The following is a 55340-nucleotide window of genomic DNA, read 5'->3' as shown; positions in this document are numbered from 1 at the left end:
GGACTGCAGGCCTCGGGAGCGCAGCCGAAGTAACTCGTCTCTTCAGAAAGACGCTCATGAAGACACCGCGGACCTTGCCCCAGCAAGGCCGCAGGACAATCGATCCCCCTGCGCACGTGCCGTCTCGGCCACCTGATGGCAGGTCCATTCCAGCAAAGGCGCACCCCGCTCCGAGGACTCTCTGTCCAGATTCCGCAGGCAGCAGGAGTGCGCGGAGCACGACCGGAGCGTGTGCCACCGACTCGCGCCCCCGGCACGCCAGGCCGCACGCCCCGTAACACCAGGACGCTCGGAGAGGCCCGACACTCCAAGCCTGCCGTATGCACCAGGACCAGACCACGCGCTCCCACCACCAGCAGGGCGACCTGGCCGGGTACTCCCGTACTCGGCGACGTACGCCACCTCCGGTGCCGCAACCCAGGCACGCCGGTGCGGCCGTCCGGCAGATGCAGGAGCTTGGCGTAGCGGGCGGTGCCGTCGACCAGGGTGCCGACGGCCGAGAAGTCGCCTGGCCGAGAGGTCACCTTCCCAGTACCGGCCACCTGGCGGTCGGCGACCTCGGCCGACCACCGGCTGATCAGCAGCCCCAGGTCAATGAAGCAGGCGGCACGCCGATCCACGCGCGCCGACGGCGCCGGGCGCGGCGACCCGTCCTCAGCACACCCGCCTTACGGGCCAGGCCGAGATGCGGCAGGTAGAACCCGCTGCCGAGCCGCGAGACCTGTCCACGTCTCCGGCACCGACCTTGACGACCGGGAGCCGCCGATCGAGGCGGACCTGAGCGCGCCGGTGCTGTAGCTGAACCCGGAGGCGGAGATGCCGGCCGGCACGACGATAGCCCAGGCCGGTCATGGAAGGCCCCGCCCATCTGCCAGGGGGGAAGCAGACAAGCGGGACTGTATAGGGAGCGCCCGAAGCCCCGGTTCAGAGCGTGCGGATTGTGGACCCGGCCTCACGGCACGCTGCCCAGTCTCGGGCCGCAGCAGTGAGCGCAGCACGGTGAGGCAGCGGGCGCATACGCTCCCATTCCTCCCACGCGGCGTAGACGGTGCGCGCAAAGACGGTCACGGTCGCCGGGTCAGCCGCGCGGTAGGCGGGAACTTGTCGGGCGATCGCCTCGACCTGCTCGGGGCGGGCTCGGGGCCAGAGTTCTGGGACCCGTCCCGCCGGAGTCTTGCGGTACTCCGACGGGAGGGGCGTTTCGTGGTGCGACCCTGACCCTGCGGTCGCCGTGGGCCCCTCCCCGGGGTGGGTGCCGCGTCAGTGACGGCGTGGCGCGTTCGCGCAGCGGCAGTGGATCCGGCCGGCCCGTGCCACGCCGCCGGAGGGGCTGACCTGGTCGTACGGCACCCAAGCATCACCCGCCTCGATCGGCTTGTCGCAGGCCAGGCACATCACCAGGCCGGTCAGCGCGTCGTAGTGGTCACACCGGGCCACGACGGACCGGGCCAGCCGCTTCACGCGTTCGACCTCGCCGTACAGGCCAGCGGCCCCCTCCTCCCCCAGGCGTCGGCAGGCCTCGCCGACACCGGCCAGCGCCACCCTCGCGGGAACGTCATCCGGGGGCAGAACGTCGGCGAGCTGCCCGATCCGCGGGATCAGCTGCCCCAGGTAGCCGCAGAAGTCCTGACCGAAACCCTTCACGGTCTGATGGCGCAGCAGGGTGCGCTGATCGAGGAACCAGGTTGCCTGGGCGCGCATCAGCCCGGTGGACGGCGCGGGGCTTCGATCTCGTCTCGGGTGGCGTTCACCTGACAGCACCCGCCTCGCGGTGGACCGGGCAAGCGCAGGGCCCGAGTTGGGTACTCATCAGTTCGAGGGCGGCTCGTATCCGTACGGCACGCTGACCGTGGCGCGCGGCGGGCTCACCACCACCCCGTCCCGGCTGACCGTGTACACCTCGATCGTCATCTTCGCCCCCCGTGTTCGGTCCGGGGTCGGCGCTGTAGCTTTCATGATGTCGGCGCTCCCTCGAAGCGTTGGCCACGCCCCGGGACCGTTAGCGCGGTCGCCGGGGTCTGTTCCGTCAACGAGACGACGTGAAGCGAGCTCTGGCAGAGCACGACTTCGCCGCGGCCTTCTCGCTCATCAAGAAGTGGGGCGGCCTGTCGCAGAACCGCATCGCAGCGGCCTGCCAGCTCACACCCGGCAAGGTCTCGACGATCATCAGCGGCCAGCAGCAGGTCACCAGCTTCGAGGTGATCTGCCGCATTGCCGACGGGCTGCGCATCCCCGGGCGCCTGGTCGGGCTCGCCGACCGCTCCTGGGAGAGACAGCCCGACACCCCTGACCCGCCCACCACACCGCTGGACACACGGTCATCCGATGATGCGCACTGGCGCCCCACCGCGACCGTTCAGCTGGCGACCGACATGACCAGGAGCGATTTCGTGATGGATCGCCGCGCCGCGACCCGCGCCATGGTCGGCGCTGCCATGTCCGGCGCTGCGCTGCTCGACTCACTGGAGGGCTGGCTTCAGCCTGCGCCAACCGCGGAGGCCACCCATCGGCGTGGCCGCGTCGGGCAGCGAGAGGTCAAGGAACTGGAAGCGACAGCACGAGCCTTCCGCGCCTGGGACCACCGCTTCGGCGGAGGCCTGCGCCGCAAGGCTGTCGTTGGGCAGCTCAACGAGGTTGCCGGTCACCTCGAAGATCACCAGGAACCGGCCGTCGAGCAAGGGCTGTTCAGGGTGATGGCGTTCCTCGGGGGCACGGCCGCAACGATGGCCTGGGACTCGGGCCTTCAGAAGCAGGCCCAGGCCTACTACATGCTGGCGCTGCGCGCGGCTCACGCCGGCGGCGATGCCGCATTCGGTGCCAACGTACTGGCGGGCATGGCGCGGCAGATGCTCTACCGGGACCGGCCGCAGGACGCGCTGGAACTCGTGCACCTGGCTCAAAAGGGCGCCCGCAAGGCCGCGGGGCCGCGTGTGCTCGCCATGCTCCATACCCGGGAGGCGTGGGCGTACGCCGCCATGGGCCGGGCCGCGGCATTCCGGCCACCGGCGAGGCTGCCGAGGCCCTCGCTGAGGCAGGGGCAGGCGAAGAACCATACTGGATCACATACTTCGACGAGGCAGAGCTGGCAGGCGTTACCGGCGGTCGCCTGCTGGACATGGCACGCAGCGAACCGCAGCACGCGGAGGCCGCCGAGGCGAACATCCGCAGCGCGCTCACGACCCGCGGCGCCGAAGCCGGACGCAGCCACGCCCTCGACCTGATCGGGCTGGCGGAGTGCCACTTCCTGATGGGTGACATTGCGGGTGGGGTCGAGCAGACCCACCGCGCCGTCGACGCCGCCGCCCGCACCCGGTCCGTCCGCGTCCGCGCCCAGCTGGGACAGTTGTATCCGTACACGGTGGGTCGGCCGACATCGCGTACGGTCGGCGAAGCGCGAGCACGGATCCGCGAACTGCTGTCGAGCTGAAGGAGCGACGTGACCACGATCGCCGTGACCGGCCACATGGACCTGACCGACGCCAGTGTCCCGTTGGTGCGCGAAGCCCTGCGGGAGGCACTCCGGCCGTACGCCGACGACCTGACCGGTGTCTCATGCATCGCCAAGGGATCGGACTCCCTCTTCGCCGAAGCCGTGCTTGAGCTGGGCGGGCGCCTGGTCGTGGTGATCCCCTCGAAGGACTACCGGCAGAACAAGGTCAAGCCAGACCACGCCGAGACGTTCGACCGGCTCACGCAGGCAGCCGACGAGGTGGTTGTACTCGACCACGAGACCGCGAACCGGTCGGCGTACGAAGACGCCAACAGCCACCTCCTCAAGCATGCCGACCGCCTCGTCGCCGTCTGGAACGGCCAGCCCCCCTCGGGCAAGGGCGGCGGCACCGCGGACACGGCGCTCGAAGCACACGAAGCCAGCCTTCCCGTCGACGTCGTTTGGCCGAACGGAGCCGCCCGGCGCGGCTGAGTCACCGGACGAGACCGATACCGCGGCCCCGGCCCCGCTCGCGGATGATCGCACCCCTCTCCTCGCACAGCACCAACTGGTAGTGCATGGACACGAGGCTGCGCATGCCCACCCGCAAGCCGACGTAGGCTCGGTAAAGCCATGAGACGGTCACGGCATACAATCTTGAATCAACGCCCAGCTTCTCCAGAGCAATGGCGGTCTCGGATAGCCAAGCGCATGAGGCATGATTCACGGGCACTTCGGGCTGGCGACGTCGGCGGCGTAGGCGGCCCAGTCCCCGGCTGGCGCTTGCTGCCACTGAGTGAAGGATGACGCCACTGCCGTGCCCCTGCGGCAAGACCGGTAACCGCGTGCCCTCCGCGTCCTCGCCGGGCTGTGAGACAGCACGGCAGCGCGGGAACGGGTGCGGCGGGAAACCGTCGGCCCAACTCGACGCGCCCAAGGCGCGCGCGGGCGGCCCGTGCGCTGGGGTTCGCAACCGCATGCTGCTCTCTGCGCAGGACCAGCCGCTCAACGCGGGTTCTCGCGGGCATCCGGCGTGGCATCGTGGATGCGTGATCCGGCCGCGGCGCCGGGGCGGCTCCCTGGACATCGCCCGACGGAGGTGGCATGGACAAGCTCTGGGAAGCGGCCGGCACCAAGCTCGCCGACCGCTGGGCGGCTGTGTCCGGGCCGGCCCTGGTCTTCTGGATCGGGGGGCTGCTCGCGTACGCGCACGACCGTCACGGCGTCCGTCCACTCACGGACTGGCTGGCCCGCCAGAAGTCACCCGTCCAACTATTGGCCGTTGCTCTGGCCCTGGTTGTCGTGGCGGCATCGGCTCTGGCAGTTCAGCAGTTCGTCACGCCCACGCTGCGGCTGCTGGAAGGCTACTGGCCCCGTTGGCTGGGTTTCCTGCGCAAGCGACTCATCGCCCGGCTCCACGCCAAGGACAAGGCGGACAAGGCGGAATGGCAGCAGCTGGAACCGCTCGTCACACCCCCGGGCGCCACACCCGACGCGGAGACCCTGCGCCGCTACGCCGAGATCGACAGGCGACGTCAGCTACGTCCCTTCAAATCCGCCGCGCTCATGCCCACGCGGGTCGGAAACGTGCTGCACGCCGCGGAGTCACGGCCTGGCGCCAAGTACGGGTTGGACGCGGTCACCGTCTGGCCGCGTCTGTGGCTCCTGCTGCCGGAGACGACGCGCAAGGAGCTGGAGGCTGCCCGCCGGGCACTGGACCGGGGCGTCGCCACCTCCCTGTGGGGGCTGCTCTTCCTCGTCTTCAGTCCCTGGTCTCTGTGGGCTGTGCCGATCGGCCTTGCCACCGCCGCCGGTGCCGTCCTGTTGATCACGCCGAGTCGTGCGGAGGTCTACGGGCAGCTCGTCGAAGCCGCCTTCGATGTGCACCGTACCGTGCTCTACGAGCATCTGCGCTGGCCGCTGCCCGAGCACCCCCGCGACGAGCTGGCTCAAGGGGCGAAACTGACGTCGTATCTCAGCGGCGGGTCGGACGCCGTCCATCCCCGCTTCGTGCCTCCCCCACCAGTTGAGCCGAGGTAAGCGATGGAGCGGACCCTGCAGGTCACTGCGGAATGCCCGCGTTGCCGACGTGAGATGATGCTGGAACTCCGTGTGATCCGCAACCTCGCGCGGGAACCGGAGCTGGTGTCCGAAATACGGCAGGGCACAGTGTTCACCTTCGTCTGCGGGTACTGCCATACCGAGGTCGAGGTTGCGCATGGGCTCCTCGTCTACCACCCGGCGCACCTGCCGGTCATGTTGTTCGTCCCGCCCCCGGGCGTCGACCGACACGAAGCGCAATGGCTCGCCGGGGACTTGGCGCGGGTGGTGCGGGCGGAGGAGGGACTGACCGAGCCACCGCATATCGGTTCGGGCGACCTCTCCGCCATCACGCCCGTCGTCGAGCGATGGATGTCCGACACGGCACCCGGCGTCACGGACGGGGCACTGTCGTCCGACGAGGATGCCGGGCCCGAGCCCGACCAGAGCACTCCTGGCGACGACTTCCAGGGCCTGCTCGCCGACATTCGGCGTCGGCTCGCGTCGGCGGCCGGACACACCCAGCGGATCACCGCGGCGGAGACCGCCATCGCGGAGCTGACCAGTGCGTATGGCCAGCATGACGTTGCGGCCGACCAGACCATTGAGCGTCTGCTGCCGATGCTGCAGGACATGAGAGTGCTCTATATCCTCTCCCGCATCGAAGAGTTGATCGACCCGGAGTCCGGTGTACGCCGCGAGCGGGTGCAGGAGGCGCTCATGCTCGCGACGGCGCTGGACGAGGAGGCCGAGGGCACGCATCAGGCCAAGGCACGTGTCTACCGAGCCGCGGCAGAATTCCAGCTGGGCCTGCTGTCCGGTGCCCGGGACCATACCGCTGCCATCCATCTCGCCGAGCAGGCCGTCACCGTGCTGCGCACCAGCGGCGATGACCAGTGGCTGGCCATCGGCCTGAACAGCCTCGCCCGGATCCACCACCAGCAGCACTTCAACGACGACACCGGTCGGCACGTCGAGGAGTCGGTCGTGCTTCTGAACGAGGCGCTCGAACGCGCCCCGGCCGACCGCCCGGTCCTGCGTGCGGGCATCCTGATCAATCTGGAGATGGCCTACGACGACCGCCTCGAAGGCGATCCCGCGGAGAACGACGCCCGCAGTCTCCGATGCGCCGACGCCGCCCTGACCCTGGTCGATCGCGACCACCATCCGCATCTGCGGGCACTCGTGCACAACAACCGGGGCATGCACTACCTGCGCTCCGAACACGGGGACCGTTTCGCCAACATCGAGCGGGCGAAGAAGGAATTCGAAGATGCCTCAACCATGCTGCGGGCGGACACCGCGCCGACCGAGTGGGCGACGCTCCAGAAGAACCTCGGCGTCTGCCTGCAGCAACGGGCAGCGGGCAACCGAGCCGACAACCTGGAACAGGCGCTTACCCACTTCGGCAACGCGTTGTCGGTAACAGGGCCCCAGGACGACTCACCCACGTGGATCCAGGCACAGCTCGGGTACGCGGTCTGCTTGATGGAACGGCGCGTGGAGCCCGTGGAGCAGTTCGAGAGCCAGGCCGTCGCCATGATCGACGAGTTGCTGGCGCACACCACGGAGACTGGGGACGAACGCGTCTCGGCCGAGTGCCACTACCATCTGGGCACCCTGTACGCGGGGAAGACGGACCGCGGAGCACCGGAGTACGCCGAGCGGGCGATCGAGCATCTCACCAAGGCGAGCACCCACTTCACCCGGGAACGCGACCCGTTGTTCTGGGGAGTGATCCACTCCCAGATCTCCCTGGTCCGGGCGAAAGCAGTGGTGCCCGACGTCACCGCGGCCATCGCCGACGCCGAGAGCGCGATCACCGCCATCGACAGGAACATCCACCCGTTCGAATGGGGGGTGGCGCACCTCAACCTGGCCGTCGTCCACCAGCTCAGCGGCGATCCGGACCGGGCGATCGTGCACGCGAACCTGGCGCTGGAGACACTCACCCCCGACAACGCCCCCCACTACTGCGTGCGGACGGCTGGCATCGTCGGCGAGTGCCACGCTGCCGCAGGGCGGTGGCCGCAGGCAGCCGAAGGGTACGCCACCGCTGCCGGTGCCCTGGCCGTCACCTACGACGAGGCCGTGAGCGGCTCGGGGCGGACCGCGGTCCTCGACAGGGCCAGCGCGGTGTACACGTCCTACACGTTCGCTCTCGCCCGCTGCGGCAACCTCTCCTCAGCGGTGGAGAGCGCCGAAGCCGGCCGGTCGTTCGCCCTGCGAGAAGCACTGGCGCTCGACCCCACGACGGTCGACGCCGACATCGACCGTACGACGGCGGAGTACCGCGACTACCAGGATGCCTTCGCCAAGCTGCGTGCCGCCGAGGCGGCCGTGCTAGGTCCGCGCCCCACGCACGCGCGGGTCACCGCACAGCAGGCCCGAGTCGCCGACGAGCACCGGCGTGCCGAACTCGAAGCGGCCCGGCACGAGACGGCGCGGGCCCGCGCCCTGCTGATCCGTCCCCGCCGGGCCGACTTCGACGCCATCTGCGCCTACGCGACGGGAAACGACGCTCTGTGTTATCTACTCACCTCGCCTTGGGGCACATCCCTGCTGACCGTGCTCCCCACCGAAGGCCGAGTCGAGGAGCACAGTGATCCGCTGACGCACGAGGCATTGGCGGCGCTGGTCTTCCCGACCCGCAAGGACAAGGACGGGGAACGCAGCGGGCTGCTGCTCGGCACGATGTCGGGTGGGGACACCGCGCAGCACGCCATCCGCACCTTCGCGTCCGCACCGGTCACGTCGTGGCTGCGTGACCGCCTCCGCGGTCGGCCGCGCGTCACCGTCGTCCCCATGGGTTGGTGGAGCCTGGTCCCACTGAGCATCGTCGTGCCCGACAGCACAGCCCTGACGCATGCGGCGTCCGCCGAGATCCTCCACCGCTGTCAGGTCAGAGCGAGGGCGTACGCTCAACGGGCGGCCGGTGTACTCGCGTACGCCGAGCCCAGCCTGCCGCTGGCCAGGCCGGAGGTAGAGGCCGTACTCGCGGTGTTCGACGACGGGACCGCAGTGCCGGCGCAGCCTGGCGCCAAGGACGAACTCGCCGCGCATATAGAGGGCTTCAACCACCTCCATCTCGCCACCCACGGGGTCTACCGACTACAAGAGCCCATGGAGTCGTCGATCCTCGTCGGCAGCCAGCCGCTGTTCATACGGGAATTGATTACCCATCAGGTACTTAAAGGTGTCAGGCTCGCGTTCCTGTCGGCCTGCCAGAGCGGCGTGACCGACATCCTCACCCGGCGTGACGAAGTGATCGGGCTGCCCTCGGCCTGCATCCAGAGCGGAGCGAGCGGGGTGGTGGCGACCCTGTGGCCAGTGGACGACGCCGCCACGTTCTTGTTCGTCCGCAAGTTCTACACCGCCTATGCGGCTTCTGCCGGCGATCCGGCAAAAGCCTTGGCCATCGCGCGTACCCATCTGCGCGAACTCACCGCTGGAGAGATCCTTGAAGAACTGCAGGAGCTTCCCCCGTCCCTTGGCTCCCTCCGGCTACGGCGCCGGGGATACACACCCTTCAGCGACCCCGTCTTCTGGGCACCTTTCGTCTTCTTCGGTGCCTGAGGAGTGAGTACGATGACAGACAACGAGACTGACCTCCACAAGGCCGCCCGCATCGTGCTCCCGCACCTCGAAGAACTCCTCGACGCGGCCGCAGCGCAGAAGCTGCGCGCCGCGCTGGATGCAGCCGACGACGACACAATCGTACGGCTGGCCGAGTCGGCGCCCGCCGTCGGCGACTGGCTGGCCGACTACCTCGACGCCACCGCGTCGGACCTGCGCGCGTACGACCCGCTCGCCGGCGATGCCCAGCCCGTCGCACCATCGGCCGTCTTCCGCTGCCCCCTGGGAACCCTTGTCTGGTACCGCCGCTTCGTCGGCGAGACCCCGCCGCGCTGCCCCACGCACGACGTCGATCTGGTCCGCGTCGAGGACGAGCCCCCGGCTCCGTGAGCGCAGAGGCCGGAGCCCTGTGCGCGGTTGTCGGGCCCGGACCCGGTTGTCCACTCGGCAGGGTGGTCCGACGAGGCGCATAGGGTGTCCGCGGCGAGGAACAGCGAGTGACAAGGGTGCGCGGGTGGTCGAAGCCCAGGGTGCTCTCTTGGCGGTCCAGGAGCTCTTCGAGCTTCGCGCTCGCAGTCTCGAGGTCCCGAGTTGGCGGGCGAGATCGCTCTGAGTGCGGAGAACGTTGGCCGAGTATGCGCAGGCTGCGTCCGTGGACGCGGTCCTGTCACGGAGAGGCACTGTGATCAGGGCTGGCGTTCGGCGAGGTGGCGCTGGAGGTCGGGGTGGCGGAACTGGTATACCGCCCCTACCTGCCGCAGGACGCCTTGCTGCCGGTGCGCGTCGGCGAGGAAGTCCATCAAGCGCCATGGCACCCGTCCGAGCGCCGCCAGCCCGAGCCGCACCATGGTGAACTGGCCCCATGCCGAGTCGGCGAGAGCGATATGGAGTCCGATCGGCCCCACCACCATGACCACGTATAGCGGCCCCCACCTCTTCAGCGCACGTCTCACTCGGCGATCATCCGATATCTCGCACGGCTTTACCGTGATTTGACGCTGTCGGCGGCGTCAGGCCGGTGACGGTGACCGGCGGGCTCCGGGATGGCGGCGCGAGTTGACGTGACTGCGCCCTGACGCCCTGCTGTAGTTCGAGGATCTGGACTTCCAGGTCGGCGATGCGTTTCTCAGCGAAGCGATTGTTGGAGCGGGCGCCTTCCAGCCGCTCTTGCAGTGAACGGTGTTCGCGGGCGAGCTGCTGAACACGCCGCCGCTTGAGGCTGGTGTTCTCGGTGGTGAGGACCCGGACGGCCTCGCCAGGGACCATCTGCTCACACCTTTGCAGACTCACCGTTGCTGTGGTTGCGCAGAGTGACGGGCTGAGTGAGTGAACAGTCCGCGTCGGTTGGTGGTGAGGACTGCTGTGCGCGGGCTGCGGGTGAGTGGGCTATGCGTAGAACGGACAACGGACAGAATTGAAGGCCCCTCATAACCAGGCCAAAGGGATGGACTACCTGGGCAGACGCGCCCGCGGCGCCTGACCATGCTGCGACGGCTCGGTCCTCCATAGTGGTAGTGGAGTACGCGCGGGTTCCCATCGGGCGCTCGGTGGACGTGAACCTGCATCTCAGCTGGTAGATCGCCCTATTGGCTTGTTCCACTCTTTGGCATGAGATCTCCGCAGTAACTCGCGGATTCTGCGAGTGATCGCCGTAATCTGCGGCTTGGTGTCAGATTCCGAAACCCGCGTGCTGACGCTCGTGCGCCCGGGGCCGGAGCCGGCCGTGCCGGTAGACCCTGCGTCTGCCGAAAACCTCATCCGCCCGGTTCAGGCGGCGTGTTGGTACTCGTGGAGGACGCCGCCGAGTCGTTGGCGTCGTCGTATCTCGAGGTGGGTGATCTGCTCCGGATCGGTGACCGGCATCGGCAAGGGGCGCAGCGGGCGGGCATTGGCGATGCCCTGGTGAGGCCGGTGGGAGTTGCAGAAGTCTTCGAACTCGCGTAGCACGTGGAGCAGGTGTCGTTGGTTCCAGATCAGGGTGCGGTCCAGTGGCTCGCGCCGGCAGGTCTGCACCCACCGTTCCATGATCGAGTTCATGCGCGGCATCCGTACTCCGCTGAGTACCACCTCGATCCCTGCATCGTTGAGGACGGTATCGAACAGGGCGGGAAACTTCTCGTCCCGGTCCCGGATCAGGAACCTGGCCCGGCAGCCGGCGTCTTCGAGGTCCATGACGAGGTTCTTCGCGACCTGCGGCACCCACGCGGCGGTGGGGTGCGCGGTGGCCCCGAGGATCCGGGTCCGGCGGCCGGCGTGCCCGATCACCGCGAACACATACAGGCGCGCCCCGGACAGGGTGACCGTCTCCAGGAAGTCACATGCCTGCAGGGCATCGGCCGGGGAGCGCAGGAAGTCCGCCCGCGTGCTTGCAGAGCGTTCGGGCACCGGGTCGATCCCGGCTTCCTGAAGGATCTCCCAGACGGTGGAGGCAGCCACAGTGACGCCCGGGACGAGGAGTTCGCCGTGGATGCGGCGATATCCCCCGTTGGGGTTCACGCGGGCGAGCCGCAGCACCAACAGCCGGATGGAGCGCACGGCCCGCGGTCTTCCCGGGCGCTTGGGCCGGGACCGGGCAGCGTGGCGGCGGGCGACCAGATTGCGGTGCCGGCGCAGCACCGTGTCCAAACGCACCACCAGCCGTGTCCTGCGCAGCACCTGCGAGGGCAGGCGGTGCAGCAACGCCGCCAGGAACGCGCGATCGCTCGGGGAGAACCGAACCTTCTCGCCCCCGAGTTGGCGCTCCAAGACCGTGATCTGATGGCGCAGGGCGAGGATCTCTGTGTCCTTGTCCCGGTCGCTCGTGGGCAGCAGGCGCAGCATGGCGAACGCGTTCGTCACGGCCAGGTAAGCCAGTCGCAGCAGCACGACCGGCCGTCATGCCGGGGTGATCGCCAGGCGCGCGAGAGTACCGATCCGAGCGTCCACGCTCGAGACCCTGCGCATCCCGCACACCGGCTCCCACCTGGGCGGATGAGGTTTTCGGCAAGGGCAGGGCAGGTGGGGCGGGAGCTTGCAGGGAATTAACGCACAGGAAAACGGCTCGTGATCGGCGGGCCCGCCCAGTCGGGGATCGGCCGGTTCATCCCGGGAGCAGCTCAGCGACCCGGTCGGCGACCTCGTGGTGCATGGCGTCGCGCACGGCCCGCACGGTGGCCTGGGTGACTGCTTCCCGCCGCACGGCCAGCGTGATCGGCAGCCGGATGTCGACCTCGTCGGGCAGCAGTCGGCGCAGCTGTGCCCGGCGGGCGAGGAAGGCCGGCAGTACGCCGATGCCGGCTCCTACGCGGGTGGCTTCGAGCTGGGCGAAGACGTTCGTGGAGGAGAACGCGGGGGCGACTCCCGGCAGATGGCGTTCGATGTCGAGATCGCCGACCTGGAGCATCGACTCGATGTAGAAGATCAGCGCGTGTTCCCGAAGGTCGGCGGTTGACTTGGGGGATCCGCACCGGGCGAGGTACTCGTCGCTGGCGTACAGCCCCAGCGCGTAGTCGGTGAGGTGCTCAGTCACCAGACGGCTGCCCGCAGGTCTGCCGATGGCCAGGGCGAGATCGAAGCCGGACGCGTGCAGGGTCAACTGCCGTGTCGCCGTGACGAGTTCGACGTGCAGCCCGGGATGGTGCCGCCGTACCCGGGCCAGGGCGGGTGTGGTGATGACGGTGCCGAAGCCATCGGGCGCGCTCACCCGCACGGTGCCGCGCAGTGAGGGCGTGTCCTGGCCGGACACCGCGTCGACGACACGGGCAAGAGCGTCCTCGATCGCGCGTGCGTTCTCCGAGACGGTCTTTCCGGCGTCGGTCAGGGTCCACCCTTCCGTGCCCCGCTCCATCAGCCGCAGGCCGAGGCTCTTCTCCAACGCGGCGATACGTCGGGAGACGGTGGTGTGGTCGACGCCGAGCGCGTCGGCGGCGGCCACCAGACGGCCTGTGCGGGCCACCGCGAGCAGATACCGCAGGTCGTCGGCACGGAGCCTGCGCGGGTCGACCGCGGCGGGGCCGACCGCCGGACGCGGGGCCGGGTTCTTGTCGGCCGAGCTGGAGTGCACGAGGGCAGCCTATCTGCATTTCTGCACATACGGTCTGCGTCATTGGCGATTGAACGCACACCGTCGGGAGCGCCACAGTCGAACAGTCGCGGAACATCCCACTCTCCTTCCTCCCACCGTCGAGAGGTTCTCCATGACTGCCAGCCTGTCCCTGCCACGGATCATGCGCGTCGGCCGCGGCGCCGTCGACGAGTTGGGCGATGTCATCACGGGACTGGGGCTGAGCCGCCCGCTCGTCGTGACGGACGCGTTCCTGGTCGGAACGGGCGCGGCGGACCGCTTGACGGTGACGCTGACGGACGCAGGGCTGCACCCGCGGCTGTTCTCCGACACGGTGCCCGATCCGACGACCGACTCCCTGGCCTCGGGCCTGAAGGCGTTGCGTGACCATGAGGCGGACGCGGTGGTCGGGTTCGGCGGCGGCAGTCCGATGGACACCGCCAAGGCCCTCGCGCTGCTCGGTGTGCAGGGTGGTCACATGCGCGACTACAAGGCACCACGGGTCAACCCGGGCCCCGCGCTTCCGGTGATCGCGGTGCCCACCACGGCGGGCAGTGGATCGGAAGCGACCCAGTTCACGGTCATCACCGACAGCGTCACGGACGAGAAGATGCTCTGCCTGGGCCCGGCGTTTCTGCCGCTCGCCGCCGTGGTCGACGTCGAACTGACCATGTCGATGCCGCCCCGGCTGACCGCCGACACCGGCATCGACGCCCTCACCCACGCTGTCGAGGCATACGTGAGCCGGAAGGCCAACCCCTTCTCCGACAGCCTCGCCCTCACCGCGATCACGACCATCGGCCGCAACCTCCGCCGCGCCTACGCCAACGGAGCGGACGCCGAGGCCCGCGAGGCCATGATGCTCGCCGCCACCCAGGCCGGCATCGCCTTCTCGAACTCCAGCGTGGCCCTGGTGCACGGCATGAGCCGCCCGATCGGCGCGCACTTCCATGTCGCCCACGGCCTGTCGAACGCCATGCTGTTCCCCGCGGTGACCGCCTTCTCCGTGCACGCGGCGCCCGGCCGGTACGCCGACTGCGCCCGCGCCCTGGGCGCCGCGACGGCCACGGACACCGACGCCCAGGCCGCCGACAAGCTCGTCGACGAACTGCGCACGCTGTGCCGCGACCTGGAAGTCCCCACGCCCCGCGGCTACGGCATCGACCAGGACGCATGGAACCGCCTGACGCCCCTCATGGCCGAGCAGGCCCTCGCGTCCGGCTCCCCCGCCAACAACCCCGTCGTGCCCACCACGGACGAGATCCAGACCCTCTACACCGAGATCTACGCCTGATTTCCCCACGCTGAGGAGCCGCGATGACCACGACAGCACATGCCCCTGTACACATCGACCACTACATCGACGGCCGTGTCGACGACCGCGGCGCCCGGCACCGCAGCGAGGTGTACAACCCGGCCACCGGCCAGGTGACCGGCCTTGTCGCACCGGGAACAGCCGAGGACGTGGACGCCGCGGTCCGGGCCGCCGCCGAAGCGTTCAAAACCTGGTCCGTCACCCCACCGCACGTCCGAGCCCGCATCCTGTTCCGGTTCCGGGACCTGGTGGAACGGGAGACGGACCGGCTGGCCGCCATCATCACGGCCGAGCACGGCAAGGTCCTCGACGACGCCAAGGGCGAGATCATCCGCGGACTCGAAGTCGTCGAGTTCGCCTGCGGCATCCCCCAGCAGCTCAAGGGGGAGTTCTCGGAGAACGTCGCCCGCGCCGTGGACGCGGTGTCGCTGCGCCAGCCGCTCGGTGTGGTCGCGGGCATCTCACCGTTCAACTTCCCCGCCATGGTCCCCATGTGGATGTTCCCTGTCGCGCTCGCCTGCGGGAACACCTTCGTGATGAAGCCGTCGGAGAAGGACCCCACCCTCAGCGTCGAACTCGCCAAGCTCCTCACCGAGGCCGGTCTGCCGAAGGGCGTGTTCAACGTCGTCCACGGCGACAAGACCGCCGTGGACGCCCTCCTGGCGCACGACGGCGTCGAGGCCGTCAGTTTCGTCGGCTCGACGCCCATCGCCGAGTACGTCCACCAGACGGCCACCGCCAACGGCAAGCGCGTCCAGGCGCTCGGCGGAGCCAAGAACCACATGGTCGTCATGCCCGACGCGGACCTCGACCAGGCCGTCGCCGCGCTGATGGGCGCCGCCTACGGCTCGGCGGGCGAGCGCTGCATGGCGATCTCGGTCGTCGTCCCCGTCGGCGAGGACACCGCGAACGCCCTGCGCGAGCGGCTTGTCGCGGCCCTCGCCGACCTCAAGGTCGGTCCCGGCACCGAGGCCGGGGTCGAGATGGGTCCGCTGGTCACCAAGGTCCACCGGGACAAGGTGGCCGGCTATCTCGGGGTGGGCGTCGACGAAGGCGCCGAGTTGGTCGTCGACGGCCGGCAGACTCCGTTCCCCGGACACGAGGGCGGTTTCTTCCTCGGCGGCTCGCTCTTCGGCCACGTCACCCCGGAGATGCGGATCTACCGCGAGGAGATCTTCGGCCCGGTACTGGCGATGGTGCGCGCCCAGTCGTTCGCCGAGGCGCTGAAGTTGGTCAACGACCACGAGTTCGGCAACGGTACGGCGGTCTTCACCGCCGACGGGAACACGGCCCGCACCTTCCTGGCCAAGGTCAAAGCAGGCATGGTCGGTGTCAACGTACCGATCCCGGTGCCCATGGCCTTCCACTCCTTCGGCGGCTGGAAGCGGTCCCTCTTCGGCGACCACCACATCCACGGCCCGAAGGCGTGCGCTTCTACACCCGCTACAAGACCGCCACCACCCGCTGGCCCAACGACAGCCAGGTGCGGGCCGACTTCGCCATGCCGACCCACTCCTGACGCCCCCTGCGAAAACCTCGCCTCGTCACCCGCCCGGCAGGCAGCCCGGCGCTCGGGAACGGGCGCTCAGAGCTGTATACGGGCATCGGCGCTGGGCAACCTGAGCACCTGCACGTCGAGGTGGTGCTCGGTCATCCATGCCTGGGCCGCGACCTGGACCGCGTCCCATGGGGAGCCCAGCGGCGGGGTGTAGGAGAGGTCGAGTTCGCTGAGGGCATCGACCGGCATGGCGTGGAAGAGGGCGGTGGCGTAGGTGTCGACGCGCTTGGAGACCTCCGCGCTACGCCGTCCGACGAGCTGGGCGCCGAGCAGGAGGCCGCTTTCGGTGTCGCCGGTGACGCGGATCGCGATCGGGGTGGCGCCGGGGTAGTACGCCTTGTGGTCGTCGGGGCGGCTCGCGGTGGTCGCCGGGCTCCAGCCCCGGTCGGCGGCTGCGGCTTCGTGGTCGCGCAGGCCGGTGCGGGCGGCGACGAGGTCGAAGACCTTGACCACCTGGGTGCCGAGGCTGCCGGCGAACCAGCGGTGGCCGCCGAGGGCGTTCTCGCCCGCGATGCGGCCTTGCTTGTGGGCGGTCGTGCCCAGCGGCAGCCAGGTCTTGCCGAGCAGGCGGTGGTGCGTGGCGGCGCAGTCTCCGGCCGCGTACACGTCGGGCAGGGAGGTGCGCATGTACTCGTCGACCTCGATCGCGCCCCGGACGCCGAGTCGGGCTCCAGCGGCGGCAGCGAGTGTGGTGTCGGGGCGTACACCGACGACCAGGACCAGCTCCGCGCCGCGGGTGAAGGTCTTACCGGTCGGGCCGGTGGCACGGACCCGGAGCAGTTGGCCTGAGGCGTCGCGGGTAATCGCGGTGACCTGGGTACTGGTGAGCACTTCGACGCCATGGTGGTCGAGTTCGGCGCGGACCAGTGCGCCGAGTTCCGCATCGACGGTGGGCAGGACCTCAGGCAGGGCCTCGATCTGCGTGACGGTCAGGCCGCGGGTGGTCAGGGCCTCGGCCATCTCCAGGCCGATGTAGCCCGCGCCGATCACGATGGCCGACTTGGGGTGGCGTGCGGCGAGGGTCTGCATGATCTGGAAGGTGTCGCCCATGCTGTGCAGCAGGTGCACGCCGTCGGCCGGGCCGAGGGCGTCGGGCCCGGTCAGGCCCTCGATGGGTGGGCGGACGCTGACCGCGCCGGTGCCCACGATCAGTGCGTCGTACGGCAGTTCCTGCGTGCGGCCGTCGGCGTCGCGCACGGCCAGCCGCTTGCCGGCCACGTCGATACCGGTGGCGAGGGTATCGGTGCGCACCTGCATGCCGGTGGCCTTCAGATCCGCCAGGGTGCGGTGAGCCAGGTCGCTCCAGTGGCTGACCTCGCCGGAGACGTAGTAGGGGATGCCGCAGATGGAGAAGTTCGGGTAGGCGTCGGCCACCACCACCGTGACCTCGCTGTCGGGATCCAGCTCGCGGGCGCGCAGGGCCGCGCTGATGCCGGCGTCGCTGCCGCCGATGGCGACGATGCTTCTGCCGGCCACCGGGTACCTCCGTCAGATCTGTCGGAGAAGGAGAAGAAGACGGGCCGGTGAGGCGCTGGAAGCGCCCCACCGGCGTCGCACGTCAGGCGAGGTGATCTGCGAGTTCGCGTTCGAGGGCGGCCTTCGGCTTGGCGCCGACGATGGTCTGTACGACCTCGCCGCCCTTGTAGAGGTTCATCGTCGGGATGGACATCACGCCGTACTGGGCGGCGACGGCCGGGTTCTCGTCGATGTTCAGCTTGACGATCTCGATCTTGTCCGCGTGCTCGGCGGCGATCGCCTCCAGTGAGGGGGCGATCTGGCGGCACGGGCCGCACCAGGGGGCCCAGAAGTCGACCAGGACCGGCTTGTCGCTGTTCAGGACGTCCTTTTCGAAGGTGTCCTCGGTGACGTTCTTGAGAGCCATGACATTGCTCCGGAAGGTGGTCAGACGGCGGCCGTGACGGGTTCGCCCGCGGCTTCGGCGTCGCTGAGGGCGGCGAGGTACCGCTCGGCGTCGAGGGCGGCCGCGCAGCCGGAGCCTGCGGCAGTGATGGCCTGCCGGTAGGTGTGGTCGACCACGTCGCCGGCGCCGAAGACGCCCGGGAGGTTCGTGCGGGTGGAGGGGGAGGCGACCTTGAGGTAGCCCTCTCCGTCCAGGTCCAGCTGGCCGGTGACCAGTTCGGTGCGCGGGTCGTGGCCGATGGCGACGAACAGCCCGGTGGCCGCGAGGCGGGTCGTCTCGCCGGTGACGGTGTCGCGCAGGGTGAGCCCGGCGAGCTTGCCGCCGTCCTCGTGGATCTCGGCGACCTCGCTGTTCCAGGCGAAGGAGATCTTGGGGTCGGTGAAGGCGCGGTCCTGCATGGCCTTGGAGGCACGCAGGGTGTCACGGCGGTGGACGATGGTCACGGACTTGGCGAAGCGGGAGAGGAAGGTGGCTTCCTCCATCGCGGTGTCGCCGCCGCCGACGACCACGATGTCGTGTTCGCGGAAGAAGAAGCCGTCGCAGGTCGCACAATACGACACACCCCGGCCGGACAGCGCGTCCTCGCCCGGCAGGCCCAGCTTGCGGTGCTGCGAGCCCGTCGCCACGATGACGGCCTTGGCCCGGTGGACTGTGCCCGCGCTGTCCGTCACGGTCTTCACGGCGCCGGTCAGGTCGACCTCGACGATGTCGTCGGGGACGAGCTCGGCGCCGAAGCGTTCGGCCTGGGCCCGCATGTTCTCCATCAGCTCCGGGCCCATGATGCCGTCGCGGAAGCCGGGGAAGTTCTCCACCTCGGTCGTCTGCACCAGCGCGCCGCCGGCCGTGACCGCGCCCTCGAAGACCAGCGGCTTCAGGGAGGCGCGGGCGGTGTAGAGGGCGGCGGTGTATCCGGCGGGGCCGGAGCCGATGACGATGACGTTGCGTATGTCCGCCGCTGCGCTCATGCCTGGGGCTCCGGCGCGATCTCCTTGATCAGGCTCTCGACCAGCACCTTGATCTCGTCACGGATCGGACGCACGGCCTCGACGCCCTGTCCGGCCGGGTCCTCCAGCTGCCAGTCCAGGTACCGCTTGCCGGGGAAGACCGGGCAGGTGTCGCCGCAACCCATGGTGATGCAGACGTCCGACTCCTTGACCGCGTCGACGGTGAGCATCTTCGGCACCTCGGCGGAGATGTCGATGCCGACCTCACGCATGGCCTCGACGGCGGCCGGGTTGACGTGCTCGCCCGGGTTGGAGCCGGCGGAGCGGACCTCGACGCGGTCCCCGGCCAGGTGGGTCAGCCACGCGGCGGCCATCTGGGAACGGCCGGCGTTGTGGACACAGACGAACAGCACGGAGGGCTTGTCGGACATCGGAGGCTCTCTCTTGTCTCACGACGGCATCAGGTGCGAATGATGTCAGCACCCGGTGGTGTCAGCTACCACTGATGTGACAGTATCAGCACATGATGACGTCAGTCGACACTGACCTGATCCGGGTTCTGGCCGACCCGCTCCGGCTCCAGATCGTGATCCTGCTCGCCAAAGAGATGCTGTGCACCACCCACCTGGTGGAGGAGACCGGTGCCCGGCAGACCAACCTCTCCAACCACCTGAGAGTGCTGCGCGAGGCCGGGGTCGTGGAGACAGAGCCGTGCGGCCGGTTCACCTACTACCGGCTCAAGCCCGAGGTCATCGCCTCCCTTGCCGGGCAGTTCGCCGACCTGGCCGAGTCCGCCCGCACCGCCGCCGACAACAAGCGGTCCTGCCCCTGACCCCTCGCCGCCCCTGGCGACTGCACCAAGGAGTCCTTGTTGACCGCGACGCACGAATCCGCCGCCGAGTCGGCGATACCTGCCGTCGAGCCGCAGCCCGCTCCGGGCGCCACCCCGCCGCGCAGGCCGCTGGCGGCCCGGGCCGCCGCCGAACTGGTCGGCACCGCGGCCCTGGTGGCGGTGGTGGTCGGCTCCGGTATCCAGGCCACCGAGCTCACAAAGGACGTCGGGGTGCAGTTGCTGGCCAACTCCCTGGCCACCGTCTTCGGCCTCGGCGTGCTGATCCTCCTGCTCGGCCCGGTCTCCGGCGCGCACTTCAACCCCGTGGTCACGCTGGCCGAGTGGTGGACGGGCCGGCGCGGTGGCGCGGGCGTGACGATCCGCGAGGCGGCGGTCTACGTCCCCGCGCAGATCGTGGGAGCGATCGCGGGCGCGATCCTGGCGGACGCGATGTTCGGCGAGCCGCTGGTGGAGTGGTCCACGCACGACCGGTCCGCCGGGCACCTGCTGCTGGGTGAGGTCGTCGCCACCGCCGGGCTGATCCTGCTGATCTTCGGCCTGGCCCGCACCGACCAACTGCGGTTCGCCCCTGTGGCTGTCGCCTCCTACATCGGCGCCGCGTACTGGTTCACCTCCTCGACGTCCTTCGCGAACCCCGCGGTGACCATCGGCCGTACCTTCAGCGACACGTTCGCGGGCATCGCGCCCGGCTCTCTCGTGGGCTTCACAGGCATGCAGCTGATCGGCGCCGTGGTCGGACTGGCGCTGGTGGCCCTCATCTTCACGCCCGGCCGGGAAACCGCCGCGTGACACGCACCTCGCAGGTGGTGGTGATCGGCGGCGGCCAGTCCGGGCTCGCCGCCGGATACCACCTGCGCCGCCTTGGCATCGACTTCGTCGTCCTCGACGCCCAGACCACAGCGGGCGGAGCCTGGCAGCACACCTGGGACTCCCTCCACCTGTTCTCACCAGCCGCCCACTCCTCGCTGCCCGGCCGCCTCATGCCGCCGCAGACCGGCCAGGAGTACCCCGACGCGCAGCACGTCGTGGAGTACCTCGCCGAGTACGAGAAGCGATACGAACTTCCCGTAGAGCGGCCGGTACGCGTTCTCGGTGTCCATCGCGACGGTCAACTCCTGCGTGTGGAGACCGACTCCGGAACCTGGCACGCCCGCGCCGTGATCAGTGCGACCGGCACCTGGTGGCGTCCTTTCCTGCCCGCCGTCCCGGGACACGGGGGCTTCGCCGGGCAGCAGCTGCACACGGTCGAGTACCGGCAGCCTCAGGACCTGGCCGGACGCCGCGTGATCGTGGTCGGCGGCGGCAACTCCGGCGCCCAGATCGCCGCCGACCTGGCGTACGACAGCGAGCTGACCTGGGTGACCCAGCGCCCGCCCCGCTTCCTGGCGGACGACATCGACGGCCGCGCCTTGTTCGACGCGGCCACCGCCCTCCCCCACTCTCGGCTTCGCTCGAGCGGGGGGACCCCCATCGCGCCCTCGACCAGGGAGGCGCCGACAGCGGCGGCGTCGCCTCCCTGGGCGACATCGTCGCCGTGGCACCGGTCCGCGAGGCCCGCGACCGCGGCCTGCTCAAGGCGAGCCCGATGTTCACCCGCATCGTCCCCGGCGGCGTCGAATGGGCTGACGGCACCCGCGCCGAGGTGGACGCGATCATCTGGTGCACCGGCTTCCGGCCCGCCCTGGCCCACCTCGCGCCGCTCCGACTTCGCGGCCGACGCGGCCACATCGCCACCGCCGGCACGCGGGCCGCGGACGAGCCACGGCTGCATCTGCTCGGCTACGGAGACTGGACCGGCCCCGCCTCCGCCACTCTCATCGGCGTCGGCCGCCCCGCCCGCGAAGCGGCCCGCGAGATCGCTTCCCTGCTCGGGTAGGGCCGAGGCGACGGGATGTTCTCATGGCATGGACCTGCGAGGTCTGGTTGAGCAGGGAGCACAGGACGACCGGTGCGTGGACCCGAACGTGCCGACTGCGTCAGCTGCTGCGGGGCGCGTACATGATGACGGCCATCCCGGCGAGGCAGACCGCCGCGCCGATGACGTCGTAGCGGTCGGGTCGGTAGCCGTCGGCGATCATGCCCCAGGCGATGGAGCCGGCGACCAAGATGCCGCCGTAGGCGGCGAGGATGCGGCCGAAGTTGTCGTCGTTCTGCCAGGTCGCCACCACGCCGTAGAGGCCGAGGGCGATCACGCCGGCGCCGGCCCAGATCCAGCCCTTGTGCTCGCGGATGCCCTGCCAGACCAGCCAGGCCCCTACCGACGGCCCAGGGCGTCGATCTGCTGGGGCCCGCAGCCGCATGCCTCACCGATCGTGGCCTTCGGTGCACAGGAGCAGCCGGAGGCGCGGCGCTGGGAGTACCACCACGCCGCTGCGGCGAGTGCGGCCAGGGCGAGGGCGATGGCCGGCAGCCGGCCCACCACGGCCGAGGCCCCAGCGCCGACCACACCGGCCATGATCAGGGCGGGTAGCAGGCAGCACGCCAGGCAGGCCAGTCCGGCCAGGCCCGCGAGCGCCTTCGGGATGCGCTTGGTGCGCGGGTCAGCAGCAGGTGCCGGCATGGCGGTTCTCCTCGGCGAGGCCGGTGAAGGGGATTGGGCAGCAGGGGCTTGCGGAGCAGGCGGTCAGGTCGTCGCATCCCGCGTCGAGGGCTGCGGTGAGGGTGGTGCGGATGGTGGTGAGGTCGGCGATCTTCGCGTCGACCTCGGCGAGCTTCTCGCATGCCCGCTGCTGAAGGCCCGGGACCGGTCTGCCGTGCCGGTGGCGCCCGGCCTCCAGCAGCTCGGCCACCTCCTCCAGAGTGAAGCCGAGACGCTGAGCGGCCTTGATCACCCGCAGGACAGTCACCGCCTCCTCCCTGTAGAGGCGATGCCCGCCGCTGCTGCGCTCGGGTGCGGCGAGCAGGCCGCGCCGAGGCGCAGATGACCAGCTGTCCCATCTCGAAGGATCCGGCCCCCCTCTCAAGTTGCCTGGCCTGATTCATCGTTGATCTGGTTCGTCATCCTGATCACTCGACTACTGTGTCGGGCCATGAACACGGACGGCTGGTTGGCAGACACCCGGACCTCCTACGACACGGTCGCGGTCAACTATGCCGACCAAATACGCGAGGCTCTGGCCGGGAAACCGTATCTTCGGGCGACTCTGACGTTGTTCGCAGACTTGGTCCACGCCGCTGGCGGCGGACCGGTGGCGGACGTGGGCTGCGGGCCTGGACACGTCACCGCTCACCTCCACGAGCTGGGTGTGGATGCTTTCGGCATCGACCTTTCCCCCGTGATGATCGACGTCGCTCGGCGTGACCACCCTCGCCTGCGGTTCGAAGTGGGCTCGATGACGGACCTCCCCCTCACCGATGCTTCGGTCGCCGGCCTGCTCGCTTTTTGGTCGTTGATTCACATCCCCGACGATGCCGTCCCCACGGTCTTCGGGCACTTCCGGCGGGTGTTGCGTCCCGGCGGACCACTTCTGCTCGGCTTTCACGTCGGCAACCAGTCAAGGCTGAAGACCCAGGGCTACGGCGGTCACCCGATGAACGTTTACGTCCACCGCCGCCAGCCTGACAAAGTGGCGGCCTGGCTACGCGATGCCGGGTTCACGATCGAGGCCCAGATACTGCTCGACCCCGACGACAGCGTTCCAGGGGCGGTCCTTTTCGCGCGCCGTCAGTCCTAGCCCCGTCAGTGGTCCGGCTGCGGCCGACCACATTCAGTGACAGTGCCCATCGGCCGCATCCTCACCGCGCCGACAACCGCGGACGCCGACAGCGACCGACCACCTGCCCTTGCCCCTCGTCCCTCTCCCCATCAACGTCCGTCCCCGGCTCGGCGAGACCACCGATCACTACATCCAGCGACTCGCCCGCGCCAACCACCTCAGGCCCAGCGATCTCCTGCAACATCTCACGCCACCGCCCCACAAAACCGGCCGGAGACCCCAGCTGAGCCGCCTCGCCGCCCTCAGCGGACGCTCGACGGAGGTCCTGGCGAAAACCCTTGCGGATGCCGGCCCAGCCGATCCCGCTGACCACCGTCACGAAGCTGTCCCTCCGCTTCTCCGAAGAGAACGGTTCAGCCGAACCCAACGAACACGAGTGACCCAGGCCACTCAAACTTCGATGAGAATCGCTCAACCTTCGCTGCGACAGATCAACTGAGTGCTCCAGTTGGCCGCTGAGCGCGATAGTTGGCCATACCGAGCGCCGCAGTTGGCCGCCCATGATGCTTCAGAGGACCGAACGAATCCTGAGTGCGTTCCGGTGTCTTTCCTCGAAGCTGGGGATGGGCCGTAGCGGCCCGGGACGGCTGCCAGCGAAAATGCCCGCTATGGCCACCGACAAGGACCTCGCTCCCGCACGCCCGACGCACTCGACGCCCTTGGCGTTCGGTGCGGGAGCGGCCATCGGCGTGCTGGGCGGGATGATCGGCCTGGGCGGCGCGGAATTCCGGCTGCCGTTGCTGATCAGCCTGTTCGGATTCGCGGCGCTGTCGGCCGTCATCCTGAACAAGGCGATGAGCCTGGCCGTCGTGATCACCGCTCTCCCTGCCAGGCTGGCCGCTGTGTCCTTCACGGACCTGGGCGCCCACGGGACAGTTGCGATCAACCTGTTGGCCGGCAGCCTGCTCGGAGCGTGGGCGGGCGCCTCGTGGGCCGTGCGGATGCGCTCGGCCACTCTCTACAAGGTCCTCGCGACCCTGATGGTCGGCATGGCCGCCGCGCTCGTGCTCGCCCACACCACCGCACTGGGATCACTCGCTTTGCCGGGCTCGGTGCAGGCAGTGGCCGGCGTGGCCGCCGGGTTCGGCATCGGCGTGGTCGCCGCGATCATGGGCGTGGCGGGTGGCGAGTTGCTGATCCCCACGATCGTTCTGCTGTACAGCGTCGACATCAAGATCGCAGGCAGTCTGTCCCTGCTGGTGTCCCTGCCTACCATGCTCGTCGCGTTCGCCCGCTACAGCCGCGACGGCAGCTTCGCCGTCCTTGGCGCCAACCTGCGCTTCACCGCCTTCATGGCCGCAGGCTCGATCGTTGGGGCACTCCTCGGCGGACTCCTCCTCGGCGTGATCCCCGAGGTGGTCCTCATCCCCGTGCTCGCAATCATCTTGCTGATCTCAGCGGTCAAGGTGGCCCGCCATGCCACCCCGACCGCATGACCGCTCGGCCTGGCCGACTGTGACGCTCAGAATGGCCAACTGTGGCGCTCAGCCACACCAATGTCCAGCGACAGCGAAGCTTGATCAATTGCCATCGAAGAATGATGATCAGTAGGTTCGTGCCATCGAAGTTTGAGCGGCACGGCGTTCTGGTGTGTCAGGGGGCAGGGGGACTCGCGGATGCGTACGCGGATCTGGATCTCGAGGCGTTTGACCTGGGGTTTCTACACGAGGGCGGACAGGGTCGGTGGTCGCTCGCGGCTTGCTGTGGTGGCCGCCGCTCTGCGCCGCCGCGCTGCCGCGGGCCCGCTCGCCATCGCCATCGTGGTCGTGGTGGCCGCAGGGGCCGGGTGCGATGTCATCGGGGGCTCGGGCTCGGGTCCGTCCGCGTCGACCGAGGGCGGCGAGGCGACCCGCCGGGTCGAGCGCAAGGCGACGAACCCGCCACCGGGGTTGCCCGCGGCCTTCACCGCCGGCCAGCGGCTCGACTGGTCGGCCTGCCCGGCACCATCCGGGGCGCAGGGTGGCGGTGATGCCCCGGGCGACGGCTGGGAGTGCGCCACGATGAAGGCACCGTTGGACTACGAGCGGCCCGGCCGCGACACGATCGACGTCGCCATGATCCGGAAAAGGGCCACCGGACCGGAGCGGAAGCGGATCGGATCCCTCCTCCTCAACTTCGGCGGCCCCGGCCAGTCCGGCGTCGTGGGGCTCCCCAGGTTCGCGGGCGACTACGCCCCGCTGGGCGAGCGCTACGACCTGGTCAGCTTCGATCCGCGAGGTATCGGCGGGACGGCCCCCGTGATTTGCGGGAAGAAGAAGTACGAGGGCGGCGACGCCTGCGAGAAGCACTCCGGTGGGCTCCTGCCGTACGTCGGCACCTCGCAGACGGCGCGCGACATGGACCTGATGCGCTATCTCCTCGGTGACGAGAAGCTGCACTACTTCGGCGTCTCCTACGGCACCAGGCTGGGCGGCGTCTACGCCCACCTGTTCCCGAAGAACGTGGGCCGACTCGTGCTCGAAGCCCCGATCGACCCGACGCTGGATCGCCTGCAGGGCGAGATCAGCCAGGTCAAGGCCGTCCAGCTCGCCTTCGACCGCTTCGCCGAACACTGCGCGAACGCCTACGACGACTGCCCCACCGGCAGCGGCCCCGAGCAGGCCGGCCAACGCGTCATCGAGCTGCTGGACAAGCTCGAGAAGAAGCCCGCGCCCACCGACGGCGACGAGGAACTCGACGACAGTCTCGCCGCCCACGCCATCGCGAACCACCTGGACCGCGGCAAAGAAGGCTGGAGGCCGCTGGCGAAGGCGCTCCGCGAGGTCATGGAGCGGGGCACCGGCAGCAAGTTGCTGGAGGAGGCGTACGACCACGGCCCGGACACCCAGAGCCGCCGCGCCCGGGCTGACGCCGGGGTCGGCGTCAGCGCCCGCAGCAAGACCTCGGGCGGCAACGGCACGTCCGCCTTTGTCGCGATAACCTGCGCCGACTCCAACCTGCGCCCCGGCTTCACCAAATCCGAGGAAATGACGAAGCGGATCGAGGCGGCCTCCCCCGTCTTCGGCGAGACCTGGGCCATTGGCGTCTACCTCTGCTACGACTGGCCGTTCAAAGGCGAGAGCGCCACCCCCGACGTCAGCGCGGACGGCGCTTCCCCGATCCTCGTCGTCGCCAACACCGGCGACCCGACGACGCCGTACGGGGGCGCCAAGCGCATGGCCGGCGAGCTGGGCGAGGAGGTCGGCGTTCTGCTGACGGTGCGGGCCGAGGGCCACGGGTCGTACCCCTTCAACCGCTGCGCGACCAGGGCCGTCAACACGTACCTCCTCGACGGCACGACCCCTGGGTACGGCACGACCTGCTCGTAATACGCCCTCGGGGCACGAGCGCTTGCCCCATTCCCGTACAGGCATGCATCTGGCATGCCTCCCCACCGCGTAAGAACCCACCCAGATCAGCTCGGAGGACCCCTGCTCTGCTCAAACTTCGGTGGCACGCACTCAAGCTTCGCTGTCACAGGACACTCAATGTGACTGAGCACGCTAGGTGGCCACTGCGCACCCCAGTTGGCCCATCCGGCGCTTCGTTTGCTGCTCAACGACTCGCTTCGAAGCGGTGTGTTGAGAGTTCGCACTGCCTGCCTGCCCCGGGTCGTCAGGGGCCGCCGACCAATTCCCGACCCTTTGCCGAACAGCACGCGCAGTATCCATGTCCTCCGGCCATGAAACTCTTCCGACCGCGCGCCAGACGCACGTCTAGATCCCCCGTGTCCCGGGCCAAGGCCCTGTACGAGGCCGGGCGCTACGCCGAGGCGGAGGCCGAGGCCCGCGCCGTGGCCCGGTCGCGGCCACGCGACGACATGTACGCACCACTGGCACTGAGCATCGCCGCGCTCGCGACGGGTGCCCAGGGCCACCACGCCGAGGCCCTCGCCACATACGACGAAGCGCTGCCGGCCTTCGGCAGGATCTTTGGAGCCGATCACTGGCAGACCCTGAAGCTGCGCTCGGACCGCGCCCAGCAGATGACTGCGCTCGGTCGGCACGCCGAGTGTGAGGCAGAGGGTGCGGCCGTCGCCCGGGCCGCGACCCGCGGTACAGGACCGGAGATGCAGGTCATAGCGGCGGCCGCCCGCAACGGACTGGTCTTCGCCCTCAACGCACAAGGACGCCGCCCGGAGGCCGAGGCGCTTGCCCGCGAGGCCCTGGCCGCCCTTCGCGAACCGGACCGGCTGTCCCTGGTCCTGCGGCTCGGCCTGGCACGCAGCCTCAACGGCCAGGCCCGCCACGAGGAGGCCCTCGCCGAGGCGGAGCGCGCCAACGAGCTGCGCCGCAGTCTGCCCGCGGAGCATCACCGCCCAGAGACCGGCGCCATCGAACTGGCCGTGGCTACCGCCCTCCTGGGGCTACGCCGCGGTACCGAAGCTCGCCTCCAGGCCGCAGCGGCTCACGACGCCTGCCTGGCCTCCTTCGGCCCAGACCATCGCCGCACCATCGAGGCTCGGGCGCTACTCGACCGCATCGACGGCACTTGACCGGGCGCGCAACGCCTCCCTCTGGGCGAGCCGCAGGCCACAACCGTGGGCAGCTCATCCGGCCGCCGCGATGAACCGGGCGACGGTCGCGCACGTGATCGCCAGTATGCCCGGAATGGGACCGTTGCTGGGGACTGAGTTCATCGCCCGCACCGGCGGGGACATGGACGCCTTCGGCAGTACGGGCCGCCTCGCCGGAGTCGCCGGTCTCGCACCGGTCCCACGTGACTCAGACCGGATCAGCGGCAACATGCGCCGGCCACACCGCTACCACCGTCGGCTCGACGTCCTACGGGCTCTCATACGGGACCAACGACAATGGACTCCCGAGCCACCCCCGCTGCACACAACCGCCGCGGGACGTTCGTGGCTCCCGGCCGGATCAAGGGCCGAAGTCACTCCGTCTGCAAGTCATAGGCTCCGTCGTGGAACGTGAAGAACGACGGCTTGCCGTCGTCCTCCTCGCGGATGTATCCGCCGTATCCGGGATCTTCAACGTGGGGCGCCAGCAGGTCCAGGATCGTGACGAGTTCACCGATGTCGTCGTCCAGCCAGAAGTTGCGAGTGAACAGGCCCCAGGCATCGCGGTTTCCGCGCGACTGGCGCTGCAGGGACGCGAAGTCCCCGCCCGGAAGCCAGCTGTCTGGGCTCAGGACGAGCAGCGGATAGGGGTGCTCGTTCGCATCGAGGTGCGGCGGACGGTCTGCGGTTGCGCCTGTGTGCCACTGCAGCGCGGCCAGGACGGTCTCGGGCGTGCCATCCCGAAGAAAACAGGCGAATACCACTTCGTAGTGCAGGCTCACGGATGCATTGTCCGACGGGGCTCTGACAACCATGCTCCCGCGGCGGCCAGGGACGCGGTATCGGCCCTCTTCGGCGTGCTGCCGCCTCCTTGGCTGCTTGACAAGACGATTGGGGAATCAGTCACAGTACGCACGATCGGGTGTTCCGTGTCACGGAACCTTGACCGTTTGCCACTGAAAGTTGATCACCTGGGGAGGTTGCACGTCAGCCTTCGTCCGCACTGGACAGAGCTTCGGTGATCATGCGGGTGGCGAAGTCGCGGTCGTCGGTGAGTCGGTTGATGTGCTCCGCGAGCAGGAAGGCGGTGGCTTCCAGGGGATTCATCTCGTCCTTGGTCCAGGATCCGTACTGCTTGCGCCACAGGCTGGGGCTCAGGCCGGTGCCTGCAGCGACCAGCAGGCCGGCCATGGTGGGAATGGCCTCGGGACGGACGCTCTTGGGCATCATGCGCATCGTGGCCACGAGGTTGGGCACCACGCACTCGATGACGTCCTTGCCGTGGTCCTCGTAGGCCATCCGCAGCCACTGCATGAACATGTAGATGAGCGTGCACACGCCGTCCAGCACGTCATCGACTCCGCCGGGGCCCAGGGACCCGGCGAACTGGTCGGTCAGCGCTTGTTGTTCAGCGTCGGTCTGGGTCTTGCCGTCGTAGATGGCTTTGAGCCGAGAGTCGATCATCATGAGCGCTGCACCCACATCGCCGGCGGGAGCGTGCTCGGGGTCGCAGGACGATGACACAGGATTCCCTCCTCAGCTGACCGTGCGCAGCACAGCGTGTCCGTACAGTAGCCCGCCGATGATCCGAGGTTCTGACGAATCCCGATGAAGGCCTTTGGGCGGCCGTACTCAGACCGGCTGAAGGTGCCCTGCACCACTCAACCTTCGACGGCACACGCTCAAGATCCGGTGGTACAGGACATCGAGGGCTTCGAGCAGGGCCTCCGGCATGGCCAGAACTGACTGGAGACTCCCCGGGCGGGCGAGCAGCCGTGGTATCGCCGTGGAGACCACGGGGGCAGCGCAGTACAGAGACCCCATGGCAATCGACGGCAGCAACTGGTTCGACAGCAACAGCACGACGCGGTACGACCACATCAAAACGGTCGGAACACTCCCGCGGCAGATCACTCGTGATGAACGAGTCGTGCGGCGCGGCTGCGCCGTCGGTCTCGCGATCCAGGGACTGGGGCAGCCCTGGTTCTCCTTCCACCACCGGCCGCCGGCCGTGGCCTTTGGGCGCGCCGCGTGCCGGCTCGCCTCCGCCTGACCTACGAACGCGCCAGCATGCCCACTGCCTCGGGGATTTTCCGTTCAGGCACTTCAGGCCAGAGGCAGCTGACCGAGCGGCCGACCGCGGTCGGCCTGCGCCTCCAGCAGAGCAGCCACGTCCGGCCCCCGCGTGAAGACGGCGCCGTCCCAGTACGCCGGGACCGCCACGGGCGTGAGGCGCACCTCGGTGCCGTGGACGCGCGCGGCGTCGAAGAGAGTCTGCAGCATCTGCACGCCCGCCAGGTCGAGCGCGCCGATGCGGGCATGCCACGTCGGGGTCTCAGGATCGTACGTGGCGATCGTGCGGAGCCTGCCCAGTTGCTCCTGCCATTGAGGATCGGCGGTCGGCGCTGTCCGGATGATGGCCTCCAACACCCATGCACTCTCATGGGAGTTCGGCGAACTGGTCATGCCAGGGACGGTAGACGTCACCACTGACAACTCACCCAGTCAGGTGAATCCGGAGCCTGAGCAGAACCCGCCGTACACGAACACGTACTGACAGACGTGGACCCGATTCGAGAAGCGCACCTGTCCGAACCCGGCCCCCTCCTCATCGACGTGGCGGGCTTCGACGATGCCACCGCCTTGGCCTTCCAGGCCGCGATCGCCCGAACCTGGGGGACCTCGACCGCCGAGCGCACCACCCGGGATGCCGGCCGGCCCGGGATGCGGCTGCGGATGTACACCGATCTGCGGCAGGTCCTTGAGGAGGCCTCCTCGTCGGAGCGGGCTGCGGGTGAAGTCGCTGCAGGATAAGGCGACTTCGTCGAGGCTGTTCAGAGAAGGCGCAGGACGCCGACGACCTTGCCGAGAATCTGCGCCGGGTCGCCGGGATCAGCGCGTAGGACGGGTAGCAGGGCATGAGCCACGCCCGCCCGTTCTGCCGGCGCAGCACCTTGATGGTGGCCTCGTCCTCCAGGAGCGCGGCGACGATGTCGCCGTGGTCGGCGCTGTCCTGCCGTCTGACGGTCACGATGTCGCCGCCGCAGATCGCCGCGTCGATCATGGAGTCGCCGGACACCGGAAACCGACGAGTTCGCCGAATCTCGGAGGACTCTGAGTGGGAACCGACGGCAATTTTGCCCTGTCGCGTTGAGTCTGGCGCGGGTTCGCTCGCATGTCCTGGGCAAGGTTCTTCCGTTGTCCGCATCGTCGGTCTGGCGTGCGGTGAAGACATCTACCTGACGCGGTGTGGGCTCTCGGTGATCACGTGCGGGGGCAGTCTGGTCCGTGGCAGGATGACGGCCGTTGCCCCGCGAGGTCGACGCCCCGTAGGCGTCCGAAAGGGCTGCGTGCGAAGCGACGGGTGGGGGAGCTGAGACATGGTCGCTTTCTACTCCTCCGCGCTGGACGGAGTCGCCGCCAACCCGGCCCTTCCCACACCGCTGCTGCTGCGACTGATCGCCTTCGACGGCGGGGGCCACGGCCCTCCCTTCCAAGCCCTCCACCGGCCGGGGCTGCCCGAGCCGGCCGTGGCGGCTGTCCTCACCCACCCGGTCCTGAACGCGCGAGTCCAGTTCGCGACGAGCGGCCAGGCAGATGCCGAGCAGCGGGCCCGGCTCGCGGACGACCCCTCGCCCAAGGTGCGGGCCGCCGTCGCAAACGGACCCGAGTGGACCCACAATCACCGGACGAAGGTCCGTCCGCTGCCGGACGCCGTGTGTGGGCGTCTCCTGGAAGATCCCGAACCCTCCGTGCGGAGCGCGCTGTTGCACTCGCGCCACTTGGCGCCGTCCTTCCTCGCCTCCCTGGTCCGACATCCTGAGCCAGCCGCACGACATGCCGCCTTGCGTGTCTGGGACGAATTGACGCCGGACGGGCGTACCACGCTGCTCGACGACCCCGACCCCGAGGTACGGCGGTCTGCCGCGCTGTGCGCATGTCCTCACGATGCACGGCTCACGGCGGCGCTGCTCCGCGACCCCGCCGCCCTGCCCGAGGCGCTGAGCCAGGGGGTTCTCAATCGCGCGGACGCCGAGCGGTTCCTCGCCGAGGGCGTCCACCTGGTCGAACTCGCCGGTAATCCGTCCCTGCCGGCCGACCTCGGAGACCGTCTCGCCGTCGACCCCGACGAGAGGGTGCGGCTCGCCGTCTCCCTCCGGCCCGAGCTGACCGAAGCCCAACGCGCGGCGATCGACTTCACAGTGGCCCCCCACTCACGGGACGATGTGGACTGGGTGGCGGCTGGCATCGCCGATCAGGACGTGCTGCACCAGGCCGCGACTTCCGCCCATCCTCTGCTGCGCCGCGCCGCGGCCCGCAGCCCCCATCTGCCGCCCGATCTCCTGCGGCTTCTGGCCGCGGACACGGATGTCGTCGTGCGCACCCACCTGGCCGTGCATCACCCCGACACCCCGGAGGAGGTCCTGATGAGCGTGTACGCACGGCTCGGCGGGACGTTCTCCGCTTGGATGGCGACCGGCCATCGCCGCTTCGCTCGCCGGCCGCTTCGCGGACCATCCGGACGGGAAATACCGACAGCTGGCAGTCCGCGACCCCGCCGCCGGCCCCGACCTGATCGAGCGGCTCAGCCACGACCCGGACGTCTGGACGCGCCAGGCGGCGGCCCGCGACTCGCGCCTGCCACTCCCCCGGCTCCTGGAGGCCCTCGCCCTGCCCGAGTTGGCCTCCAGCGCGGGTGCCAACCCGGCCCTTCCCCCGGCTGAGATGGCCGTGGTCATGGACGAGGCCGGGGTGCCCGCATGACGACGGGCGCCTGGAGCGACGCGGGTGAGGTGCTTGCGGCCGATCTGCACCTGCAACAGCACGGTCACCGGACAGGTCAGAGATTGGGTGTCGGCGCCTTCTGCCAGATGGCTAGAAGAGGCGGGCGCGCATGTGCTGCGTGAGGTTCTCGAGGATCTCGCGCAGCCACGGGGTGCGGACGGCCGGCAGCCGGACCAGGGTGTGTTGGAACATTCCCAGGTCGGCTCGGAACAGGTGACGGGGGCGCGGCGCGGGCGGGTCGTCGCGGAGGATGCCGTCGGGGATGTGGCCCGACGCGGGGACGGGTGGGTGCGGTTCGGGGGAGGCCAGCCACAGCCACACCCCGAACGGCAGCGGCACCGGGTATGCCGAGGCGGCCGGGCTGGTCGGGGTCCAGGTCTCCCCCGTCTGCGGATGGGTCGGCACGAGGAGGATGTCGGCGTCCCTGTCGGGGGCGGGCCGTTCCGGTCCGGCCAGGACGGCGCGCCGCGCTGGCGGACCTGCGGGCAGTAGGGCGTCGAGGGCGCGTTGGAACACTTCCGCGATCAGGCCGTCCGGGACGGTCACCGGCCGGCCTTCTGAGGCTGCCAGCAGGTGGGCGAGCGCCCGGCCGGCCGCAGCCTCCCACTGCGGGCTCCATGACCACCAGTGGTTCAGCCCCAGCCGCGATCCCCACGTGGCGATCGGCTCGAACGGGGGCGTGCCCTTCCCCTCCGCCATCAGTTCCGCCCAGGAGAGCGGTGCGGCGTCGGCGTTGTCGACGGCAAGGCGGCGCACGGCGTTTGGGGCGAGCCACACCGCCTGCCAGAGCGAGCAGTCGTCGATCCTGCTCGCCACGGGCAGCCCGCACGCCTCGCAGGCCATGTTGGGGCCGTCGGCCCCGTCGAGGCCGCAGCAATAGCCGCCGCCCTTCTCCGGGATCAGCACGGTGCCGCGGGTATCTCCGGGTGCGATGACGATCGCGCCGGGCGCGCCGTCTGACAGGGCAAAGACCGGCGCATAAATGCCTCGAGCCGCCGCCTCGTCCGCATCGATCTCCTCCCACGTCCGCCACGGCGGCCCCCAGGGCTCCGGGTCCACGGCGAACGTGCTCGACTCCATGAGTACCGGTAGCTGAATCCCATTCCCGTACTTCTGATGGGCGTGGGCCGGCAGGGCGGCCTGGGACAGCGGGGTGGTCAGCCTGGCGCCGCACCCCGCACACACGAAAACGAACAAATGTCCTCCGCTGGGGAAACACGGGCATCGTCGCAGCTCGGCCGCGGCCAGCCAACGTGTTTTTCGTTCGCCGCGGGGCCGGATGTCGGCGTACAGGTGAAAGTGCACAGCCGGGTACGCCGCTACGTACTCGGCGGCGGGGAGCTCTCATGAGCGGGGCCTCCCCGGCTGGGGAGCCGTCACCCGTCGAAGTGCCGCCAGGGGATGCCGAGCCGGTTGAGCGGCTGTAGTGCGCTGCGGTGTTGGGCGCCGATCCAGACGTCGGCCTTCCCCTCGTCCCAGCTGGGTCCGACGCTGGCGATGATGCCGGGGGCAACGAGAAAGTCCGTCGGCGCGTCGGCGGGCGACAGGAATGGTCGGAGAGGCACGCGCTGTAGGCAGCTCTCGAGCGCCGGAAGGAGGTGCCTGGGAAGGTCGTCGCACGTTTCCGCATACCTGAGTGGGCACATTGGCGTGTACGCCGACACCGGAACGCCGCCACGGCATGGAGCATCAGGTCCAGCGCGAACGGGTACCGGCTGTCACCCAAGTCCAGGATCGGCGATGCCTGAAAGTCGTTCTCGAACCCAGGCGTGCTTCATCCTGGTCTGGACCGCGCGGCCGCTGTCAGTGGCCTCTGTCAGGATTCCTCGGTCAGCACCATGATCGGGAGAGACTATGGGCACTTGGGACGTCGGCCCCTTCGACAACGACACCGCAGCGGACTTCTGCGGTGACCTTGACGAGGCAGCCGCAGGCGAACGCGAGGGCATCGTTCGCGGCGCTCTCACACGTGTGATCGACACTGCGGACTACCTCGAAGCACCCGAATCGGATGTGGTCGTGGTCGTGGCCGCCCTCGTTGCGGCGCAATGTCCCGGAGGTGAGCCTGCCGATCCCGTTTATGGGCCGAAAGAGCCCCTTCCTGATCTCACCGGCCTGCGCGATCTCGCCCTCCGTGCCCTCGACCGGGTCCTGACCGAGCCGTCCGAGCTGATGGAGCTATGGGCCGAGTCGGATGGCGGCCCCTGGCGTGCGAACATCCGCCAGTTGCAGAACGTGCTCCTGCCACAGTCTCCCGGAGAACAGCCCAGCCTGATCTGACCACCGCAACCGCTTCTCGAGTCCTACCTGAAAGGCCACCATGAGCTGGGACGTGCTCCTCCTCCGCCTGCCCGACGACGTCACCTCGATGCACGAACTTCCCGCCGACTGCACTCCGGCCCCGTTGGGCCGGCAATACGACGTGCTCGCGGCTGTCACCCAGGCCGTTCCCGAAGTTGATCTCTCGGACCCCACATGGGGCGAACTTTCCGGCCCCACTTGGTCCATCGAACTCAACATCGGCTCAGAAGACCCGGTGGACTCGATCATGCTTCACATCCGGGGCTCCGGCGACGACGTGCTGGCACCCGTCTTCCGTCTTGCCGAGGCGCTGCGGTGCAAGGTGCTCGACTGCGCGGAAGGGGACCTGATCACTCCGGGACAACTATCAGGCTGGCACGCCTTCCAGCAGTTCCGCGATCGAGTGCTCGGACCCTCTCAGTGATGCCTCGCGATCGCGGCACTGGCATGCGCCCCATGCACCCTGAAGCCCGATCGATCCTTGAGGGCCTGCTCCCGCCCGGTCGGGTGATCACATCCGATGAAGGTGACGGAGACGTACAGCCCCTGTGGCTCAGTGACGGGCCGACCACGGCTGAGCTGTGGACTCAGATGCTCGCCGAACACTCACGCTCCGGCCTGTGGCCGCTGCTGCTCGACTCGCTGGATCCGAGCGAGGGCGAATTCCGCCCATGGGGATCCGGGGAGATTTTCCCCGAGCAGATGTCTTCCCCAGCGGACCACGACCCTGCTGGCCTTCTCGCACAGTGGTGGGCGACCTATACAGCCGTCGATGAAGACGACGACATGCTCGACACCCGCAGGCGCCTAGCCGTCACGGCTCCCTTCGGGCAGAACTGGCCAGGCCTCGCGCCCAGCCGAGAGACCAAATTGAGCCCCGGCCAACTGGCTGCCGAGTACGCCCAGACGTTCCTTTCCGATCGCCCCCAGTCACGCCTGGGGCTGGTGTCCGCCGCCTCCGGCGCCGACGCTCTTACGGCCGCAGGCTGGTCCGGCCCCGCCAACTATGACAACGACACGGCGAAGTTCTCCGCGGTCGTCCGCGACTGGGAAGACCGGTTCGCCGCCCGAATCGTCGCAGTCGGCTTCGACACCCTGCACCTCAGCATCGCTGCGCCACCGATGACCAAGGAGGACGCCCTCCTGGTCGCAGCCGAGCACTTCGCCTTCTGCCCCGACAACATCTGGCAGGGCAGTCGGCCGTACACACTGGTCGCATACGCAGAGCGAATCACTGGTGCCCATAACTGGGACTTCTGGTGGGACTGACGCATTCTCCACCTGGGAAACGATCAACCGCGCGGCGGATTCCGGGTCTGTACGGTCAACGGTGGATCTTCGAGTAGGAAGTAACACCTGATGACAGACGTGACCGTCTCGGCTGAGGCCGTGGAGGAAGTACAGCCCGCGGGGCTGAAGTTGGACGCTCTGGACGACCAGCTGATCAGTCAGCAGGTGTTTCGCGACCGCGCACGGCACCGTGTCCACGTAGCACTGTCGGCACGTTCGCAGGTGCTGTTCGTAGGCAGTACGGGATTCCTGAAGGGCGTCTCCCTCAGTTCGTGTAAACCTCGGCCCGGTCCACGCTCACGAACGCGGCCTGGGACTGGGCGTTGCGCTCCCCAATCACCCGGATCCGCAGGGTGTGCGTGCCGTAGGGGAGTTTGGGGCTGACGTACTGGAGGGTCTCGCCGGTGCGGATCGCGCCGTAGAAGTCGACGCGTTGTTCCGTGCCGCCGTCGACGCTGACAGCGGCGATGCCGTTGCCGGTGTCGCGGACGGACAGCAGGGCGATACGGGTGCCGGTGAAGGTGAACGTGGCGGTGTTGCCCGCCCGGTCGCTCCAGTGGTCGTCGCTCCAGAAGCACTGGGTGGCGCAGCCGGTACCGCTGTTCCAGGTGCCCGTGTAGGCGACGGTTCCCGCGCCGCTGGAGCGGCCGTCGTCGTTGATCCAGTAGGTGCCGGAGCCCGGGTCGCCGGAGGGCAGGTCCTGGGTGGCGCCGAGGGCGAGCGGGCGACCGAGGTTCGGGCTGCCGTCAGCGTTCCAGGTGATCTTCTGGGCGCGGGTCGTGCGGTCGGTGTAGGTGTACGTCGAGGTTGTCTTGGCGTGGTAGACCATCCAGTCCTCCGTGCCGTCGGGGGACTTGAAGAAGGCGTGGTGGCCGGGGCCGTAGACGCCGCGGTCGTCGGCTCGGGAGAACAGCGGTTCGTTGTGCTGGGTCCAGGACGCGGGCCGCAGCGGGTCTCCGCCGTTGGGCAGGGACAGCATCCAGACCTGGTAGTCCGGCTTGCCGGTGTCGCAGGTCGAATACGTCATCCAGGTACGGCCGTTGCGGTTGAGGAACTCCGGGCCCTCGCGAACCTCGGGGCAGCCGCCTGCGGCGTCGAGGGCGACCGCGTTGCCGGAGACGGTGTACGGGTTGGCCATCGGGGCGACGTTGAGGCCGTTGTGCTGGTACTGGTTGATGCCGCTGTAGGCCAGGTAGAGGCGGCCGTTGTGCTGGAACACGGCCGGGTCGATGGCGAAGTCGGAAGCGTGGTTCGGTGGGGTGAGCTTGGCCTTGAAGTGGTACGGGCCGGCCGGGTCGTCGCCGTCGGACTCCAGGACGTAGAGCCGGTGGTGGTCGTCGATGCCGTCGTCGGCGGTGTAGTAGAGGTACCAGCGGTCGCCGAAGCGGTAGAACTCCGGGGCCCAGATGTTGCGGTTGCGGGAAGGGTCGGTGTCCGTCCAGACGGTCACCGGATCTGCGGTGAGCAGAGTGCTCAGCGAGGGCGAGCGCCACATGCGGATGCTGCCGCCCTGGGTGGTGGTGAGGTAGTAGTTGCCCTTGAAGTGCGTCATGTACGGGTCGGGGCCGGGGTTGAGCGGGTTGCGGAACGTCCCCGTCGCGGCAGCCTTCGGCTTGGATGCGGCGGTCGACGACGGGACGACGGCGAGGCCGAGCAGGAGGGCCAGGAGGACTGCCAGGAGGGTACTGCGAGGGCGGGTACGCACGAATGACTCCTCACATCGATGTAAACGAACGGCGACAGGTACTCACTGGCCGCCGAGACCGGTCGTCGCCACGGACTTCACGATGTGCCGCTGGAAGAACATGAAGACCACGACGAGGGGCAGGGCGGCCAGAACTGCGGAGGCCATGGACTGGGCGTACTGGATGCCGTAGGCGTCCTTCACGGAGGTGATGCCGACCGGCAGGGTCATCAGGGCCGGGTCGGACGTCGACACGAACGGCCACAGGAAGTTGTTCCACGCGCCGATGAACACGAAGATCGCGACGGCGGCGAGCATCGGACGGGACAGCGGGAGCAGTACCGACCAGAAGACGCGCCAGTGGCCGGCCCCGTCGATGCGTGCCGCCTCCTCCAGCTCCTTTGGCAGCGAGTCGAAGCGCTTCTTCAGGATGAACACCATCACCGGTGCCACGGTCTGCGGCAGGATCACCGCGGCGTAGGTGTCGAGCAGGTGCAGGCTGAGCATCTGTTGGAACCACGGCACGATGAGCAGCTGGGGCGGGACGAGGACGGCGGCCATGGTGAGGGCGAAGAGCCGGCGCCGGCCGGCGAAGTGGGTGCGGGAGAAGGCGTATCCGGCCATCGCCGAGACCAGCACCGTGATCACGGTGACGGCGGCCGAGATGAGGGAGCTGTTGAGCATCCACAGCGGCAGGTCCCCGCGCTTCCAGACGGTGCTGAAGCCGTCGAAGGTCAGTCCGTTTGGGGGCCGGAACCAGTGGTCGGGGTCGCTCGCGTCCTGCTCGGTCTTGAAGGCGGTCAGCAGCGCCCACGCCATGGGCAGCAGCCACACCACGGCCATCACGGTGAGCGCGGCCAGGGCCAGCAGGCGGGAGGTTCTGCCCTCCCCGAGGCTGAGGTGCTTACGCCCTCGTGGTGCGCGGCGCCGGGCAGTCAACTCCCTTACCTGGCCGGTGACTTGAGGGGCGGGGCGGACGGGCAGTCCGGTGGAGGTCATGTCACTTCTCCCGGCGACGGAGGGCGGTGTACTGGGCGGCGGAGACGAGGATGACGAGGGCGAAGAAGATGTAGCTGATCGCCGAGGCGTAGCCGAGCCGATAGCCCGTGAAGCCGACGTCGTACACGTACTCGATCACCGGGCGTGTGGAGTTGTTGGGGCCACCCTTGGTCAGCAGGTACACCTGGTCGAATTCCGGGCATGTCGGAGCGCGCGGTGCGCACCATGTCGTTGAGCAGGCCGCCGTCGGCCCCGCTGAACAGGTCCCAGAGGCGCACGGTCGACTCGTCGGCGGCGAGTGCGGATCCGCAGCCGCTGAGCGCGCCGGCACCGAGGACCGCGGCCCCAGAGGCGAGGGCGCTCGTGAGCAGGCGGCGCCTGGTCGGTCCGGGGCGACCGACTGGTGCGGGCAGGCCGGTCATGGGGCTCCTTCCCCGGGGCGACGGGAGGGGGTGGGAGTGGGCCTCGCCCTCTGCCGCCGCCGTCCGGTTTTACATCGATGTAATTGACGGGCAGGGTTCACTGCTTCCGCAGTGGGGTCGGTGGGGCTACGGCGCCTGTTCGAAGGCTGCCGGGCGCAGCTGGGCGTCCCGCAGCCGTGCGGTGTCGACCTTGTCGGTGCGGTCGAAGCGGTAGACGCCGTTGCGTTCCTGGAAGACGTCGGTGAGCTGGGTGTAGCAGTAGCCGAACATGTCCGGGTCCTCCAGCAGTACGCCGGTCAGGCCGGCGAAGCGGTCGATGAACTCCTCGGCGCTGCGCGGCCGTTCGCCGTATCCCCAGGAGGTGTCCGGCTCGTTGCCCGCCGCGGCCGCCGCCTGCGGGTCCCACCAGATGCCGCCGAACTCGCTGCAGAAGTACGGCTGTCCGCGGTAGGGCACCGACCAGGGCCGTCCGTCCGGGCCCCGGTTGGTGTAGGGCCGGTCCTGCGCCAGGCCGTCCATCGTCTTGGCGAAGGCGGTCGGGTCCTGCTCGTAGCAATGGGAGTCGTACACGTCGGTCTCCGCCACCCGGTGCGCGTAGCCGGAGGCGTCGATCACCGGGCGGGTCGGGTCGGCCTGCTTGGTGGCCAGGAACATCGCCCGGGTGACGTCGTCGAGTTGGGTGATGCGGTCGTGCAGGGGCTGGTACGTCTCGTTCAGCGGGCACCAGCCGACGATCGACGGGTGGGAGTAGTCACGCTCCAGGGCCTCCAGCCACTGCGTGACGTAATTGGCGTCGGGGCGCTGGTTGTCGTCGCGGACGCCGACCTCGCAGCCCCAGTCGCCGAACTCGCCCCAGACCAGGTAGCCGAGCCGGTCGGCGTGGTAGAGGTAGCGCTCCTCGAAGACCTTCTGGTGCAGGCGGGCGCCGTTGAAGCCGGCGCGCAGGCCCAGTTCGATGTCCCGGACCAGGTCGGCGTCGCTCGGGGCAGTCATCAGGCCGTCCGGGTAGTAGCCCTGGTCGAGGACGAGGCGCTGGAAGACGGGGGTGCCGTTGAGCAGCAGCCGCTTGCCGTGGACGGCAACCGAGCGCAGTCCGGCGTAGGAGCGTGCCGCGTCGACGACCGCGCCGTCGACGTCGAGGACTTCCAGGGTCAGGTCGTACAGGTGGGGATCCTGCGGGGACCAGACGCGCAGGCGGTCGGCGGGCAGCGGCAGGACGAGCCTGGGGCACAGGTCGAGGTCCGCGCGGGCCTCGACGGCGGTGATGTCCCCCTGGCCGTCGGCGAGCGTGGCGCGGACGCGGTGGCCGGGCGCGTTGGCGGTCAGCGGCAGTTCCAGGAAGAAGGAGGCGGAGGCCAGGTCGGGGGTGATGCGCGGGCGCTTGAGGGCGACGGCGCGCGGTACGGCCTCCAGCCACACGGTCTGCCAGATGCCGGTGGTACGGGTGTAGTGGCAGTGGGAGTTGGCGTACCAGGTGGCCTGCTTGCCACGCGCCTGGACGCCGTGGCGGCTGTCCCGGGCCCGTACGACGATCGTCAGCTCCTCGCCGGGTACGGCGATGTCGCCGAGGTCGGCGGTGAAGGGCGTGAAACCGCCGCGGTGCCGGGCGACTTCGCTGCCGTTGGCCCAGACCGTGGTGTCGTGGTCGACCGCCCCGAAGTGCAGCAGAACGCGGGCGTCGGACCAGTCGGCGGGCACGGTGACCGTTCTGCGGTACCAGACGGCCTCCAGGAAGTCGGTCTCCCCGATCCCGGACAGCACCGACTCGGGGCAGAAGGGGACGACGATCGTGCCGGTGAGGTCGCGTGCTGGCAGGCCGCGCTCCAGGCCGGTGTCCGAGCGGTCAATCTCGAACTGCCACTCGCCGTTGAGGTTGAGCCAGGCCTCACGGACGAACTGCGGCCTGGGATGTTCGGGGCGGGGCGGGTCCGGGAGGTGCGGGACGGACATGGTGCTCCTTGCATCGAGAGTGCCGGCCGGTGCGAGGCTCATGCCACCATGGGATTTATATCGATGTAAACACCTGTACAGAGACCGATCCGGCCGGAAATCGCTTTCTCGGGGTCGGTACGATCACGTCGACCGAAAGGATGGGGACAGCGTGGCGGCCAGACCAAGACTCAAGGACGTGGCGGAGTACGCCGGGGTCTCCCCCAAGACCGTCTCCAACGTGATCAACGACTTCGAGCACGTCTCGGAGCAGACCCGCGCCGCCGTGCGCGAGGCGATCGACGCGCTGGGCTACCGGGTCAACATCGCGGGCCGTCAGCTACGGCAGGGCTGGACCGGCATGATCACCCTGGTCGTGCCGGAACTCGACGTCGCCTACTTCTCCGAGCTGGCCAAGCACGTCATGACCGAGGCCGACCGGCGCGGCCGCACCGTCCTGCTCCACCAGACCGGAGCCGTGCGCGAACGCGAACTGGCCGCGCTGCGCGGCTTCGACACCCAGTTCTCCGACGGTCTGATCCTCAGCCCGCTGGCCCTGCTCCCCCACGACCTCGCCACCCGTGACCGCAGGCTGCCCGTGGTCCTGCTCGGCGAGCGCTCCGTCGAGGGCAGCACCGACCATGTCGGCATCGACAACACCAGGGCGGCCCGGGACGCCACCGAACACCTGCTCGCCCGGGGGCGGCGCCGCATCGCCGTGATCGGCGGCGCCGTCCGCGGCCGCCAGGGCACCGACCGGCTGCGCACCGACGGCTACCGCGAGGCGCTCAAGGCGGCCGGTCTGCCCTTCGACGCCGGACTGGTGGTGCCGGTGGAGGCGTATCACTGGCAGGACGGGGCCCGGGCCGCGACGGCGCTCATGGAGCGGGCCACTCCCCCGGACGCGCTGCTGTGCCTCAACGACCACATGGCGCTGGGCGCCCTGCGCGCCCTGCACGAGCTGGGCCGTTCGGTGCCCGGCGACCTCGACGTGGTCGGCTTCGACGACATCGAGGCTTCCCGCTTCAGCGTGCCCTCGCTGACGACCGTCGCACCGGACAAGCAAGAGATCGCGCGTGCAGCGGTGTCCCTGCTGCTGGAGCGGATCGACGATCCGGACGGGGGGCCGTTGCAGGATCATGTGGCCGGGCATCAGGTCATCGTGCGGGAGAGCAGCGGGGGCTGACGCAGGGGCGGGCGGCCCGACCGCCTCCATGGGCCCGACACCGGCCGGCCGCCGCTCCGCCTCCGTCCCGCCGCGTAGGGCACGGGCCACCCGCGGGCATCACCCTCGCTGCTGGCACCCGCGCGCGCCCCCGCGCGCTTCCGTGCGCGGGCTCTGATGGCCGAATTCCCGCCATTGATACGGAACTTGGCCGCGCACTGGGTAGTCACATCGCGGTGGCATCGGGGATGGCTTGGGGGCTGACACTGTGGCGCGCTTGTCGTGGACGTCCGGCACCTTCGAGTCACGTCGTGCGCGGCGGCGGCAGACCGTGCGCCTGCTGCGAGCCCGCGGACTGTACGGGCCCCGGTTCCGCGATGTGCTGCCGACGCTCGCGCTCGTGGTGGCGGCGGTGTGCTCCCTGGTCGCGCTGCTCTCCTGGGGCTACCGTGCCGCGGGGATCGCGGTCCCGCTCGCCGGTGCCATGGTCACCGGCTGCGCCGTCACGCTCTGGGTGCGCCGTCGGCGCCCGGGTGCTCGTCGGCGCCTCGGGTACTACACGCCGGACGAGCTTCTCGAACTCGACACCGAGGGTCTCGCGCTGGCCGTGGCACGGATGCTGCGCCGGGACGGGTGGCGGGTGCGGCTGATGCCCGCGCCCGACCGGCCGCGCGTGTGCGCGCGAAACACCGACGGCCGTCACCTGGACGTGGCCTTTCGGCCGGTGGCCGAGCCCCTGCCCGACGAGGACCCGCCCCATCCCCCCACGCGTCGCGGGAAGCCGGACGAGGAGGGCCTCCGCCTTGTCGTTCACCGGGGTACCTTCGCGGCCCGCGACATGCGATGGGCGCGACGGGAGGGCAAGACCTGCCTGCTCGACGGCTCCGCGTTACGGCGATGGGGAGCGGGCGAGCCGCTGGGCGAGCTGCTCTCCGAAGAGGTGTGAGCCCGAGCGGCGCATCGTCGGCCGGCGACTCCCCGGGTGCAGGGCGGCGCCCGTCTGCCGGCTGCCGTGCAGCAGGATGAGCACCAGGAGCGTGGTCAAGATCAACGTACTGACCGTCCCCGCCGAGCAGCGCGAGACGCTGGAGAAGCGCTTCGTCTCCCGTGCGCACGCCGTGGAGAGCTCTGACGGGTTCGAGTGGTTCGAACTCCTGCGGCCCGTCGAGGGCACCGACAACTACCTCGTCTGCACGCGCTGGCGCGACGAGGAGTCCTTCCATACGTGGATGGAGGGTCCGATGAAGGCGGCCCATCAGGGCGGTGGCGGGGAGGGCGGCGAGCGCCCGCGGCCGGCCGCCGGCGGGTCCACCCTGTGGTCCTTCGACGTGGTGCAGCAGGCGGCGGCGCCCAAGGGCGCCTAGCGTCCACGCATCCGGCAGCACCCCACGAGGCCGGCGCCGCGCTGCTCGGGCGGGCTTCAGGCGTCGGCCCCATCGGCAGCGGGGGTGCGCTGTGCCTCGTAGCGGAGAGCCGCGCCGGTGAGCAGCGCGCCGAGCCCCTCCCACAGGCCGACGCCAAGGAAGCCGGAAGGGGCGCGTCCGCCGATCACCGCGTGAAGACCGTGCACGTCAGCAGCCGGAAGGGGACGGTCCAGCGGAAGAACGCCTTCCAGTCCGAGAGAGCGGCCGGCACGTAGTACACGCCCATGTTGACCGCCGCCATGGAGGAGGCGGTCACGAAGACCAGGGTGTGGTCTCCCTCCGTGCGCCGGGACCACTCGGGGTCGTAAAGCCCATGGCGGTGAGGAGGACGTCCGGCGCAACCAGCCCCACGACGCCCAGGGCTGCGGCGAGGGCGCCGAACACGGCCATGGTCCAGCCGGACGGGGAGCGGGGCGGAAACCGCACTGAGTCCTCTGCTTCTTAAGGGTGTTGGGCTTGCTGTAGTCCTCTGCTTATCGCGTTGGCACGGCGTGTGATCCCGCGCGGGCTCACGGCCTGAAGTCGACCTACCGCCGCCTGCGGCGACCCGGCACAATGGGCGCCGCCGTTTCCAACGGTCGGCGCAGACACGCTGCATCACACCGGCATCACCGCACCGAAACCCAGCACACCTGACCAACCCTTCGACGGTCTTCGGGGAGTTGTGGGCGATGAGAGCACGCCGTACCACCATGGGACGTTTCCGGCCGACCGCCCGCGCACTGAGCCTGCTCGTCGTGACCTTCCTCGCCGTGTCCGCAACGGGCGCGGCCGCCGCGCCTGAGGCCGACACAGTGACGGCACCCGCGACGCAGGCCTCACCCTACGCACCGGCACGCACCGCCTCGGCCGTCGAGGCCCTGGGGATCGCCGGGACGGCCTGGGCCGTGGACCAGCGCAACGGGACACTGCGGGTCCACGCCGACTCCACGGTGACGGACACCGATCTCGCCCGGCTCCGACAGGTCGCCGCGCGTTTCGCCGGTGGTATGACCCTCGAACGGCAGGACGGCAGGCTCCGCACCCTCGTGTCGGGCGGCGACGGCGTCTACGCCTCCGGCCTGCGCTGCTCGGCGGGGGTCAACGTGCGCAGCGGAACCACGTACTACTTCGTCACCGCCGGGCACTGCACGGACACCACGTCCACCTGGTACACCAGTTCCGCCCAGACCACCGCGATCGGCCCCACCACCAGCAGCAGCTTCCCGGGCGACGACTTCGGCGTCGTACGCTACGCCAACGCGGCCGTGCCGCACCCCGGCACGATCGGAACCATCGACGTCACCGGCACCGCGACCGCCTACGTCGGCCAGAGCGTCTGCCGCCGCGGCGCGACCACCGGTGTCCACTGCGGCAGGGTCACCGCGCTGAACGCAACCGTCAACTACGGCGGCGGCACCACCGTCTACGGACTCATCCAGACCAACATCTGCGCCGAACCCGGCGACAGCGGCGGCCCGCTCTACGCCGGCGACAAGGTCATCGGCATCCTCTCCGGCGGTTCCGGCAACTGCGCCACCGGCGGGACCACCTACTACCAGCCCATCCAGGAAGTCCTCGCCATCCACGGCCTGTCCGTCTACTGACGCACAGGGCGCCCGAAGCCCCGGTTCAGAGCGTGCGGATTGTGGACCCGGCCTCACGGCACGCTGCCCAGTCTCGGGCCGCAGCAGTGAGCGCAGCACGGTGAGGCAGCGGGCGCATACGCTCCCATTCCTCCCACGCGGCGTAGACGGTGCGCGCAAAGACGGTCACGGTCGCCGGGTCAGCCGCGCGGTAGGCGGGAACTTGTCGGGCGATCGCCTCGACCTGCTCGGGGCGGGCTCGGGGCCAGAGTTCTGGGACCCGTCCCGCCGGAGTCTTGCGGTACTCCGACGGGAGGGGCGTTTCGTGGTGCGACCCTGACCCTGCGGTCGCCGTGGGCCCCTCCCCGGGGTGGGTGCCGCGTCAGTGACGGCGTGGCGCGTTCGCGCAGCGGCAGTGGATCCGGCCGGCCCGTGCCACGCCGCCGGAAGGGCTGACCTGGTCGTACGGCACCCAAGCATCACCCGCCTCGATCGGCTTGTCGCAGGCCAGGCACATCACCAGGCCGGTCAGCGTGTCGAAGTGATCACACGGGGCCACGATGGACCGGGCGAGCCGCCTGACACGGTCGACCTCGCCGTGCAGGCCCACGGACTCGGGCTCCTCCAGACGCCGCCGGGCCTCGCCGACACCGGCCAGCGCCACCCTCGGAACGTCGTCCGGGGGCAGGACCTCGGCGAGCTGCCCGATCCGCGGGATCAGCTGCCCCAGGTAGTTGTGGAAACCCTGACTGAAGAGCTTCACGCTCTGATGGCGCGGCACCGTGCGCTGGTCCAGGAGCCAGGTCGCTGCGGCGCGCAGTTGTCTCAAGTCAGAGCATGAATCGTTTCAAGATGGAAACCTAGAAAGATCACCAAGAAACGTCAAGTGGTCAATCGGCTTGCTATCGCAGGGATTTATGTCCCTTATCAGGCAGCGAACTTGGTGGTGCAGACCCATTGACTTCACACGGTCGCCACCTCTAGCTTCCGATGCAAAGTTTTGCTTGAAACCTTTCATGGCATCCGGGGATGCTGGCCTGCTCATGGTGAGGAGCTCCCATGCACCAGCCCGATCCGGGCTCCGTCCCGACACTGGCGCCGAAAGACATCTCCAAGCCCATGGGATCCGTACGGACCCTGCAGGGTGTCTCGTTGAGCCTTCTCCCCCACGAAGTCCATGCCCTCGCCGGGGAGAACGGGCCAGAAGATCGCCTCTCATCAAGATCCTCGCCGGGATGCGCCGTCCCGATTCCAGAACGGTCCTGCTCAACGGCGCGCCGGACGTCATCCACGGGCCGGCCGACGCGCGGGACGCCGGCATCACGGTCCTCTGCCAGGACCACACATCTCTTTCCCGAGCTCTCCGCCACCGAGAACATCTTCATAGGCCGTCAGCTGCTCGGCGCGTTGTGCCGCATCGACCATCACGCCGTCCACGAAAGGGCTGCCGCACTGATGGGCCGGCTGGGCGTCGCACTCGATGCCGAGCGGCTCGTCCGCGGTCTGTCGATCGCCGCCCAGCAGGTCGTCGAGACCGCCAAGGCCCTGTCCTTCGACACTCGCGTCCTGATCGTCAGGGGTTCCTCCCCCACAAAGCCCGCGCGCCAGGCGCGCTGACCCAGGCTCGTTGAACCCTCTTTTTCTCCCTTCTTCACGCTCCACCCGCATAGAGAGCGAAGCGTCATGAGCCGAAGCTGGAATCGTCGTGTCTTTTTGCGCGCCGCCGTGGCAACGGCGGCGGTGGGGGCGACGTCGTCGTACACCACCGTGAATCAAGCAGCCGCGAAAACTCCTCACCAGCCCGGCCCACGAGCCGGGCGGCTGCGCGTCGAGCGGACCACGGTCGAATACGCGGAGAATCTCCTGGGCACGGACTCCGCCATTCCCCGCCTGAGCTGGGAGCTCGCCGCCGACGGCCATGGGGCGCGGCAGAGCGCGTACCAGGTTCGCGTTGCCGCCGACCGCGGCAACCTGAGCCGTCGGCCGCTCTGGGACTCCGGCCGTGTCGACTCCGACCGTACGGTGGGGGTCCCCTACTCAGGCCCTGGGCTGCGCGACCGTACCCGCTACCACTGGCAGGTCCGCGTCTGGGACGAGCATGGGCGCGCCTCAGCCTGGAGTGCGGTGCGCTGGTGGGAGACCGCGCTGCCCGCCGATGGCTGGCAGGCCCGCTGGATCGGCGCGGACGCACCACCGGCGCCGCCCGGCGTCGAGGGCACCTCATGGATCTGGGCGCCGGGCCCGCCCCTTTGGAGCACGCCGGTCGGACCGCGCTGGTTCCGGGCTGCACTTGAGCTGCCTGCCGACGCTGCCGTCACCCGGGCGAGAATGACCGTCACCGCCGACGACGACTTCACGCTCCATCTCGACGGGCATCAGGTGCTGCACCAGCCGGAGCGCACGGACAGCTGGCGCACCGCTCACACGGCCGATGTCACCGAGCAGGTGCGTGCGGCGGGCCGACGGGTCGTGGTGGCTGTCGTCGCCACCAACCGGGGCAGCGGCGTCAATCCGGCCGGTCTGTTGCTCCGGCTCGACGTGGAGACGAGTTCAGGCAGCCACCAGCTCGTCACCGGAGAGGGATGGCGGGCCGGCGAAACCGAGCAGGAAGGCTGGCAGCGGCCCGACCACGACGACAGCGCCTGGGCCCCTGCCACCGTTCTCGCACCGTACGGCGAGGGGCCGTGGGGCCGGGGCGTCAGCATCGGCACACCGGAGCTGCCCGCGCCGCTGCTGCGCCGGGAGTTCACCGTACGCAAGCCGATCGCGCGCGCCCGGCTGTACATCAGCGGACTGGCCTACTACGACGCGGAGATCAACGGCCGACGGGTTGGCCGCCAGGTCCTCGACCCCGGCTTCACCGACTACGACGAGACTGTCCTTTACGCAGTCCACGACGTCACGGAGCGAATCAACCGTGGAGTCAACGCCATCGGCGTCACCCTGGGCCGGGGCTTCTTCGGCATGACCACTGCGAACGTGTGGAACTGGCACACCCCTCCCTGGCACGGGGAGCCCCGGCTCCTCGCCCAGTTGGAGATCGACCACCCCGATGGCACCCGCACCACCGTCGCCTCGGGCCCCGACTGGCGGATCACCGAGGGCCCGACTCTCACCAACTCCCTCTACGCGGGCGAGACCTACGACGCACGGCACGCGCCGCACGGCTGGACTCGGCCCGGCTTCGACGACAGCGGCTGGCGGGCCGCCGCCGTGCAAAGCGCCCCGAAGGGAACCGTGCGCGCCCAGCCGCACGATCCCATCGAGGTGACCGAGACCATCCGCCCCACCGCCATCAGCGAGCTTCGCCCCGGCGTGTATGTCGTCGACATGGGCCGCACCCTGGCGGGCTGGACCCGGCTCACTGTCACCGCCGATGCCGGGACCACGATCCGCCTGGTGCACGGCGAGAAACTCAAGGACGACGGCAGCGTGCATGCCCAGACGGACCATGTCCCAGGGCGTTTCCAGACGGACGAGTACGTGTGCGCAGGAAGCGGCGAGGAGGTCTGGGAACCCAAGTTCTCCTACAAGGGCTTTCGTTACGTCCAGGTCAGCGGGCTGCCGCATCGCCCCACTCCCGATCAGGTCCTCGGCAGGGTCGTGCACACAAGGGTCGAGGAAGTAAGCGAGTTCCGCTGCTCGGAGCCGTTCTACGAACGGCTCGACAAGGCGATGCGGCGCACGATCCTCAACAACCTCCACGGTATCCCGACCGACACGCCGATGTACGAGAAGAACGGCTGGACCGGCGACGCCCAGCTCGGGGCACCCGTCATGGCGTATGCGTTCGGGGTCCACCGCTTCTTGTCCAAGTGGCTCGGCGACCTCGCAGACAGCCAGCTCGCCGACGGCCATCTTCCGGTCATCGTCCCCAGCGGCGGCTGGGGCTACAACGAACTGGGGCCATCGCCGGAATGGACGACCGTCTACCCCTTCGTGATCCGGGAGATGTACCGGGTGTACGGCGACGACCATCTCGCCCAAAGCCACTGGCCGACGCTCACCCGCTATCTCGACTGGGAGCTCTCCCGACTGCGCGACGGTCTCGCCGTCACCGCGCTGGGCGACTTCCTGCCGCCCGGCTACGGCGGCAACCCACCTGAGGACACCCGGCTGACCGCCACCGCCTATCTGCACCGGGCCCTCATCCACACCGCGGAGATGGGCGACGTCCTTGGTGAGAAAGCGACCGCGGACCGCTACCGCGCCGCGGCCGAGGGCCTCAAGTCCGCCTTCAACACCGCCTTTCTCGACCCGACAGCCGGTCACTACCGCACCAGCAGGGACCCTGGATACCGGCAGACCAGCAACGCGATACCGCTCGTCTTCGGCCTCGTTCCCACATCCGCTCGCGCGAGCGTCACCAAGAGCCTCGTCGACGACATCGCCACCCGTGGCAACCACCTCAACACCGGCGCGCTGGGCACCAGCGTGCTGCTGCGGGCACTGACCGCCGAGGGACACCCGGAGGTCGCCCACGCCATCGCCACCCAGCGAACCTACCCGAGCTGGGGATACTGGTTCGATCAAGGCGCCGACACCATGTGGGAAATGTGGCAGCTCGACTCACGCTCGCGCGACCACTACTTCCACGGCACGGTCGCGCAGTGGCTCCACGAGAACGTCGCCGGCCTGCGTCCCGGTGATGCGGGCTACCACACCTTCACCGTACGCCCCGACGCCCGTACGGGAGTGGACTGGGCACGTACGTCGATCCGGACAGTGAGAGGCAGAGCTTCGGTCGACTGGGCGCGCTCCGGCGACAGTCTGCGCCTTGCGGTCGAGGTGCCAGTGGGCGCGGAGGCCGAGGTACATGTGCCGGCGGCCCGGCGGCAGGACACGGCCGCGCCGCACTGGGCGGAGTATGTACGGTCCGAGCCCGGCCACGTCGTCTACCGCGTGCCACACGGCAAGTGGGAATTCGCCGCGAAGGCCGAGTCTGGCTAGGCCCAATGCCGTTGTTTTAGGCCGCGGGCGTAGGCTGCTCGGTGGTGGTCCCGGGGGTGGTTCGGGTGTCGGCGAGTGTGTCTGAGTTATCGGGTCTGGGGCTGTTGACCTGGGTGTATCCGCCGGGGTTGGTGGATCGGGTGGTAGCCGCTTGCGGGTGCGCAGAACAACGCAAACGGCTCCTTCCCGCACGGCTGGTGGTGTACTTCGTGCTGGGGCTGGAGCTGTTCTCTCCGGCTCCGTATCTGGAAGTGATGCGGCACCTGGTCCAGGGTCTGCGGGGCCAGGGGCTGCTGAGCGGCTGGCACGTGCCGGCGAAGTCCTCGCTGTTTCGGGCCCGGCAGCGGCTGGGCTCAGAGCCCTTGCGGGTGCTGTTCGCCACGACAGCCAAGCCGATGGCCACCGAGGCGACGCCCGGCGCGTTCTGGCGTGGCTTGCGGCTGCTGGCCGTGGACGGCACCTGCTGGGACGTCGCGGACACCGAAGCCAACGAGGCCGCGTTCGGACGTCCGGGCAGCGGCCGCGGGACGGGCCAGAGCGCGTTTCCCCAGGTGCGGATGGCTGCGCTGGTGGAGGTGGGCAGTCATGCGCTGCTGGACGCGGAACTCGCCGGCTGCCGCACCGGGGAAGTCACCCTGGTCGGCCGCCTGCCCCGTTCGGCCGGTCCCGGCCAGCTCGTCCTGGCCGACCGTGAGTTCCTCGGTGTCCCGTTGTGGCAGGCATTCACCGCCACCGGCGCCGATCTGCTGTGGCGGGTGCCCGCCAACCGTGTCCTGCCGGTGATCAAGCAGTTCCGTGACGGGTCGTGGCTCTCACAGATCCGCGCCAGTGGCGGCCCTGCCCGGCAGGAGCCGGTCGTAGTCCATGTCCTGGCCTACCAGCTCAAGGACCAGGTCGGTGAGGGCGCAGCTGACGGCTACCGCCTGGTCACCACGCTGCTGGACGCCCGACGGTATCCGGCCCGGCAACTGGCCGCGCTCTACTGCGAACGCTGGGAGGTCAAGTCCGTCTTCGCCGAGATCAAAACCCATCAGCGCGGCGCCCGGGTCGTCCTCAGCAGCAAAACCCCTGATGGTGTCCGCCAGCAGATCTGGGCGCACCTGCTGGTCCACCACGCCCTGCGTGAGCTCATGCTGAGAACGGCGGCCACCCGTGGCCTGGATCCCGACCGGGTCTCCTTCACCGAAACCCTGCGCTCTGCCCGACGCAGCGTGACCGTCACGCCGGGCAGTTTTTCCCCCTGACCTCCTGGTCACAGCCCTGCTGATGCTCGAGCAGGACCTCCTGGAACGGCTCCTGCCCGTCAGACGTCTGCGCAGCCAGCCCCGAGTCGTGAAACGCAAGATGTCCAACTACCGGCTCAAACGGGCTGAACACCATGCCTGGCCCCAACCCACCCGCACCGGCACCCAAGCCATCCTCATCACAAGACCCCAACCCGCAGGCGCGTAATGCAACGGCATTGTGGCTAGGCCGTGTCCGGCGGATCTTGTGACTGCCCCAGCCTTGGTTCGTTGGCATGCTCATGGGGCGGGGAGATCTCACAAATGAAGAATGGGCTCGGCTGAAGCCGCATCTACCGAAGTCCGGTCAGCGCGGGGGCCGTTGGGAGAGTCATCGCAGGGTGATCAACGGGATTCTGTTCCGGCAGCGCACCGGGGTACCGTGGCGGGATCTGCCTGCGCGTTTCGGTCGGTGGAAGACCGTGTACGAGCGGCATCGGCGCTGGTCAGCAGATGGCACATGGGACAAGCTCTTCGCGGCTGTCCTCGCCGATGCTGACGCGGAAGGCCGCATCGACTGGTCCATGGTGAGCGTGGACTCCACCTCCTGCCGGGCCCACCAACACGCCGCGGGAGCACGTAAGAAACCCCCGCGGCTTCCGGGAAAAGACACACGCCCCTGCAGCACCGCCCCGATGAGGGCCTGGGACGCTCACGGGGCGGCCTGACCTGCAAGATCCACCTTGCCGGTGAGGGCGGACGCCGCCCACTCGCCTTGCTGATCACCCCGGGGCAGTGGGCGACGCTCCGCAGCTCATCCCGGTCATGGAGCGTGTCCGTGTCGCCCGCCGGGATGGCGGGCGACCGCGGACTCGGCCTGGCCACCTCGGCGGAGACAAGGCTTACTCATCCCGTCGCAACCGCCGCTACCTGCGGCAACGCCAGATCAAGCACACGATCCCCGAACCGAAGAACCAGCGGGCCAACCGACAGCACAAAGGCAGCAGGGGCGGTCGGCCCGCTGGCTTCGACAGGACGATCTACAAACGCAGGAACGAGGTGGAGCGGACGATCAATGCCCTCAAGAGCTTCCGGGCTGTGGCGACGAGGTTCGACAAACGCGCCTACGTCTTCTACGGCACCGTCACCGTTGCCTCGATCCGACTTTGGCTCCGGTCGCGACCCACCGGAGAGACCTAGTAGTACCCCTTCGCCCCGTCAAGCAGTCCCTCACGATGTCCGCGTGCCCTGCGTGCCGTCCGGTCTCCTCGACGAGATGGATGAGCATCCAGCGGAGGTTGGCGTTGCCGGAGCGGCAGTCGGGGTGGCGGCCGACGTCATCCAAAGAGGCCGCGGCCACGATCTCGTTGCTTCGGGCGCACTGGGCCTCGTACGACGCACACGCGCGGCCGGGAGTGCGTCCCATCGCTTCGAGGGAACTGGATGTGCACCACCGGCCGTCGTTCAGGCCCGGGTGTAGCCGCCGTCGGCGAAGAGTTCGGCGCCGGTGACGAACGACGAGGCGTCCGAAGCCAGGAAGAGGGCGGCCTCGGCGATTTCCTCGGCGTCAGCCAGCCGCCCCAGTGGCACGACGGCCTCGGCGAACTGGTCGACGTCCGGCCCCGCGGCGCCCAGCAGGCCAGGGGTCCGCGTGGGTCCCGGGCTGAGCACGTTGACCCGGAATCGGCGCTCCCGCGACTGCCGGGCCCAGTTGTGCACGAGGTTGCTCACCGCCGCCTTCGAGGCGCTGTAGACCTCGAGTTGCTCATTGGGCCGCACGCTGTTGCTCGAGCCGACGACCAGGATGGAGGCGTTCTCCGCCAGCAGCGGAAGCGCCTTCTGAACGGTGAATAGTGGGCCCTTGACGTTGACGGCGAGCGTCAGGTCGACGTTCGCCTCGGTGTGGGCGCCGAGCGCGGCGTCCGCGACGATTCCCGCGTTGGCCACCAGCACGTCGATGCGTCCGGCCTCCTCGCGGACTCGCGCGTAGAGCGCGTCCAGGTCGGCCAGGACCGAGACGTCGGATCGTACGCCGGTGGCCGCAGGGCCCATCTCCTTGACTGCCGCTTCGAGGCGGTCGATGTCCCGGCCGGTCACGAAGACCCGTGCGCCCTCCCGGACGAAGCGGTGGGCGATGGCCAGCCCGATCCCGCTGGTCCCTCCGGTGATCACGGCCACCTTCTCCTGCAGCACGCCTGGCATGTCGAACCCCTTCAGTTATGGAATGGATCGTCCATAACGTAGACAGTAATGGACGATCGAGTCAAGAATGGTTAGGCTGAGACCATGCCGAGACCACGCGAGTTCGACGAACGCCAAGTCCTGGAGCGGGCCCGGGAACAGTTCTGGGCGACCGGCTATGCAGGAACCCGGATGGACGACATCGCCCAGGCGACCGGCCTGGGCAAGGGCAGCCTGTACGGCGCATTCGGCGACAAGGGCAAGCTGTTCCACCGCGTGTTTGGCGACTGGTGCACCGCAGTCGTTGAGGTGGCCGAAGGGCGGCTGGCAGGTGGCCCGGACGCAGAGGCCTTGGCCCGGCTGTCGGGATACGTGCACCTAATGGCGGAGAACACCGCCTCAGACACCGAGCGCCGCGGGTGCCTGTTGGCCAAGGGCGCGGCGGAACTGGCCCAGCACGATCCGACGGTCGCCGGACGGTCGGCCGAGACCATGACGGCACTGCTGACCCTGCTGCGGACGGAGATCAGCGCCGCCCAGCGCCACGGCGACATCGATAGCGCTGCGGATCCGGAGCGGTTGGCGGCACTGCTGTTGACGGTGGTCCGCGGTATCGAGGCGGTAGGCAAGGCCGGCCTGGACCCGGAGACGCTGCGGAACATTGCAGACACCGCACTGGCGGTCCTGCCCATGCCCGAGGGGCAGAAACGCCTCACAAGCGGGCGCAGCCCGGCCCGCGAGAACTAACTTGGTGCCATCACGGCCACATGATCCGCCGGACAGTGCCTACTGACCTTTTCGGTTTGCGTTCGAGTGGTGACGTTGGGTGATCCCTGCGGTATGCCGGTGTTATGCGGTACGCGGATGGTGGGGGCCTGACTGCTGAGCGGCGGGCTGCGCGTGAGGTGATCCGGCTGGAGGCCGGGCAGAGGTTCGCACGAGGTGACAGGACTTCGGACATCGCCAAGGACCTGCGGGTGAGCGAGCGTTCGGTGGAGCAATGGCGCCGCAACTGGCGTGAAGGCGGCATGGAGGGTCTGAAATCGAAGGGACCCGCGAAACTGCCGAAGCTGTCGGACGAACGGTTCGCCCTGCTGGAACAGGAGCTGGCCAAAGGGCCGGCCGCGCATGGCTGGGAAGACCAGCGGTGGACGCTGGAACGCGTCAGAACGCTGATCGGCCGCCAGTTCAAGGTCAGTTGCTCGATCGCGGGAGTGTGGCGGCTCCTGCACCGCCATGGCTGGTCCTGGCAGAGCCCCGCCCGTCGCGCACGGGAACGTGACGAACACGCGGTCGAGCTCTGGAAGAAGGACGTGTGGCCGCAGGTGGAAGCACCGCGGCGGCGCTCGGGGCCTCCATCGTCTTCGAGGACGAGGCCGGGTTGGCGATGGGCTCAGTCAAGATTTTCGTGATGGGGTGACCGGACGTCACTTCGTGGGGCCAGGAGGACGCGTTTGCGGAGGAGGGCGAAACCGGCTCTGCCATACATCTGTCGTTTGAGCATCTTGATCCGGTTGATGTGGCCTTCGACA

General features: G+C 69.2%; 52 protein-coding genes and 8 pseudogenes. 33 read left to right on the top strand and 27 right to left on the bottom strand.

Annotated elements, in window-relative coordinates:
- Positions 1-1260 precede the first annotated feature (1260 nt).
- Positions 1261-1701, bottom strand: a complete 441-nt coding sequence (locus ACFV7R_RS38615; protein ID WP_385272736.1) for a DUF6415 family natural product biosynthesis protein — start codon at positions 1699-1701, stop codon at positions 1261-1263.
- Positions 1702-2039: 338 nt separating this feature from the next.
- On the opposite strand from ACFV7R_RS38615, the gene ACFV7R_RS38610 reads away from it, so the two are divergent.
- The 6 genes from ACFV7R_RS38610 (at position 2040) to ACFV7R_RS38585 (ending at position 9436) form a co-directional block, all read left to right on the top strand.
- On the top strand, positions 2040-3221 hold the full coding sequence (locus tag ACFV7R_RS38610; protein WP_385272733.1) for a helix-turn-helix domain-containing protein: 1182 nt from the start codon (positions 2040-2042) through the stop codon (positions 3219-3221).
- Between the two features lie 26 nt (positions 3222-3247).
- Positions 3248-3427, top strand: a complete 180-nt coding sequence (locus tag ACFV7R_RS38605; RefSeq protein WP_385272730.1) for a hypothetical protein — start codon at positions 3248-3250, stop codon at positions 3425-3427.
- 9 nt (positions 3428-3436) lie between these two features.
- A complete protein-coding gene (locus ACFV7R_RS38600) occupies positions 3437-3922 on the top strand; it encodes a hypothetical protein (RefSeq protein ID WP_385272727.1) in 486 nt (161 codons plus the stop codon).
- Positions 3923-4534: 612 nt separating this feature from the next.
- The gene (locus tag ACFV7R_RS38595) at positions 4535-5470 is read left to right on the top strand and encodes a hypothetical protein (RefSeq protein ID WP_385272724.1); all 936 of its coding nucleotides are present in this window, start codon (positions 4535-4537) and stop codon (positions 5468-5470) included.
- A 3-nt stretch (positions 5471-5473) separates the two neighbouring features.
- On the top strand, positions 5474-9046 hold the full coding sequence (locus tag ACFV7R_RS38590) for a CHAT domain-containing protein (protein ID WP_385272721.1): 3573 nt from the start codon (positions 5474-5476) through the stop codon (positions 9044-9046).
- A gap of 12 nt (positions 9047-9058) precedes the next feature.
- Complete coding sequence (locus tag ACFV7R_RS38585; protein ID WP_385272718.1) at positions 9059-9436, top strand: hypothetical protein; 378 nt, start codon at positions 9059-9061, stop codon at positions 9434-9436.
- 296 nt (positions 9437-9732) lie between these two features.
- Here ACFV7R_RS38585 and ACFV7R_RS38580 read toward each other — a convergent pair whose 3' ends face one another.
- The 4 genes from ACFV7R_RS38580 to ACFV7R_RS38565 form a co-directional block, all read right to left on the bottom strand.
- Positions 9733-9999, bottom strand: coding sequence for a hypothetical protein (locus tag ACFV7R_RS38580; RefSeq protein ID WP_385272715.1), 267 nt, complete (start codon positions 9997-9999; stop codon positions 9733-9735).
- A gap of 7 nt (positions 10000-10006) precedes the next feature.
- Positions 10007-10312, bottom strand: a complete 306-nt coding sequence (locus ACFV7R_RS38575; RefSeq protein WP_385272712.1) for a hypothetical protein — start codon at positions 10310-10312, stop codon at positions 10007-10009.
- 501 nt (positions 10313-10813) lie between these two features.
- Positions 10814-11911, bottom strand: a complete 1098-nt coding sequence (locus ACFV7R_RS38570) for an integrase core domain-containing protein (RefSeq protein WP_385272709.1) — start codon at positions 11909-11911, stop codon at positions 10814-10816.
- 214 nt (positions 11912-12125) lie between these two features.
- Positions 12126-13088, bottom strand: coding sequence for a LysR family transcriptional regulator (locus ACFV7R_RS38565; protein WP_385272706.1), 963 nt, complete (start codon positions 13086-13088; stop codon positions 12126-12128).
- A gap of 133 nt (positions 13089-13221) precedes the next feature.
- Between ACFV7R_RS38565 and ACFV7R_RS38560 the strand changes: the two genes are divergently transcribed.
- Together ACFV7R_RS38560 and ACFV7R_RS38555 are read left to right on the top strand one after the other, a co-directional pair.
- Positions 13222-14382: an iron-containing alcohol dehydrogenase gene (locus ACFV7R_RS38560; RefSeq protein WP_385272703.1), complete on the top strand. Its 1161-nt coding sequence runs from the start codon at positions 13222-13224 to the stop codon at positions 14380-14382.
- Positions 14383-14405: 23 nt separating this feature from the next.
- A pseudogene (locus ACFV7R_RS38555) lies at positions 14406-15922 on the top strand (CoA-acylating methylmalonate-semialdehyde dehydrogenase).
- A gap of 66 nt (positions 15923-15988) precedes the next feature.
- On the opposite strand, the gene ACFV7R_RS38550 reads toward ACFV7R_RS38555, so the two are convergent.
- From ACFV7R_RS38550 to ACFV7R_RS38535, 4 genes are all read right to left on the bottom strand, one after another.
- Positions 15989-17437, bottom strand: coding sequence for an FAD-dependent oxidoreductase (locus ACFV7R_RS38550; protein ID WP_385272700.1), 1449 nt, complete (start codon positions 17435-17437; stop codon positions 15989-15991).
- Positions 17438-17519: 82 nt separating this feature from the next.
- Positions 17520-17843, bottom strand: a complete 324-nt coding sequence (gene trxA, locus ACFV7R_RS38545) for a thioredoxin (RefSeq protein ID WP_385272698.1) — start codon at positions 17841-17843, stop codon at positions 17520-17522.
- 20 nt (positions 17844-17863) lie between these two features.
- Positions 17864-18847 (bottom strand): thioredoxin-disulfide reductase, encoded by a 984-nt coding sequence (gene trxB, locus ACFV7R_RS38540; protein ID WP_385272696.1) that lies wholly within the window; start codon positions 18845-18847, stop codon positions 17864-17866.
- On the bottom strand, positions 18844-19257 hold the full coding sequence (locus tag ACFV7R_RS38535) for an arsenate reductase ArsC (RefSeq protein WP_385272694.1): 414 nt from the start codon (positions 19255-19257) through the stop codon (positions 18844-18846). The genes trxB and ACFV7R_RS38535 overlap by 4 nt, the downstream gene beginning before the upstream one ends.
- A 92-nt stretch (positions 19258-19349) precedes the next feature.
- Here ACFV7R_RS38535 and ACFV7R_RS38530 point away from each other — a divergent pair, with 92 nt between their 5' ends.
- From ACFV7R_RS38530 to ACFV7R_RS38520, 3 genes and pseudogenes are all read left to right on the top strand, one after another.
- Positions 19350-19658, top strand: a complete 309-nt coding sequence (locus ACFV7R_RS38530; protein ID WP_385272691.1) for an ArsR/SmtB family transcription factor — start codon at positions 19350-19352, stop codon at positions 19656-19658.
- 39 nt (positions 19659-19697) lie between these two features.
- Positions 19698-20468 (top strand): aquaporin, encoded by a 771-nt coding sequence (locus ACFV7R_RS38525; RefSeq protein ID WP_385272688.1) that lies wholly within the window; start codon positions 19698-19700, stop codon positions 20466-20468.
- Positions 20465-21555 (top strand): annotated as a pseudogene (locus tag ACFV7R_RS38520) (ArsO family NAD(P)H-dependent flavin-containing monooxygenase). Before ACFV7R_RS38525 ends, ACFV7R_RS38520 begins: the two are co-directional and overlap by 4 nt.
- 100 nt (positions 21556-21655) lie before the next feature.
- On the opposite strand, the gene ACFV7R_RS38515 reads toward ACFV7R_RS38520, so the two are convergent.
- Genes ACFV7R_RS38515 through ACFV7R_RS38505 form a run of 3 tightly spaced genes read right to left on the bottom strand, consistent with a single transcriptional unit; the run spans position 21656 to position 22642 of the window.
- Positions 21656-21979 carry a YnfA family protein gene (locus ACFV7R_RS38515; RefSeq protein ID WP_385272685.1) on the bottom strand — a complete coding sequence of 108 codons (324 nt, stop codon included), beginning with the start codon at positions 21977-21979 and terminating at the stop codon, positions 21656-21658.
- Entirely contained in the window at positions 21934-22239 is a 306-nt protein-coding gene (locus tag ACFV7R_RS38510) for a hypothetical protein (protein ID WP_385272682.1), read from the bottom strand. Before ACFV7R_RS38510 ends, ACFV7R_RS38515 begins: the two co-directional genes overlap by 46 nt.
- Positions 22220-22642 (bottom strand): MerR family DNA-binding protein, encoded by a 423-nt coding sequence (locus tag ACFV7R_RS38505; RefSeq protein WP_385272679.1) that lies wholly within the window; start codon positions 22640-22642, stop codon positions 22220-22222. Before ACFV7R_RS38505 ends, ACFV7R_RS38510 begins: the two co-directional genes overlap by 20 nt.
- A 66-nt stretch (positions 22643-22708) precedes the next feature.
- On the opposite strand from ACFV7R_RS38505, the gene ACFV7R_RS38500 reads away from it, so the two are divergent.
- From ACFV7R_RS38500 to ACFV7R_RS38475, 6 genes and pseudogenes are all read left to right on the top strand, one after another.
- Positions 22709-23353, top strand: a complete 645-nt coding sequence (locus ACFV7R_RS38500) for a class I SAM-dependent methyltransferase (protein ID WP_385272677.1) — start codon at positions 22709-22711, stop codon at positions 23351-23353.
- Positions 23354-23462: 109 nt separating this feature from the next.
- The gene (locus ACFV7R_RS38495) at positions 23463-23834 is read left to right on the top strand and encodes a TniQ family protein (protein WP_385272674.1); all 372 of its coding nucleotides are present in this window, start codon (positions 23463-23465) and stop codon (positions 23832-23834) included.
- A 169-nt stretch (positions 23835-24003) separates the two neighbouring features.
- Positions 24004-24831 (top strand): sulfite exporter TauE/SafE family protein, encoded by an 828-nt coding sequence (locus tag ACFV7R_RS38490; RefSeq protein WP_385272671.1) that lies wholly within the window; start codon positions 24004-24006, stop codon positions 24829-24831.
- A 180-nt stretch (positions 24832-25011) separates the two neighbouring features.
- A complete protein-coding gene (locus tag ACFV7R_RS38485; RefSeq protein WP_385272668.1) occupies positions 25012-26703 on the top strand; it encodes an alpha/beta hydrolase in 1692 nt (563 codons plus the stop codon).
- Between the two features lie 353 nt (positions 26704-27056).
- Positions 27057-27869 (top strand): tetratricopeptide repeat protein, encoded by an 813-nt coding sequence (locus ACFV7R_RS38480; protein WP_385272665.1) that lies wholly within the window; start codon positions 27057-27059, stop codon positions 27867-27869.
- An 88-nt stretch (positions 27870-27957) separates the two neighbouring features.
- A pseudogene (locus ACFV7R_RS38475) lies at positions 27958-28152 on the top strand (transposase); the annotation flags it as partial.
- A gap of 112 nt (positions 28153-28264) precedes the next feature.
- Here ACFV7R_RS38475 and ACFV7R_RS38470 read toward each other — a convergent pair.
- A complete protein-coding gene (locus ACFV7R_RS38470) occupies positions 28265-28672 on the bottom strand; it encodes a hypothetical protein (protein WP_385272662.1) in 408 nt (135 codons plus the stop codon).
- A gap of 205 nt (positions 28673-28877) precedes the next feature.
- Entirely contained in the window at positions 28878-29414 is a 537-nt protein-coding gene (locus tag ACFV7R_RS38465; protein WP_385272659.1) for a hypothetical protein, read from the bottom strand.
- A 298-nt stretch (positions 29415-29712) separates the two neighbouring features.
- On the opposite strand from ACFV7R_RS38465, the gene ACFV7R_RS38460 reads away from it, so the two are divergent.
- Positions 29713-29943, top strand: coding sequence for a hypothetical protein (locus tag ACFV7R_RS38460; protein ID WP_385272656.1), 231 nt, complete (start codon positions 29713-29715; stop codon positions 29941-29943).
- A gap of 53 nt (positions 29944-29996) precedes the next feature.
- On the opposite strand, the gene ACFV7R_RS38455 is transcribed toward ACFV7R_RS38460, so the two are convergent.
- Positions 29997-30356 (bottom strand): hypothetical protein, encoded by a 360-nt coding sequence (locus ACFV7R_RS38455; RefSeq protein WP_385272653.1) that lies wholly within the window; start codon positions 30354-30356, stop codon positions 29997-29999.
- 96 nt (positions 30357-30452) lie between these two features.
- On the opposite strand from ACFV7R_RS38455, the gene ACFV7R_RS38450 reads away from it, so the two are divergent.
- Entirely contained in the window at positions 30453-30704 is a 252-nt protein-coding gene (locus ACFV7R_RS38450; protein WP_385272650.1) for a DUF6207 family protein, read from the top strand.
- 20 nt (positions 30705-30724) lie between these two features.
- Here the strand turns inward: ACFV7R_RS38450 and ACFV7R_RS38445 are convergent.
- Positions 30725-30969 (bottom strand): annotated as a pseudogene (locus ACFV7R_RS38445) (LexA family protein); the annotation flags it as partial.
- 301 nt (positions 30970-31270) lie between these two features.
- Here ACFV7R_RS38445 and ACFV7R_RS38440 point away from each other — a divergent pair.
- A complete protein-coding gene (locus ACFV7R_RS38440; protein WP_385272647.1) occupies positions 31271-32614 on the top strand; it encodes a Mucin-2 in 1344 nt (447 codons plus the stop codon).
- Between the two features lie 151 nt (positions 32615-32765).
- Here the strand turns inward: ACFV7R_RS38440 and ACFV7R_RS38435 are convergent, their stop codons facing one another.
- Positions 32766-33872 carry a hypothetical protein gene (locus ACFV7R_RS38435; RefSeq protein ID WP_385272644.1) on the bottom strand — a complete coding sequence of 369 codons (1107 nt, stop codon included), beginning with the start codon at positions 33870-33872 and terminating at the stop codon, positions 32766-32768.
- 179 nt (positions 33873-34051) lie between these two features.
- Positions 34052-34240 (bottom strand): hypothetical protein, encoded by a 189-nt coding sequence (locus ACFV7R_RS38430; RefSeq protein WP_385272641.1) that lies wholly within the window; start codon positions 34238-34240, stop codon positions 34052-34054.
- 289 nt (positions 34241-34529) lie between these two features.
- On the opposite strand from ACFV7R_RS38430, the gene ACFV7R_RS38425 reads away from it, so the two are divergent.
- From ACFV7R_RS38425 to ACFV7R_RS38415, 3 genes are read left to right on the top strand one after another with little or no spacing between them, the layout of a single operon-like run.
- On the top strand, positions 34530-34955 hold the full coding sequence (locus tag ACFV7R_RS38425; protein WP_385272638.1) for a DUF4259 domain-containing protein: 426 nt from the start codon (positions 34530-34532) through the stop codon (positions 34953-34955).
- A gap of 40 nt (positions 34956-34995) precedes the next feature.
- A complete protein-coding gene (locus tag ACFV7R_RS38420; protein ID WP_385272635.1) occupies positions 34996-35400 on the top strand; it encodes a hypothetical protein in 405 nt (134 codons plus the stop codon).
- A gap of 32 nt (positions 35401-35432) precedes the next feature.
- On the top strand, positions 35433-36245 hold the full coding sequence (locus ACFV7R_RS38415) for a DUF4253 domain-containing protein (protein ID WP_385272632.1): 813 nt from the start codon (positions 35433-35435) through the stop codon (positions 36243-36245).
- A gap of 286 nt (positions 36246-36531) precedes the next feature.
- On the opposite strand, the gene ACFV7R_RS38410 is transcribed toward ACFV7R_RS38415, so the two are convergent.
- From ACFV7R_RS38410 to ACFV7R_RS38395, 4 genes and pseudogenes are all read right to left on the bottom strand, one after another.
- A complete protein-coding gene (locus tag ACFV7R_RS38410; protein ID WP_385272629.1) occupies positions 36532-37971 on the bottom strand; it encodes a family 43 glycosylhydrolase in 1440 nt (479 codons plus the stop codon).
- A gap of 42 nt (positions 37972-38013) precedes the next feature.
- Complete coding sequence (locus ACFV7R_RS38405) at positions 38014-38949, bottom strand: carbohydrate ABC transporter permease (RefSeq protein WP_385272626.1); 936 nt, start codon at positions 38947-38949, stop codon at positions 38014-38016.
- Between the two features lies 1 nt (position 38950).
- Positions 38951-39142 (bottom strand): annotated as a pseudogene (locus ACFV7R_RS38400) (carbohydrate ABC transporter permease); the annotation flags it as partial.
- Between the two features lie 355 nt (positions 39143-39497).
- Positions 39498-41321: a glycoside hydrolase family 2 protein gene (locus ACFV7R_RS38395; RefSeq protein ID WP_385272623.1), complete on the bottom strand. Its 1824-nt coding sequence runs from the start codon at positions 41319-41321 to the stop codon at positions 39498-39500.
- 151 nt (positions 41322-41472) lie between these two features.
- Between ACFV7R_RS38395 and ACFV7R_RS38390 the strand changes: the two genes are divergently transcribed.
- The 3 genes from ACFV7R_RS38390 to ACFV7R_RS38380 all read left to right on the top strand — a co-directional run bounded on the left by ACFV7R_RS38390 (position 41473) and on the right by ACFV7R_RS38380 (position 43829).
- The gene (locus ACFV7R_RS38390; protein WP_385272620.1) at positions 41473-42486 is read left to right on the top strand and encodes a LacI family DNA-binding transcriptional regulator; all 1014 of its coding nucleotides are present in this window, start codon (positions 41473-41475) and stop codon (positions 42484-42486) included.
- A gap of 247 nt (positions 42487-42733) precedes the next feature.
- The gene (locus ACFV7R_RS38385) at positions 42734-43411 is read left to right on the top strand and encodes a hypothetical protein (protein ID WP_385272760.1); all 678 of its coding nucleotides are present in this window, start codon (positions 42734-42736) and stop codon (positions 43409-43411) included.
- Between the two features lie 76 nt (positions 43412-43487).
- A complete protein-coding gene (locus ACFV7R_RS38380) occupies positions 43488-43829 on the top strand; it encodes an antibiotic biosynthesis monooxygenase family protein (RefSeq protein WP_385272617.1) in 342 nt (113 codons plus the stop codon).
- Positions 43830-43885: 56 nt separating this feature from the next.
- On the opposite strand, the gene ACFV7R_RS38375 is transcribed toward ACFV7R_RS38380, so the two are convergent.
- Both ACFV7R_RS38375 and ACFV7R_RS38370 read right to left on the bottom strand, forming a co-directional pair.
- Positions 43886-44035, bottom strand: a complete 150-nt coding sequence (locus tag ACFV7R_RS38375) for a hypothetical protein (protein WP_385272615.1) — start codon at positions 44033-44035, stop codon at positions 43886-43888.
- Complete coding sequence (locus ACFV7R_RS38370) at positions 44014-44145, bottom strand: hypothetical protein (protein WP_385272612.1); 132 nt, start codon at positions 44143-44145, stop codon at positions 44014-44016. The genes ACFV7R_RS38375 and ACFV7R_RS38370 overlap by 22 nt, the downstream gene beginning before the upstream one ends.
- Positions 44146-44560: 415 nt before the next feature.
- On the opposite strand from ACFV7R_RS38370, the gene ACFV7R_RS38365 reads away from it, so the two are divergent.
- Positions 44561-45475 (top strand): S1 family peptidase, encoded by a 915-nt coding sequence (locus ACFV7R_RS38365; protein WP_385272609.1) that lies wholly within the window; start codon positions 44561-44563, stop codon positions 45473-45475.
- A 361-nt stretch (positions 45476-45836) separates the two neighbouring features.
- On the opposite strand, the gene ACFV7R_RS38360 is transcribed toward ACFV7R_RS38365, so the two are convergent.
- On the bottom strand, positions 45837-46283 hold the full coding sequence (locus ACFV7R_RS38360) for a DUF6415 family natural product biosynthesis protein (RefSeq protein WP_385272607.1): 447 nt from the start codon (positions 46281-46283) through the stop codon (positions 45837-45839).
- 230 nt (positions 46284-46513) lie between these two features.
- On the opposite strand from ACFV7R_RS38360, the pseudogene ACFV7R_RS38355 reads away from it, so the two are divergent.
- From ACFV7R_RS38355 to ACFV7R_RS38340, 4 genes and pseudogenes are all read left to right on the top strand, one after another.
- A pseudogene (locus ACFV7R_RS38355) lies at positions 46514-47029 on the top strand (ATP-binding cassette domain-containing protein); the annotation flags it as partial.
- 108 nt (positions 47030-47137) lie between these two features.
- Positions 47138-50404, top strand: a complete 3267-nt coding sequence (locus ACFV7R_RS38350; RefSeq protein WP_385272604.1) for a family 78 glycoside hydrolase catalytic domain — start codon at positions 47138-47140, stop codon at positions 50402-50404.
- A 41-nt stretch (positions 50405-50445) separates the two neighbouring features.
- The gene (locus ACFV7R_RS38345) at positions 50446-51648 is read left to right on the top strand and encodes an IS4 family transposase (RefSeq protein ID WP_385272601.1); all 1203 of its coding nucleotides are present in this window, start codon (positions 50446-50448) and stop codon (positions 51646-51648) included.
- Positions 51649-51929: 281 nt separating this feature from the next.
- A pseudogene (locus ACFV7R_RS38340) lies at positions 51930-52827 on the top strand (IS5 family transposase).
- On the opposite strand, the pseudogene ACFV7R_RS38335 reads toward ACFV7R_RS38340, so the two are convergent.
- Positions 52824-53026, bottom strand: a pseudogene (locus tag ACFV7R_RS38335) (DUF664 domain-containing protein); the annotation flags it as partial. The pseudogenes ACFV7R_RS38340 and ACFV7R_RS38335 sit on opposite strands and share 4 nt — an antisense overlap.
- A 65-nt stretch (positions 53027-53091) precedes the next feature.
- The gene (locus ACFV7R_RS38330) at positions 53092-53829 is read right to left on the bottom strand and encodes an SDR family oxidoreductase (protein WP_357722865.1); all 738 of its coding nucleotides are present in this window, start codon (positions 53827-53829) and stop codon (positions 53092-53094) included.
- A gap of 84 nt (positions 53830-53913) precedes the next feature.
- Here ACFV7R_RS38330 and ACFV7R_RS38325 point away from each other — a divergent pair, with 84 nt between their 5' ends.
- Both ACFV7R_RS38325 and ACFV7R_RS38320 read left to right on the top strand, forming a co-directional pair.
- Positions 53914-54555, top strand: coding sequence for a TetR/AcrR family transcriptional regulator (locus ACFV7R_RS38325; protein ID WP_385272598.1), 642 nt, complete (start codon positions 53914-53916; stop codon positions 54553-54555).
- 104 nt (positions 54556-54659) lie between these two features.
- On the top strand, positions 54660-55220 hold the full coding sequence (locus tag ACFV7R_RS38320; RefSeq protein WP_385272595.1) for a winged helix-turn-helix domain-containing protein: 561 nt from the start codon (positions 54660-54662) through the stop codon (positions 55218-55220).
- Positions 55221-55340 lie beyond the last annotated feature (120 nt).

It is taken from the genome of Streptomyces sp. NPDC059866, assembly GCF_042731325.1.
GTDB classification, from domain to species: Bacteria; Actinomycetota; Actinomycetes; order Streptomycetales; family Streptomycetaceae; genus Streptomyces; species Streptomyces flavusporus.
The sequence above is the reverse complement of the archived record's forward strand: the minus strand, read 5'-3'. Positions and strand labels throughout refer to the sequence as shown.

What these genes read in the sequence shown, in the direction of transcription:
- ACFV7R_RS38615 (WP_385272736.1), bottom strand. Translation starts at nt 1,701, where the DNA reads ATGCGCGCCCAGGCAACCTGGTTCCTCGATCAGCGCACCCTGCTGCGC.
- ACFV7R_RS38605 (WP_385272730.1), top strand. Translation starts at nt 3,248, where the DNA reads ATGGGTGACATTGCGGGTGGGGTCGAGCAGACCCACCGCGCCGTCGAC.
- ACFV7R_RS38595 (WP_385272724.1), top strand. Translation starts at nt 4,535, where the DNA reads ATGGACAAGCTCTGGGAAGCGGCCGGCACCAAGCTCGCCGACCGCTGG.
- ACFV7R_RS38590 (WP_385272721.1), top strand. Translation starts at nt 5,474, where the DNA reads ATGGAGCGGACCCTGCAGGTCACTGCGGAATGCCCGCGTTGCCGACGT.
- ACFV7R_RS38585 (WP_385272718.1), top strand. Translation starts at nt 9,059, where the DNA reads ATGACAGACAACGAGACTGACCTCCACAAGGCCGCCCGCATCGTGCTC.
- ACFV7R_RS38575 (WP_385272712.1), bottom strand. Translation starts at nt 10,312, where the DNA reads ATGGTCCCTGGCGAGGCCGTCCGGGTCCTCACCACCGAGAACACCAGC.
- ACFV7R_RS38560 (WP_385272703.1), top strand. Translation starts at nt 13,222, where the DNA reads ATGACTGCCAGCCTGTCCCTGCCACGGATCATGCGCGTCGGCCGCGGC.
- trxA (WP_385272698.1), bottom strand. Translation starts at nt 17,843, where the DNA reads ATGGCTCTCAAGAACGTCACCGAGGACACCTTCGAAAAGGACGTCCTG.
- trxB (WP_385272696.1), bottom strand. Translation starts at nt 18,847, where the DNA reads ATGAGCGCAGCGGCGGACATACGCAACGTCATCGTCATCGGCTCCGGC.
- ACFV7R_RS38535 (WP_385272694.1), bottom strand. Translation starts at nt 19,257, where the DNA reads ATGTCCGACAAGCCCTCCGTGCTGTTCGTCTGTGTCCACAACGCCGGC.
- ACFV7R_RS38530 (WP_385272691.1), top strand. Translation starts at nt 19,350, where the DNA reads ATGATGACGTCAGTCGACACTGACCTGATCCGGGTTCTGGCCGACCCG.
- ACFV7R_RS38515 (WP_385272685.1), bottom strand. Translation starts at nt 21,979, where the DNA reads ATGCGGCTGCGGGCCCCAGCAGATCGACGCCCTGGGCCGTCGGTAGGG.
- ACFV7R_RS38510 (WP_385272682.1), bottom strand. Translation starts at nt 22,239, where the DNA reads ATGCCGGCACCTGCTGCTGACCCGCGCACCAAGCGCATCCCGAAGGCG.
- ACFV7R_RS38500 (WP_385272677.1), top strand. Translation starts at nt 22,709, where the DNA reads ATGAACACGGACGGCTGGTTGGCAGACACCCGGACCTCCTACGACACG.
- ACFV7R_RS38490 (WP_385272671.1), top strand. Translation starts at nt 24,004, where the DNA reads ATGGCCACCGACAAGGACCTCGCTCCCGCACGCCCGACGCACTCGACG.
- ACFV7R_RS38485 (WP_385272668.1), top strand. Translation starts at nt 25,012, where the DNA reads ATGCGTACGCGGATCTGGATCTCGAGGCGTTTGACCTGGGGTTTCTAC.
- ACFV7R_RS38480 (WP_385272665.1), top strand. Translation starts at nt 27,057, where the DNA reads ATGAAACTCTTCCGACCGCGCGCCAGACGCACGTCTAGATCCCCCGTG.
- ACFV7R_RS38460 (WP_385272656.1), top strand. Translation starts at nt 29,713, where the DNA reads ATGGCAATCGACGGCAGCAACTGGTTCGACAGCAACAGCACGACGCGG.
- ACFV7R_RS38455 (WP_385272653.1), bottom strand. Translation starts at nt 30,356, where the DNA reads ATGACCAGTTCGCCGAACTCCCATGAGAGTGCATGGGTGTTGGAGGCC.
- ACFV7R_RS38440 (WP_385272647.1), top strand. Translation starts at nt 31,271, where the DNA reads ATGGTCGCTTTCTACTCCTCCGCGCTGGACGGAGTCGCCGCCAACCCG.
- ACFV7R_RS38425 (WP_385272638.1), top strand. Translation starts at nt 34,530, where the DNA reads ATGGGCACTTGGGACGTCGGCCCCTTCGACAACGACACCGCAGCGGAC.
- ACFV7R_RS38420 (WP_385272635.1), top strand. Translation starts at nt 34,996, where the DNA reads ATGAGCTGGGACGTGCTCCTCCTCCGCCTGCCCGACGACGTCACCTCG.
- ACFV7R_RS38415 (WP_385272632.1), top strand. Translation starts at nt 35,433, where the DNA reads ATGCACCCTGAAGCCCGATCGATCCTTGAGGGCCTGCTCCCGCCCGGT.
- ACFV7R_RS38405 (WP_385272626.1), bottom strand. Translation starts at nt 38,949, where the DNA reads ATGACCTCCACCGGACTGCCCGTCCGCCCCGCCCCTCAAGTCACCGGC.
- ACFV7R_RS38395 (WP_385272623.1), bottom strand. Translation starts at nt 41,321, where the DNA reads ATGTCCGTCCCGCACCTCCCGGACCCGCCCCGCCCCGAACATCCCAGG.
- ACFV7R_RS38380 (WP_385272617.1), top strand. Translation starts at nt 43,488, where the DNA reads ATGAGCACCAGGAGCGTGGTCAAGATCAACGTACTGACCGTCCCCGCC.
- ACFV7R_RS38365 (WP_385272609.1), top strand. Translation starts at nt 44,561, where the DNA reads ATGAGAGCACGCCGTACCACCATGGGACGTTTCCGGCCGACCGCCCGC.
- ACFV7R_RS38350 (WP_385272604.1), top strand. Translation starts at nt 47,138, where the DNA reads ATGAGCCGAAGCTGGAATCGTCGTGTCTTTTTGCGCGCCGCCGTGGCA.
- ACFV7R_RS38330 (WP_357722865.1), bottom strand. Translation starts at nt 53,829, where the DNA reads ATGCCAGGCGTGCTGCAGGAGAAGGTGGCCGTGATCACCGGAGGGACC.
- ACFV7R_RS38325 (WP_385272598.1), top strand. Translation starts at nt 53,914, where the DNA reads ATGCCGAGACCACGCGAGTTCGACGAACGCCAAGTCCTGGAGCGGGCC.
- ACFV7R_RS38320 (WP_385272595.1), top strand. Translation starts at nt 54,660, where the DNA reads ATGCGGTACGCGGATGGTGGGGGCCTGACTGCTGAGCGGCGGGCTGCG.